The organism is Micromonospora sp. II, assembly GCF_001709195.1.
In the GTDB taxonomy this organism is placed as follows: domain Bacteria; phylum Actinomycetota; class Actinomycetes; order Mycobacteriales; family Micromonosporaceae; genus Micromonospora; species Micromonospora chalcea.
In genome coordinates this window covers 56,140-113,810 of sequence record NZ_LYXF01000089.1, presented here as the reverse complement: position 1 = coordinate 113,810, position 57,671 = coordinate 56,140, and the positions used below count along the sequence as shown (strand labels likewise).

General features: G+C 73.2%; 41 protein-coding genes (2 of these 41 only partly in view). 13 read left to right on the top strand and 28 right to left on the bottom strand.

Annotated elements, in window-relative coordinates; all coding sequences use genetic code 11:
- The 6 genes from eccCa to A8711_RS30525 form a co-directional block, all read right to left on the bottom strand.
- On the bottom strand, nt 1-3,159 hold the 5' portion of the coding sequence (gene eccCa / locus A8711_RS30550; protein WP_176722922.1) for a type VII secretion protein EccCa. The gene continues 837 nt to the left of window position 1, outside the view; 3,159 of the gene's 3,996 nt are visible here — the first part of the coding sequence; its start codon is at nt 3,157-3,159; its stop codon lies off the left edge, out of view.
- On the bottom strand, nt 3,120-3,518 hold the full coding sequence (locus A8711_RS30545; RefSeq protein WP_064446308.1) for a hypothetical protein: 399 nt from the start codon (nt 3,516-3,518) through the stop codon (nt 3,120-3,122). Before A8711_RS30545 ends, eccCa begins: the two co-directional genes overlap by 40 nt.
- Before the next feature lie 2 nt (nt 3,519-3,520).
- On the bottom strand, nt 3,521-6,430 hold the full coding sequence (locus tag A8711_RS30540; RefSeq protein ID WP_069090094.1) for a hypothetical protein: 2,910 nt from the start codon (nt 6,428-6,430) through the stop codon (nt 3,521-3,523).
- Between the two features lie 42 nt (nt 6,431-6,472).
- Nucleotides 6,473-7,321, bottom strand: coding sequence for a hypothetical protein (locus A8711_RS30535; RefSeq protein ID WP_255365730.1), 849 nt, complete (start codon nt 7,319-7,321; stop codon nt 6,473-6,475).
- A gap of 126 nt (nt 7,322-7,447) precedes the next feature.
- Nucleotides 7,448-7,750 carry a WXG100 family type VII secretion target gene (locus A8711_RS30530; protein WP_064446310.1) on the bottom strand — a complete coding sequence of 101 codons (303 nt, stop codon included), beginning with the start codon at nt 7,748-7,750 and terminating at the stop codon, nt 7,448-7,450.
- Between the two features lie 38 nt (nt 7,751-7,788).
- Nucleotides 7,789-8,109, bottom strand: a complete 321-nt coding sequence (locus tag A8711_RS30525; RefSeq protein ID WP_064446311.1) for a WXG100 family type VII secretion target — start codon at nt 8,107-8,109, stop codon at nt 7,789-7,791.
- A gap of 252 nt (nt 8,110-8,361) precedes the next feature.
- Between A8711_RS30525 and A8711_RS30520 the strand changes: the two genes are divergently transcribed.
- The 9 genes from A8711_RS30520 to A8711_RS30480 all read left to right on the top strand — a co-directional run bounded on the left by A8711_RS30520 (nt 8,362) and on the right by A8711_RS30480 (nt 35,064).
- A complete protein-coding gene (locus A8711_RS30520; RefSeq protein WP_064446312.1) occupies nt 8,362-8,772 on the top strand; it encodes a YbaB/EbfC family nucleoid-associated protein in 411 nt (136 codons plus the stop codon).
- Nucleotides 8,769-9,653, top strand: coding sequence for a WXG100 family type VII secretion target (locus A8711_RS30515; protein WP_064446313.1), 885 nt, complete (start codon nt 8,769-8,771; stop codon nt 9,651-9,653). The genes A8711_RS30520 and A8711_RS30515 overlap by 4 nt, the downstream gene beginning before the upstream one ends.
- 28 nt (nt 9,654-9,681) lie before the next feature.
- Nucleotides 9,682-30,855, top strand: coding sequence for a DUF6531 domain-containing protein (locus A8711_RS30510; RefSeq protein WP_069090093.1), 21,174 nt, complete (start codon nt 9,682-9,684; stop codon nt 30,853-30,855).
- A gap of 78 nt (nt 30,856-30,933) precedes the next feature.
- Nucleotides 30,934-31,257: a YrhB family protein gene (locus A8711_RS30505; protein WP_064446314.1), complete on the top strand. Its 324-nt coding sequence runs from the start codon at nt 30,934-30,936 to the stop codon at nt 31,255-31,257.
- Nucleotides 31,258-31,321: 64 nt separating this feature from the next.
- A complete protein-coding gene (locus tag A8711_RS30500; protein WP_064446315.1) occupies nt 31,322-31,699 on the top strand; it encodes a hypothetical protein in 378 nt (125 codons plus the stop codon).
- Nucleotides 31,696-32,190, top strand: coding sequence for a type VII secretion system-associated protein (locus tag A8711_RS30495; protein WP_064446316.1), 495 nt, complete (start codon nt 31,696-31,698; stop codon nt 32,188-32,190). Before A8711_RS30500 ends, A8711_RS30495 begins: the two co-directional genes overlap by 4 nt.
- Nucleotides 32,187-33,110, top strand: coding sequence for a hypothetical protein (locus tag A8711_RS30490; RefSeq protein ID WP_064446535.1), 924 nt, complete (start codon nt 32,187-32,189; stop codon nt 33,108-33,110). Before A8711_RS30495 ends, A8711_RS30490 begins: the two co-directional genes overlap by 4 nt.
- A 122-nt stretch (nt 33,111-33,232) precedes the next feature.
- On the top strand, nt 33,233-34,165 hold the full coding sequence (locus tag A8711_RS30485) for a hypothetical protein (protein WP_064446317.1): 933 nt from the start codon (nt 33,233-33,235) through the stop codon (nt 34,163-34,165).
- Nucleotides 34,162-35,064, top strand: a complete 903-nt coding sequence (locus A8711_RS30480) for a GlcNAc-transferase family protein (protein ID WP_069090092.1) — start codon at nt 34,162-34,164, stop codon at nt 35,062-35,064. Before A8711_RS30485 ends, A8711_RS30480 begins: the two co-directional genes overlap by 4 nt.
- 16 nt (nt 35,065-35,080) lie before the next feature.
- Here the strand turns inward: A8711_RS30480 and A8711_RS30475 are convergent, their stop codons facing one another.
- The 3 genes from A8711_RS30475 to A8711_RS30465 all read right to left on the bottom strand — a co-directional run bounded on the left by A8711_RS30475 (nt 35,081) and on the right by A8711_RS30465 (nt 36,629).
- Nucleotides 35,081-35,497 (bottom strand): hypothetical protein, encoded by a 417-nt coding sequence (locus A8711_RS30475; RefSeq protein WP_069090091.1) that lies wholly within the window; start codon nt 35,495-35,497, stop codon nt 35,081-35,083.
- 74 nt (nt 35,498-35,571) lie between these two features.
- The gene (locus A8711_RS30470; protein WP_069090090.1) at nt 35,572-36,036 is read right to left on the bottom strand and encodes a hypothetical protein; all 465 of its coding nucleotides are present in this window, start codon (nt 36,034-36,036) and stop codon (nt 35,572-35,574) included.
- A gap of 77 nt (nt 36,037-36,113) precedes the next feature.
- Nucleotides 36,114-36,629 (bottom strand): hypothetical protein, encoded by a 516-nt coding sequence (locus A8711_RS30465; RefSeq protein ID WP_064446321.1) that lies wholly within the window; start codon nt 36,627-36,629, stop codon nt 36,114-36,116.
- An 856-nt stretch (nt 36,630-37,485) separates the two neighbouring features.
- Here A8711_RS30465 and A8711_RS30460 point away from each other — a divergent pair.
- A complete protein-coding gene (locus A8711_RS30460) occupies nt 37,486-37,800 on the top strand; it encodes a hypothetical protein (protein ID WP_064446322.1) in 315 nt (104 codons plus the stop codon).
- A 77-nt stretch (nt 37,801-37,877) separates the two neighbouring features.
- On the opposite strand, the gene A8711_RS30455 is transcribed toward A8711_RS30460, so the two are convergent.
- The 17 genes from A8711_RS30455 to A8711_RS30375 form a co-directional block, all read right to left on the bottom strand.
- Nucleotides 37,878-38,633, bottom strand: a complete 756-nt coding sequence (locus tag A8711_RS30455; RefSeq protein WP_069090089.1) for an SDR family oxidoreductase — start codon at nt 38,631-38,633, stop codon at nt 37,878-37,880.
- Nucleotides 38,634-38,769: 136 nt separating this feature from the next.
- A complete protein-coding gene (locus A8711_RS30450) occupies nt 38,770-39,822 on the bottom strand; it encodes an MBL fold metallo-hydrolase (RefSeq protein ID WP_199744092.1) in 1,053 nt (350 codons plus the stop codon).
- Between the two features lie 39 nt (nt 39,823-39,861).
- Entirely contained in the window at nt 39,862-40,821 is a 960-nt protein-coding gene (locus tag A8711_RS30445) for an electron transfer flavoprotein subunit alpha/FixB family protein (protein ID WP_069090087.1), read from the bottom strand.
- Nucleotides 40,822-40,833: 12 nt separating this feature from the next.
- Nucleotides 40,834-41,613, bottom strand: a complete 780-nt coding sequence (locus A8711_RS30440) for an electron transfer flavoprotein subunit beta/FixA family protein (protein ID WP_069090197.1) — start codon at nt 41,611-41,613, stop codon at nt 40,834-40,836.
- Nucleotides 41,614-41,621: 8 nt separating this feature from the next.
- Nucleotides 41,622-42,500, bottom strand: a complete 879-nt coding sequence (locus A8711_RS30435; RefSeq protein ID WP_051611025.1) for an enoyl-CoA hydratase — start codon at nt 42,498-42,500, stop codon at nt 41,622-41,624.
- Between the two features lie 47 nt (nt 42,501-42,547).
- Nucleotides 42,548-43,564: an acyl-CoA dehydrogenase gene (locus tag A8711_RS30430; protein WP_069090086.1), complete on the bottom strand. Its 1,017-nt coding sequence runs from the start codon at nt 43,562-43,564 to the stop codon at nt 42,548-42,550.
- A gap of 6 nt (nt 43,565-43,570) precedes the next feature.
- Complete coding sequence (locus A8711_RS30425; protein ID WP_069090085.1) at nt 43,571-44,710, bottom strand: acyl-CoA dehydrogenase family protein; 1,140 nt, start codon at nt 44,708-44,710, stop codon at nt 43,571-43,573.
- Nucleotide 44,711: 1 nt separating this feature from the next.
- Nucleotides 44,712-45,962, bottom strand: coding sequence for an acyl-CoA dehydrogenase family protein (locus A8711_RS30420; protein WP_069090196.1), 1,251 nt, complete (start codon nt 45,960-45,962; stop codon nt 44,712-44,714).
- Between the two features lie 29 nt (nt 45,963-45,991).
- Nucleotides 45,992-46,966 carry an NADPH:quinone oxidoreductase family protein gene (locus A8711_RS30415; RefSeq protein ID WP_104113746.1) on the bottom strand — a complete coding sequence of 325 codons (975 nt, stop codon included), beginning with the start codon at nt 46,964-46,966 and terminating at the stop codon, nt 45,992-45,994.
- A 12-nt stretch (nt 46,967-46,978) separates the two neighbouring features.
- Entirely contained in the window at nt 46,979-47,767 is a 789-nt protein-coding gene (locus tag A8711_RS30410) for an enoyl-CoA hydratase family protein (protein ID WP_043324815.1), read from the bottom strand.
- Nucleotides 47,764-48,273, bottom strand: coding sequence for a MaoC/PaaZ C-terminal domain-containing protein (locus A8711_RS30405; RefSeq protein ID WP_043324816.1), 510 nt, complete (start codon nt 48,271-48,273; stop codon nt 47,764-47,766). The genes A8711_RS30410 and A8711_RS30405 overlap by 4 nt, the downstream gene beginning before the upstream one ends.
- On the bottom strand, nt 48,270-48,743 hold the full coding sequence (locus tag A8711_RS30400) for a MaoC family dehydratase N-terminal domain-containing protein (RefSeq protein ID WP_069090084.1): 474 nt from the start codon (nt 48,741-48,743) through the stop codon (nt 48,270-48,272). The genes A8711_RS30405 and A8711_RS30400 overlap by 4 nt, the downstream gene beginning before the upstream one ends.
- Nucleotides 48,744-48,803: 60 nt before the next feature.
- On the bottom strand, nt 48,804-49,601 hold the full coding sequence (locus A8711_RS30395) for an SDR family oxidoreductase (protein ID WP_069090083.1): 798 nt from the start codon (nt 49,599-49,601) through the stop codon (nt 48,804-48,806).
- The gene (locus A8711_RS30390; protein ID WP_064446330.1) at nt 49,594-50,469 is read right to left on the bottom strand and encodes an SDR family NAD(P)-dependent oxidoreductase; all 876 of its coding nucleotides are present in this window, start codon (nt 50,467-50,469) and stop codon (nt 49,594-49,596) included. The genes A8711_RS30395 and A8711_RS30390 overlap by 8 nt, the downstream gene beginning before the upstream one ends.
- Before the next feature lie 2 nt (nt 50,470-50,471).
- Nucleotides 50,472-51,569 (bottom strand): nitronate monooxygenase family protein, encoded by a 1,098-nt coding sequence (locus tag A8711_RS30385; protein WP_051611028.1) that lies wholly within the window; start codon nt 51,567-51,569, stop codon nt 50,472-50,474.
- 14 nt (nt 51,570-51,583) lie between these two features.
- Nucleotides 51,584-52,411: a CoA-transferase subunit beta gene (locus A8711_RS30380; RefSeq protein WP_205797172.1), complete on the bottom strand. Its 828-nt coding sequence runs from the start codon at nt 52,409-52,411 to the stop codon at nt 51,584-51,586.
- Complete coding sequence (locus A8711_RS30375) at nt 52,408-53,268, bottom strand: CoA transferase subunit A (RefSeq protein ID WP_069090082.1); 861 nt, start codon at nt 53,266-53,268, stop codon at nt 52,408-52,410. Before A8711_RS30375 ends, A8711_RS30380 begins: the two co-directional genes overlap by 4 nt.
- Nucleotides 53,269-53,440: 172 nt before the next feature.
- Between A8711_RS30375 and A8711_RS30370 the strand changes: the two genes are divergently transcribed.
- Nucleotides 53,441-54,202, top strand: coding sequence for an enoyl-CoA hydratase/isomerase family protein (locus tag A8711_RS30370; RefSeq protein ID WP_069090081.1), 762 nt, complete (start codon nt 53,441-53,443; stop codon nt 54,200-54,202).
- Nucleotides 54,203-54,206: 4 nt separating this feature from the next.
- Here the strand turns inward: A8711_RS30370 and A8711_RS30365 are convergent, their stop codons facing one another.
- On the bottom strand, nt 54,207-55,022 hold the full coding sequence (locus tag A8711_RS30365) for a sugar phosphate isomerase/epimerase (RefSeq protein WP_069090080.1): 816 nt from the start codon (nt 55,020-55,022) through the stop codon (nt 54,207-54,209).
- Between the two features lie 82 nt (nt 55,023-55,104).
- Nucleotides 55,105-56,037, bottom strand: a complete 933-nt coding sequence (locus A8711_RS30360) for an SDR family NAD(P)-dependent oxidoreductase (protein ID WP_051611032.1) — start codon at nt 56,035-56,037, stop codon at nt 55,105-55,107.
- A gap of 191 nt (nt 56,038-56,228) precedes the next feature.
- Between A8711_RS30360 and A8711_RS30355 the strand changes: the two genes are divergently transcribed.
- Together A8711_RS30355 and A8711_RS30350 are read left to right on the top strand one after the other, a co-directional pair.
- On the top strand, nt 56,229-56,816 hold the full coding sequence (locus A8711_RS30355) for a TetR/AcrR family transcriptional regulator (protein WP_043324821.1): 588 nt from the start codon (nt 56,229-56,231) through the stop codon (nt 56,814-56,816).
- A gap of 54 nt (nt 56,817-56,870) precedes the next feature.
- On the top strand, nt 56,871-57,671 hold the 5' portion of the coding sequence (locus A8711_RS30350; protein WP_069090079.1) for a phosphotransferase family protein. 276 nt of this gene lie beyond the right edge of the window; only the first 801 of its 1,077 coding nucleotides appear in the window; the start codon lies at nt 56,871-56,873; the stop codon falls past the right edge of the window.

Here is a 57,671-nt window from a genome sequence, read left to right as displayed (position 1 = left end):
CGCGGAGCTGCCGTCCATCCGGGGCAGCGCGGCCAGGAAGTGCAGCGCGCCCCCGGTCAGGCCGCGACCGACCTGGTTCGGCACGGTGGCCGCCTTGCGGGAGCCGTGCTCGGACTCCATCGCGTCGCCGAGCCGCAGCTCCAGCTTGGTGCCGAGCAGGTCCCGCATCCAGGTGCGCAGCTCCGACCAGCGGGTCGCGGTGACGATCACGTGCACGCCGAAGGACAGGCCGCGCGAGGCGAGTTCCTGGAACTTCTGCTCCAGCTCCTGGAAGTCCTGCTTCATCGTGTACCAGCCGTCGATGACCAGGAAGACGTGCCCGAAGCTGTCCTCGATCACCCCCTCGGCGACCTTGGCGAGGTAGCTGGACATGGAGTCGAGCCCGTGCCGGGCGAACTCCGCCTCCCGCTTCTCCATGACCTGGAGGACCTCTTCGACGGTACGGACGACGCGGTCGCGTTCCATCCGCGTCGCGACCGAGCCGACGTGCGGCAGGCCGGAGATCGAGGCGAGACCGCCGCCGCCGAAGTCGAGGCCGTAGAACTGCACCTCGCGGGGCGTGTTCGCCAGCGACAGCGCCAGGATCAGGCTGCGCAGCAGCGTCGACTTGCCGCTCTGCGGGGCGCCGGCGATGCCGACGTGGCCGTCCGCGCCGTTGAGGTCCACCACCAGCAGCTCGCGCAGCTGCTCGGCGGGCCGGTCCACCACGCCGACCGGCACCCGCAGACCGCCCTGGACGAGCGGGTCGTCGATGGTCATGCCGCGCACCGGGTCGGGCAGCACGCTCGGCATGAGCGAGTCCAGGCTGGGCGCACTGGACAACGGCGGCAACCAGACCTGGCGGGCCGGCGGGCCGGAGCCGGCGAGCCGGTCCAGCAGCACCTCGACCAGGCTCGGCCCGCCCGCGTCCACGCCGGGCTCCTCGGCCTGCTCGGCCGGGCGGTCCCGGCCGGGGTCGTGGCGCGCGGCGACCTGCCGGGTGGTGAACGGCACCACGTCGGCGGCCAGCTCGTCGTCGGCGTCGGCGACGCCGCTGAGGCGGCCGGTTCCGGTGTACGCGCCGGAGACGTACGCCGCCTTGAAGCGCACCAGGTTCGTGGTGTCGACCTTCAGGTAGCCGTTGCCGGGCTCGGGCGGCAGCTCGTACGCCGCGCCCACGCCGATCACCGACCGCGACTCCATCGAGGAGAACGTGCGCAGCGCCAGCCGGTACGACAGGTGCCCCTCGACCCGGTTGATCCGCCCCTCGTCCAGCCGCTGCGAGGCGAGCAGCAGGTGCACGCCGAGCGACCGGCCGAGCCGCCCGATGGACACGAACAGGTCCATGAACTCGCTCTTGCTGGACAGCAGCTCGCTGAACTCGTCCACGATGATCAGCAGCACCGGGAACGGCACGAGCTGCGCGCCGTTGCCGCGCGCCTTCTCGTAGTCGAACAGCGAGGCGTAGCCGCTGGCACGCAGCATCTCCTGCCGCCGGGTCATCTCGCCGTTGAGCGCGTCCTGCATCCGGTCGACGAGCGGCAGCTCGTCGGCCAGGTTGGTGATCACCGCCGAGGTGTGCGGCAGCTTGTCCATGCCGAGGAACGTGGCGCCGCCCTTGAAGTCGACGAGCACCAGGTTGAGGATCTCCGAGCTGTGCGTCGCGGCGAGGCCGCAGACGAGGGTACGCAGCAGCTCCGACTTGCCCGAGCCGGTGGCGCCGATGAGCAGGCCGTGCGGTCCCATGCCGCCCTGCGCGGACTCCTTCAGGTCCAGCTCGATGACCTCACCCTCCTCGGTGACGCCGATCGGCACCATGAGGCGGTTGCGCTGCGGGGTCCGGGTCCGCCACAGCGCCTGCACGTCGAAGGTCATCGCGTCGCGGATGCCGAGCAGCGTGGTCAGCTCGAAGCTGGTGTCCAGCGGCTCGTCGGAGACCTCCAGCGTGCCGCTGGTCCGCTTGGGCGCGATGATCCGGGCCAGGGCCTCGCACTGGGTCTCGTCGAGCCCGTCGCGCCTGGCCGTGCCGGTCGTCGCGCCGGCCGGGAACTCCACGGTGTCATCGGTGACGGTCAGCCTCAGCACCTTCGGGCCGCCGGGCATCGCGCCGGTCAGGTCGAGCAGCACCACGTTGCGGATGCCCGCGCCGAGCAGGCGGGAGCTGTCCGGCAGGTCCACCAGGTGCGCGACGATCACCAGGAACGGCTCGCTGGTGGTCGGCTTCACGGCCCGGTCGTGGTCGCCCCGGTCGGTGATCTCGGGGCCGAGCATGTCCATCAGCGCGTCGTGGCTGCCGGCGAACATCCGGACCGGGCCCGCCGCGTCGTACGCGGTGGGGTGCGCGTTGTGCGGCAGCCACTTGACCCACTCCCAGGGGCCCCGGTGCACCTCGGCGGCGAGCACGGCGATCCGCAGCTCGTCCGGGGCGTGGAAGGTGGCCAGCTGCGCCACCATGGCGCGGGCCAGGTCGATGGCCGGGTCGATGGCGCCCTCGAACTCGACGCTGGTGAAGCTCGGCAGTCCGACGGAGGTGGGGATGCCGGACACCGTGCGGTACGCCTCGGAGAAGCGCCGCAGAGAGATCGACGACAGCGGCTCCAGGTCCTCGATCGGCTTGGTGGACGGCGGGTTGAACTTCAGCATCGCGGCCTGCCGGCCGAGACCGATGCGGACCCGGCCGAAGTCGTCGTGGCTGGGCCGGCGCTCCCACAGCCGGCTGCCCATCGCGATCGACCACAGCCAGCCCGGCTGCGGGTTGTTCCACAGGACGTGCCGGCGCTGCTGGTCGGCCGCGTCCCGGGCCTGCTTGCGCAGCTGCCCGATGTAGCGCAGGAAGTCGCGGCGCTCGCCGCGCATCTTGCGCTTACGCTCGGCGGCCGCGCGGCCGATCTGCATGACGCCCATGAGCAGCATGCCGCCGGCCATCGCGCCGCCCATCACGTACATGATCGGGGCGCGGTTGTAGAGGCCGAACATGGCGAGCATCGCGCCCATGCCGAGGCCCATCGGCACGACCATCGCGAACGAGCGGAAGTCGAGCGGGGCCTCCTCGGCCATCAGCGGCGGCTCCTGGAGCTCGATCGAGCCCTCTGGCGCCTCCGGGCCGGTGGCGCGGGGCGGGCGCTTGACGGTGACCGTACTCATCCGAGCCGCCCCACCCCGGCGTCGTCGCCGCCCCAGGCGGTGTTCTCCTGGCGCAGCAGCTTCACGGCGTACCGGTCGTTGCGGTAGCGCTCGGTCACCTTGACGTCGTCGTCCTCCTCGGCCTGGCGCTTCTTCTCCTTCTCCGCCCGCTCCTGCTCCTCCTTGCGGCGCCGCTCCTGCTCGGCCCAGAACGCCTCGGCGCGTTCGGCCTCCTCCTTCTCCGCCGTCGCGAGCGCCTCCATGAACTCCGCGTCGCTGGCCGCGGGCTCGCCGCAGCGGCGCATCTTGTCCAGGTCGGCGCTGAAGAAGTCGGACGTGCCGTCGGCCGGCCGGGTCGCCTTCGCAGGCGGGACCCGTCGCCACACGGCACGCCGGGGCCCCGGTGTCTCGGACATGCTCACCTTTCCGTGCCCTGGTCGGCGGGCGCGCCGGTCAGCCAGTCGGCGTCGCTGAGGTCGTCCCACCCGGCCTTGTCGTCCGGGTCCTCGTCCGGCCGGACCAGCGGGACGTGGTCGTCCGCCGGGTGGTGGCGGGTGTCGCCGTCGCCGCCCCAGACGGCGTCGTCCTCGCGCAGCCCGGCGGCGGGGTCGGCGCTCTCCGCGGGCTCCCGGTCCTCGTCGCGTCCGGAGCGACGCCGCAGCGTGCCGGCCCGGGCCGGGTCGGCGGGGCCGCCCGCCCGTGGGCTCCGGCCGGCGAGACCGGCCACCGCGCCCGCGGCCGCCGGCCCGAGCGTCCCGGGGAGCACGACGGTCTCGACGTCCGCCACCGGGACGCCGCCGCCGGTCTTGCGGCGCGCCTCGTCCGGTTCTCCGCCGCCCGCCTCACCGGTGGGCGGCTCCACAGCCGTCGGCGCCTCCATCACTGTCGGTGGCGCGACCGCCTCGGGTACGGACGCACGCGGCGGCTCGGCGCCGTCGCGCGACTCCCCCGCCGCGACGTCCGCGTCCGGCGAGCAGCCCGCTGCTGCGGCCGGGGTCCGGCCGGCCTCGCCGGGCCGGACCGGACCGGACGCGCCGGGCCTGGCCGGGGGTGTGGTTCCGGCGGGCGTGGGCGGCAGCGTCCCGACGGCCACCGGCGTCGCCTCCGTCCGGCCGGGCAGGACCACCACCTCGGGTACGGCCACTGCGTCGGTGGACGAGTCACCAGCGACCGGCGGCGGCACGTCCGGCGCGGATTGGACCGGCGTCTCCAGTCCCGCGCCACCGGCTCCCGCGCCCGACGGCGCGTCCGGCGCTCCGGTGTCCGGGGCCGGCGGGCTCCAGTCGCCGGGATCCGCCTCGATCAGCCCGGAGGCGTCCGGCGCGTCCGGCACGCCACCGGCGGGCGTACCCGTGCCGGGGGCGCCTGGCGCTCCGGGCATCATCGGCATGCCGGCCGGCGCCGTCGCCACCGGCGAGTCGACGCCGACGTCCGAGGCCACTGGCAACGTGGCGGGAAGCTGCGGCCCGTCGACGCCGCCGAGCCCGTCGCCACCGGCCGGCGCGCCGCCGGACCCGTCCGGCACGCCGGCGTCGACGCCGGGCCGCCAGTCGTCGGCGTCGCCGCTGACCAGCCCTCGGGCGTCGGGCGAGTCGGTGGCGCCGGAACCGTTCGCGCCTCCTGCCGGGCCCGGCATGCCGGGCATGGCCGGCATGGGCGCGCCCAGCCCGGCGCCGCCGGACGACACGCCGGACGGCGCGCCGGGAACCTGCACGCCGTCGAACCCGGGCGACTGCCAGTCGGCCGCGTCACCTTCCACCAGGCCCTTGGCGTCCGGCGCCTCGGGAACGGCGGGTGCGCCGCCGCCACCGGCGCCGGGAGCACCGGCGCCGGGCATGCCCGGCATCATCGGCGACTGGAAGCCGCCGCCACCGGGTACCGCGCCGCCCGGGGCGGCCGGGATGTCCACGCCGCTGATCGCGCCGGGAGTGAAGTCCTTGCCGTTGCCCAGCAGCCCGTTCGCGTCCGGTTTCTCCGGCAGCCCGGGGCTGCCGCCGGCGCCGTTGCCGGCGCCGCCGGGTGAGCCGAGTCCCGGAACGCCGGGCGGGGTGAACCCGCCGCCGGCGGCGCCCCCGCCGACTCCGCCTCCGGGCTTCGGACCGCCGACCTCGCCCGGGCCGGAGAACGACGGCGGCTTCACCGAACCGCCGCCGCCGAGATTCGCCGAGCCCGGTGGCTTGATCCCCGGCGGCACCGCCCCGGGGACGAACCCGCCCGGTACGCCGCCGCCGGGCAGCCCGCCGCCGCCGATACCGCCCGGGCCGTTGAACGCCGGGGCGTCGAAGCCGGGCAGCCCGCCGCCGACGCCACCTCCGCCCGGGGTGGGGCCGCCGATCTCGCCCGGGCCGGAGAACGACGGCGGGGTGACGGTCCCCGGGCCCTGGCCGGGACCCGGCCCGCCGATGCCGCCGAGGTTCGGCGGCGTGATCGTGGGGACGGTGATGTTCGGCGGCGCGGTGAGGGGCGCGGTGGTGATGCCGCCGATGGAGGGCGTGGTGAACACCGGCGGGGTGAGCGTCGGAGGCGCCGACAGGTTCATCGTGGTGATGTTCGGCGTCGGGAACGGCGACGTCGCAGGCATGCTGATGCTCGGCGTCGGCATGGTGACCCCGGCCGTCTTCGCCTTGTCGGTGGTGATCCGGTACTGCTCGGCGACGGTGTGGACGACCTCGGCCATCTGCTGCGCCATCGGCTTCTCGTACTCGGTGCCGCTGATCGGCACCGGGCCGCTGCCGCTGCCGACGCCGTTCTGGGAGGCGATCCTCGCCCACTCGCCGTCCAGGTAGGCGATCGTCTGCTGGGCCCAGGAGAGGTGGTTGGCCGCGTCGTAGAGCTGCGACGGCAGCGACGTGAGGTTCGGGGAGGAGTTGATGGCGTTCGACGCGGTGTCGGAGTCCGGGACCTTGCCGCCGGCGAGGTGCTCGGCCTGCTTGCCGAGCAGGTCCGCGTAGAAGTTCATCTTGTCGCGGAACGCGCTGGCCGCGGGTCCCTGCCACGCCTTGTCGTCACCGACCATCGAGGCGACAGCGGTACGGATGGTCTGTTCCAGCCAGATCAGCAGGTCCTGCGTCGCCTGGAACGCCCGCGCCGCCTCGACCACCGACGCGACGTTGACGCGGGAGGCGGCGTACTGCAGTCCCGCCTCGCTGAACACCGCGGCGCCCCCGTTGACCGCGGCCTCGAGTTTGCGCCAGCCCCGGGTCTCGGTCGCCCAGGTCCGGTAGTCGTACAGGTCACCGACGGGAATCACCTTCGGCGGGAAGGTCCCTGCCTCCTCCGCGGGGTCGTTCCACCCGTCGAGTTTGCTCTCACCGAGACCGTTGCCCATGCCCCGTCCCTCTTCGCGAGCGGCGAGAACCGCCCGGCCGCGCTAGTTGCCGTCGGTCTTGATGATCTTCTGGCCGTACGTGCTCAGGTTGTCGAGGCCCTTGAAGGAGTCACCCATGACCTCGTTGAGCTTCTCCGTGGTCAGCGAGTTCAGCTCTTCGAGGTTCTTGTACTGGGCGGCCATCTTCAGCAGGGCGTGCTGCACGGCGAGGAGGGCCGTGTTCATGTCGACGAGCATGTCCTTCGTGTCGCCCTTGACGCCGCCGTCCTGGGCGGTCGCCCCGACCACCGCCTGCCGCAGCACCTCCGCGCGGGCGAAGGCCCCGGGCCGCGGGTCGACAGCGTTCAACTGGTCCACGGTGGTGAGCAGGATGTTCCCGGGACCGGTGATCCGGCCCAGCACCTCGTTGGCGAACCACTCCAGCGCGGCGGTGTTCACGGCCACGCCGCTGGTCGAGGCGGTGTCACCCTTGAACGTCGGGCTGATGCCCGGCGGGGTGAAGCCCGAGTTCGTCGGGGTCTTCGTCTCGTCGATCCAGTCGGGCTTGTCGGTGAACGCGGGCGGCTTCACGTTCGACGGGTCGGTGATGTTGGCCTTGTACTCCTTGACGAGGTTTCGCCAGCCGTCGATGTCGAGGATGTTCCTGTCGTACCACTCGCGGGCCTCGATCCACTCCGGGTGCTCGGCGCGGACCTCGTCCTTCCACCTGTCGAAATCCACGCCGGTGCGCCGGTTCTGGTGCTTGTTGTAGAAGGCCATCCAGGAGTCGTACGCCGCCTGAGTGGTGCCTTCCGGCTTCCCGATGGCGGCGTCGCCCATGCCGTAGGCGTTCATCGCGGCGATGGCTTCGGGGCTGGCGTATCCCCAGTCAATGCGGGCCAAGGAGATCACTCCACTCGAGAGTCGACGGCGGCGGGACGAAGGCGCAGACCCCAGCGGCCCGGATCGTCTAGCTCACCGGGCCGGGGACGGACGACGGAGACTGCCGCGCCGCGTCCGCGGCAGCCGCCCGGCGGATCAACCGCCGCGGACGTCGTTCCAGATCATGGCGTGACGCTGCTCGGTGGTGCCGTAGTTGTCCGAGATCCGCAGCAGCGTCTGCCGGGCCTGCTCCAGGTAGCCCACCATCGAGTCGGCCGCCTGGTTCCAGGCCACCTTCGAGACGTGGTACTGCTGCTGGGCGGCACCGGTCCACTGGGCGAGGCTCGCCTCGACGGTGCGCTCCATCTCCTCCAGCGACGACTGGATCTGGCCGTTGATGCGGTGCATGTCGGTCAGCACGGCGTCTGCCTGCACGAAGTCGAAGGTGTAGTTGGACACGTCAGTCCTCTCGAGAGATCAGGGATCGGGGGTACGGCTCAGATGCCCGGCAGGGCCGCGCCGAAGGAGCTGGCCACGCTCGACGCCTCGTCCTCGGCCGCCTGGTAGCCCTTGGTGGTCACGCCCATGACCTCGAGCATGTTCAGCAGCTCGTTGATGACCCGCTGGAACGCGTTCTCCCAGTTGTCCATGGCCTGGTTGAAGCCCTGCGACGCCTGGCCGGTCCAGGAGGAGATCAGGACGGCCATCTGCCCGTTGACCGCGCGCAGCTGGCTGGTGAACTCGGTGGCCTTGTCGGAGAACTCCTGGGCAGCCCGCTGCATACCCGCTTCGGTGGTGCTGACGCTCGGCATCGTCACGGCCGGACTCCTCATGTCAGGGAAAGGTGGCAGGGAAGAGTGTTGATCCGCCGCCCCGTGCGGGCGCAACTTCGTCGCGCCGCCATGTCCGAACGTCACCCAACATTGCACGGCAGCGCCCCCGCGCCCGGCGGCGACGGCCGGGAGGCCGGGAAAAGTGGTTGCACTTTCATGCACTGATGCCCGGCCGGAGTTCCGGCGCGACGGCCGCGCCGTCTTCACTTGACGGCGACGTCGAGGGAGTGGTCCGTCGTGAACTACAGCGAGCGCATCGAAGGCCTGTTCCAGGAGTACGAGCGGCAGCGCAACAGCCTCACGGAGATGCAGGCCCGGATGAGCGCGCTCTCGGCCACCGCGTCGTCACCGCGCCGCGAGGTGAGCGTCACCGTCGGCCAGAACGGCGTGCTCACCGACATCCAGTTCCCCACCGGCGCCCACAAGCGGCTCACCACGGCCGACCTGACCCGGCTCGTCCTCGACACCTACGCCGACGCCAAGGAACAGGTCATGAACCAGGCGGCCGACGTGCTGGCGCCGATGCTGCCGGACGGTGTCGACGCCCACAAGCTGGTCCGGGGCCAGGCCGGCGCCGACGCGTTCCTGCCGAAGGAGCCGCGCATGGTGACGAGCGTGCGGGAACTCCTGACCCGGGGACCCGAATGACCGGCAACAATCCCGGCGGCCGGTTGTGGGTCGACCCGGACGGTGTGGAAGGGCTCGGCAAGGCGTACGAGTCGCACGTCCAGCTCTACGAGTCCTACCTCGCCCAGGCGATCGCGCTGCGCGCCCGGTACTCCAACGCCTGGGGCGACGACGACATGGGCAAGGAGTTCTCGGAGAAGTTCCTGCAGGGCATGGACAACCTCGAAGCGATCATCGGCGGCGTCAAGGGCACCCTGCACTACACCGCCGAGGGCCTGAAGGAGAGCGGCCGGGCGTACCGCGAGGCCGACGAGGCCGCCGCCGACGTGAGCCGGATGTTGGCAAAGGACTTCGACGGCCTGCGGCGCCCCGCGTACCCGATGCGGGCGGCGGCCACCGGCGACGTGCCGGAGCCTGCCGCGGAGGGTGAGCCGCGCCGGCCTCATCTGCTGTCCCGCCGCCGGGCGGCCGGCGAGCCGGTCCCCGAGCAGGCCAGGCTCCTTCCGCGGCAGCAGGGCACGCCGCTGCTGCCGGTGGAGCCCGCCGAGCCGCTGATCCCGGTCACCGCCGCCACGCCGGCCATCTCGTCCTACTTCTCCAAGCCGGAGTACGCGACCGCGCACGTCGGCGGCCGGCCACTGCCCGACGGGTACCGGCTGATCGCGCTCAACCCGTTCGCGGACGGCAGCACCCGGGTGGACGCGAACCTCTACGACTCGATCACCCCGCTGGCCGGAACGCCTGTCACCACCCCGGACGGCAGGGAGATCGATCCCGGACAGGGCCGATTCTTCGTCGTCAAGGAGAACCCGGCCGCCGACCCCACCGTCCCCGGCTACCAGCCGCTGTACCTGAGCTACGCGCCGGACGGCACGCCCTCGCCGATCATCACCGGCGCCTGAGCCACCCACCACCCGTCGCCGGTAGCACATGCCCGACTTCCACATCCCCAACGACCCGCAGTGGCAGTGGGCGTACGACCTGATCCTCGTCGCCGTCGGTGAGGAGTACCCGAAGGCCGACCCCACCGCCCTTCGCGCAATGGGCGACGAGTTGTACGCGCTCAGCAGCACCATCCTCAACGGGATGGGCGCCACCGCCAACCTCGGCTACGGGCTGGCCGGCAGCCTGTCCGGCCCGGCGATGGACGCGTTCCAGCAGTACCAGGTGGGCATCACCAAGAACGTGCCGGCCGGCGGCAACATCGCGCTGGCGCTGGGCGGATCGGCGTACAACTTCGCGCTGGACTCGGAGAACACCCAGTACAACATCGTCATCGCGGCCTTCACCCAGGTCGTCGAGATCGCCATCGCGCTGGCCTCCGGCTTCGGCGCGGCGGCGGTTCCCGCCCTGATCAAGATCGGTCAGGAGATCGTCAAGGCTCTGATCGACCTGTTCCGGCAGCGCCTGCGGCACATGCTGATGCGGCTGGCCTGGGAGGCGTTCCAGGAGGGCCTGGAGGAACTCTGGCAGAGCGCCGCCGCCCAGGTGACCCAGATCATCGAGGGAAACCGCAAGTCCCTCGACTACAAGGACCTGGCGATCTCGTTCGCCGGTGGTGCCTTCATCGGCGCGGGCGTCAGCGGCGTGCAGATGATCGGCGGCAAGTTCTTCCCGAAGATCAACGACAGCATCCTGTCCCGGGAAGGGTTGTCGGCGCTCGCCGAGACGCTGTTCGAGGGCCTGTTCACCATGATGGTCGGCGGCGGTGGATTCAACCCGTGGGCCACCATGTCCTCCTCGCTGATCGGCGGGATGGCGCACCACTACGCCACAGTGGTCGGCAACAGCTACGGCCCCGGCGCGGGCGCCAAGGCGCCACCGAAGATCGAGACGAACAGCCTCACCACCACGCCGTCCACGCCGCCGCCGACGAGCGTGGAAGGACCACCGGTTCCCCCGCCCGTCGGCTCCCCCACCGGGACGGGCGCAGGTCACGGCGGCGCCGGGAACCAGGGCGTCGGTGGGCTGCCCGCCGACGGCTCCGGCGCCGCCGGTGGCGCCGCCGGCGACTCCGGTCCGGGCCGTTCGGTCGGCGGCATCCAGGGCTCCGGGGGTCAGGGCTCCGGAGGTCAAGGCGCCGGGAGTCAGGGCGGCGCCGGTCAGGGTCCAGGTAGTCAGGGGCCGGGTCAGCAGGGCGCGGGAAGCCCGGGCGTCCAGGTGGGTGCGGGTTCGGCCCCCGGTGGGCAGACCGGCGCTGGAAGCGCGACGGCCGGTGGGCAGAGCGGCGCCGACGGCCCGGTCGCGAGTGGTCAGGGCGCGGGTCGCGACGGCACCGGCAGCCAGGGCGCCGGCAACCCCGCCGGAACCGGCAACACGGCCGGCGGGACGGAGGCCCCGGTCTCCACCGGGGACAGGTCCGCGCGCGGCGACTCGACGGGTACTGCGACCGCAAGCCCGTCGACCGCCACCGGCGCGCCCTCGGCCGCCCCCGCGACGGTGGTCACCGACGCCGCGACGACGCGCGACGGCACCCTGGCCGGACCGGACGTCTCGACGTCGGGTGGTGGGCTGCCCGGGTTCGACACCACCACGCCGTCGACGTCGGCGACGCAGCCGCCCGCCACCTCCGGCTCCCCACCGGGAGCCCCGGCCGGACCGACGCCGTCCACGACCGCGCCGTCCCCCGCTACGTCCTCCCCGGCCACGCCGTCGGCCGCCCCGCCCGCACCCGCCACCCCTACGTCCTCGCCGAACCCGCCGTCGGCGGCCACGCCCGCGGCGGGGCGGGCCGACAGCACCGGTGCCGCGCCTGTGCTGCCACCGGTACGGGAGCAGGCGGGCGGCGTCTCGGTCGAGGTCGCTGCGGTCGGCGTGCCACCGGCGACCGGTCCCGCAGGGGGCATCGACGCGCCGGCCACCCCGGCACCCGCGACTGCGGCGTCCACACCGACCGGGCCGGTGGTCACCACCGACGGTCCAGCCGTCACCGTGGAGGGTGCGACGACCGCCCACGCCCCGGTGGGCGCGGACCACACCGGCGGCCGGGACGACCTCGCGCAGGCCGGTTCCCACCCCGGCCCGGCCCGGACCGGCGACCCGGGAACGACTCAACCCGTCACCCCGGCTACCGGAACGCCCGGCCGGGCCACGCCGAGCCCGCAGTTCCAGCGGGCGAAGGCGGACGCGGAGCCGCAACGGCTGCGCACCGAGCGGTACGTCCCGTGGAAGGACACCGTCGTCCCCGGCACGCACCTGCTGCGCGGCGAGATCACGACCATCGACTTCACCACGCGGGAGTTCACCGCCGACGGGCGCGACTACCGGTCGTTCGACGTACACCTGGATCTGGTCTCGAAGAACGACCGGATGTCCCCGCAGGAGTTGCGGGACTTCGCCGACGCCGTGCAGCGCACCGTCGACGAGATGGTCAACGACAGGTACACGCTGCCCGACGGCCGGCTGCTGCACATCGACCTGGTCGTCGACACGCCGCCGTGGCGCGACGGCATGACCCGCGACTGGCAGGCCGATCCGCGCCGCAACCCGCCGGTCGAGGTGACCTCCGAGACCGGCGTCCGCTCCGACCAGCATCTGTGGAACACCGGCGACCGCCTCGGTGTGATGGTGCACGAGGTGATGCACTACCTCGGCGCCAAGGAGGGTCACCAGGCCGACGAACACCTACTTACCACAGTGGACCGTTCGGGCGTGATGGGTCTCGAGGTCGACGTCCTGCCGACGTCGTCGGAGCAGGCCGCGACCTCGACCGGGCCGGTCGACTACCTCACCGCCGAGGATCTGGCGACGATCCACGACGCCGCGCTGACCGCGGGACCGGTACGCGAGCTGCCGCCCCCACCCACGACGCGCGAGCAGGCGCCGGACCCGTACCCGAATCCGAATCCGCAGGTCCCGTCGCGTGCGCCGGCCCCGACACCGTCAGAGCCGCAGGTCGCTCCGGTTCCCCCACCGCCACCGCCTCCGATCGCCCCGGTGCCCCCGCCACCACCGCCACCCATCGCCCCGGTGCCGCCGCCTCCCCCCGGGGTGCCCGCCCCTCCGCCACCACCACCGGCCACGCCCGGTCGCCCGCCCCGGCCGGCCGGAGCGCCGACCCGGAACACCGTCCCGCAGCGGGCGGACCTCTCCGCTGCCACGCTGCCGCCCCGGCAGCAGCCCGTGCCGACGGCGATCGGGCGAGCGCTCACCGACAAGTACCAGATGGTGCACGTCCTCGACCAGGGCTCCCCGGGCCTGGGCCACCAGGCGGCGACGGTCGCCATGCTCGACGGGCTGGCCGCGACCGGCTACCAGGGCACTGTGGTGCTGACCTACCCCAGCAACAAGACGCCGTACTACGCCGGGCAGCTCGGCCGGCAGGCCGACTTCGACAGCCCGGTGGGCTCGTACGACCTGTTCCACCGCGAGTGGACCGGTCGCCGGGGCGGGATGAACGTCGTCATGCGTCCGCAGCAGAAGCCCGTCGACCCGGGCGAGGGGCGGATACAGACGCCCGCCGACGACCTACGCAAGGAGCGGGACTGGAAGGAGAGGCAGTGGCCGGGCGCCGGCGGCAGCGATCTGCCCGACTGGCGACGGGATCTGCAGCCGTCGTTCCGGAAAGAGGCGGAGACCACCGCTCAGGAAGTCGGCCAGGGCCTGCGCCTCGACCTGGTCCGCGCCGAAACGCTACCTCCGGGCGCCGTCCTGATCGTCCTGCCGGCCGTCGACGCGAAGAACAACGACGGCTCGGAGGTAAGCGGGGAGAAGAAGGAGGAGTGGTTCCAGGAGAACTGGGAGCGTGGGCTGCGCACCGCCCACAACGGCAAGCACGACGTGCTCACGCTCCAGCCGTTCCTGTGGGACAAGTTCCCCCGTCAGTTCCGCGGCGCGGACGGGACGGTCAAGAATCTGGACGAGATCCTGACCGGTGTGCCGACCTACCGTGGCCGGCCACCGGCCACCCCGCCGCCGGCCGCCGCCGAGGTCGTCAGGGCCACCGGCGTTCCCGGGGCCGACGCTCTCGCGAACCTGGTCGACGACCCGGGCACCGACGTGGTGCTCGTCTACTACGGCATGACCGAGGCCACTCCTGAGCACAGGGACGTGGTCGGCCGGCTCGCCGTCGCCGCCCGGCCCGGCCGGCCGACTGTCGTCCTGGTGGTCGGCGACGCCGACCGGAGCTTCACGACAGGCAACCCCGACGTCCACGTCGCGGCGCTGCCCCGCGTCTCGCCGGAGCAGATGGCCGGGCTCCGCGACCGCGCCACGCTCGTGGTCACCGAGGGCGCCAACACCTGGCAGGAGTCCCTCGCGGCGGGCAAGCCCACGCTCTCGGTGACCGCGTCCGCGGGTGACACCCGGCCGTGGGAGCACGGGCCCGCGTCGGTCCGGACCGACTCCGGCGAAGGCCGCGACCGGCTATTGGCGGCGTCGGAGTACCTGCGGCACGGCGGCGATCCCGCCACCCTGCGGGACTTCGTCCAGGACGACGACGGCAGCGTCCGCACGTACTTCGACGGGTGGCAGCAGGCCCTCAGCCAGACCGGCTCCGACCAGGTCGACCAGGCCCTCGCCACGGTCACCGGTCTGCCGTTGGACCCGGAGGCCCGCCCGCGTGAGGCCGCGCCGGGCGCGCCCCCGGTGGACACCACCGCCCGCGCGGCCGGGCCCCCGCCGGCCCGGCTCGACGTACCCAAGACCCGCGACGAGATCGCCCGGGCGCGCCACGAGCAGCGCGACACCGCGCCGCATCGGATCGCGAACACCAGCGCGTACGACGTGATCGTCCGCGACCCGAGTCCGGACACCCGGGTTCCGGACGTGGTCGCGCGCTCCTACGAGCGGGCCGGTCTGCCCCTTCCGGCAGCCGGCCGCCCCCGCCTGCGCCTCGAAGCGGTCGACAACCGCATCGCGTACGACCACCGGGTGCTTGACCTCGGCGACCGGAACGTGCAGGACTTCACGGTCAAGGTCTTCCTGGACGCGCGCGACGCCACGGCCGCCGCCGCCCGGGACGAGGTGGAGACCCGGGTGACCGAGGCGGTCGACCGGATCTACAACCAGGGCTTCCGCATCGGTGACCGCGACCAACTGAACGTCACCGTGGAGTTCGTGACCCGGCCCGGCGAGGCGCACGCCGTCGTCGCGCTGCACGGCACTCCGTCGCCGACCGCGCAGACCGCCTGGTCGACGCATTCGTCCGACCTGGACCTGGCGCACGAGATCGGGCACTTCCTGGGCCTGCGCGACGAGTACGCGATACCGGGCCGGGCCCTGGAGCGCGCGTTGGTCCGCGACGACAACTCGCTGATGGCGACCACCACGCCGCAGCCCGGCAACGAGCCGCGGCTGCTGGCCCGCGGCGTCGAGCGGATCGCCGGCCTGCGGCACGACGTGCTCTCGCCCGATCGCGGCGCGCTGCCGCCACGGACGCGGCCGGCCCGGTTCGAGCCGGTACGGGTGCCCGGCGGCCGCAACGCGCGGTTCGACGAGCTGACCGGACACACCCGCGACGTCGACCCGGGCAACTACCGGCAGGCGACGATCGACCTGAAGGCCGAGGCGGCGCCGATCGGGTTCGTCGTCAACTCGATGCTCCCGGCCGCCGACGTCGACCAGATCCCCGAGGTGGTGCGTGCCGTCACCGAGGGCCTCGCCCCGGGCACCCGGGTCGCGTTCGTCTTCGGCGTCAACACCACCGCCGAGGTGCCGGACCTGGCGTTCCGGGACGCTGTCGCCCGGGCCGCCCGGCTCGCCGAGAGCCTCGACGTGCCGGTGGCGGTGAACGGCTACGCGGTCGGCACGAAGAACGACAAGTTCCCGTACGGCCGCACCCGCAACCAGGTGCTGCGCGATCCCGACACGGTGGCCGCGATCCGGGGCCTCGCGCAGGGCGGCCCGGACGGCGCGGACCGCCGCTACCCGTACGTCTCGATCCAGGACTTCGACCGGGGCGCCCGGACGGTCGCCGACGGCACCCACGTCTTCGACCGCGTCGACCGGGCGACCCGGTTCGACCCGGAGGCGACCGGGCAGCAGGCGGACTCCCCGGCCCGGCCCTTGATGATCTCCGGCGGTTACCGGGTCGGCGACGCCGCGGATCTGGTCCGGCGGACCCGGGAACGGCTGGAACGACGCGCCCGCGACCACGAGGCGAGGATCGCCGAACTCGCCACGCGCGACGACCGGGAGGCGCGCAAGGAACTCGGGATCGAGCGGCAGAAGCTGGCCGCCGTCCACGGCGGGCTCGGCAAGCTCGCCACCGAGGCCGGGCAGGAGAAGTTCGTCCGGGACTTCGCCACGGCCGTGGACGAGGACATGCGCTCCCGGGACCGGCAGGCCACCGTCCACCCCATGCTCCCGTACTCGCCGGAGCCGAACCTCTTCGTCGACGGCCTGCTCGTCCTCGGCCGGCCCGAGGTCCGGTTCGGTGACGCGGGCGCCGAGTTCCTCCTGCTGGCCGAGAGCCTGCACCAGGCGTACGGCGACGAGCTGGCCGTCGCCCACGGCGCGGCGACGCCGGCCGGCCTGCCCCCGGACGTCCTCACCACTGATGTCCAGGTCGAGTCGCAGAACAACAGGCACCCCGACCGCGACCTGGGGTTCATGACGGACTTCGTGGGCGCCGCCACGCCCACCGACCTGTCCCGGCTGGCGGCCGACTTCGCCGCCGGCAACTTCCTGCCCCAGTCGCACGCCGTGCCCACGAACGCCAACCGGCAGCTGTTCTACACCGAGGGCACCGGCTTCAAGGAGTACCGGGCCGAGCTGCGCAAGCCCGACAGAGCCGCCGGCAAGCCGTTCGCCGCCCCCACCGACGTGACGCCCCGCCGTGCCGGGGTGGCGCGTGCCCCGGGCGAGCCGCCGCGCACGTGGCAGGAGTCGCTGACGCCGGAGCAGCTCCAGCAGCTCGGCGCGCAGCCGCACAACCGGCTCGTCACCACCGTCTCGCTGCCGCCGCCCGGGTCCGGTCCCGCGCCGGAGCCGAGCGGCGAGTTCACCGTCGACCCCGACCTGGATTCGTCGAAGCCGGCCCGGACCGTGGGTTTGCCGACCAGCCAGCGCCTCGTCGCCGCGCACCTGGTCGCCACGTCGAACGACTCGGGGACCATCCAGCAGGAGTTCGCCGCCGCCACCGCCATCGCCGATCGTGGTGGGCTCAGCCGGCAGCCCGGCTCCCTCTACGACGCGATCGCCGCCGGGCTGCCGGGCGCCGACGCGGACACCCTGCGGATCGACACCCTGCGGGCGGGCCGGGACACGATCGTGCTGGACGACGCCGCCGCGATGCGGCAGCAGCGCCCGTACGACAACGGGCACTTCGTGCGGGCGGCCCTCGCACCAGACCCCGGCACGCAGCGCCGCGGCGCCCCGATCGACGACGCCGAACGGCAGCGGATCGGCAACGCGCACGACGTGGTCGAGTTCGCCGCCGCCCGGGGCAGCCGGGTGCACCTCACCGTGCACGACGGGGCGGGCGGCCCGGTCCGGGAGTATCAGGTGCGCGGCGCCAAGCCGCAGGGCCGGCTGGCGCTGGTCCGCACGATCGACGCGTGGGGCGGGGTCACCTACGCGCCGTACGTGCCCCCGCCGCCCCCGGCGGCTGACACCGGCGACGACAGCGACAGCGAGTCCGGCGACTTCGGGATGTTCGGCGACGACGGCCTCGCCACGTTCGCGCCGACCGCCACCACGACAACGACCACGACCACGACCACGAGCGCCACGACCGGCGGCGCCGTCGACTCCGGCCTGGTGTTCGCCGCGCCCGACGACCGCGCCACCAGGTCCACCGCCCGGGACTTCCCGGACCGGCCCGACCGCTACCACGTGTTCGGACACGGCGAGACGGACGCGATCCGGGTCGGCGACGCCCGGATCACCCCGGCGCAGCTCGCCGCGCGCATCCGCGAGGACCACGACCGCTGGCAGGGACGCCCGATCGTCCTGATCGTCTGCGACAGCGGCACCGACCGCCGGGACGGCTTCGCCGCGCAGCTCGCCCGCGAACTGCCCGGCACCAGGATCATCGCGCCTGGCGGCGTGGTGTGGGCCGGGTCGACCGGACACGCGATCGTCACCGGCAGCGACAGTCGCGGCCCGGACGGCGAAGCGCTCACCCCGCCGACCGGTGACACCCGGTTCGTCGAGTTCGAGGCGTCACCCACCGACCCCGCCCGGCTCACCGTCACCGAGTTGTCGCACGTGCTCGACGCGTACACCCCGGTCGGTCAGGTCGACCCCGACCGGACGGCTCGGTCCGTCGCGCAGCTCTCCGCCTGGGCGCGGTCCGACGCCACCGAGGTCGAGACCCGGACCCGGCCGGCGCTCGACGCGCTCGCTCCGGCCCTCGACGACGCCACCCGGGCCGACGCCACGCACCGGCGCGCCGCCGGGCTGCACCGCGACGCGGCGAACCGGGTGGCCGACCTGTCGGAGAGCCAGCTCCAGCTCGACCAGCGCGCCGACGAGGCACCGAAGCTGGCGCGGGCCGGCGTCGACGCGGCGGCCCGGGCCGGGGACACGGCCGACGCGCGGCGGCTGCGCGAGATCGCCGGCCGGACCGAGGAGCACATCCGCGACCGGGACGCCGGGGTACGCGCCTCGCTCGCCGCCTCGGCCGCCGAGGTGGCGACCGTACGCGACCTGCGCGACGACGCCGCGTGGGCCGAGTCGACGGCGGCGCGCGCCGACGCGGACCTGCGGTTCCTGCGGGAGCGGCACGACCGGCTCGCCGCCCTGCGGGCGGAGGCCCGGCACTGGGCGGATCACGCCGCCCGGGCGGCCGCCGACGCCACCGCGGCGCTCGGCCTCCCGCCCGGCCCACGACGGGACCTGGCGCTCGCGGACGCGCTGCTGCGGGCGTACCCGGCGGTCAACGCGACCGCGCGGCGACGCGCCGACCTCGACCGGATCACCGCCGAGCTGGCCCCGCTCGGTGACCTGCCCACCGCGGTCCGGGACCGGCGCGACGCCGCCGCCCAGGCCGAGCGCCTGGTCGCCGACGTGGCGTCCCGGGCGCCCGGGGCGTACGGCGCGCACACGGCCGCGCTGTCGCACATGGACGACGCCCACGACTCGCTGACCGGGTCGGAGGAGCGACTCAACGACGTCTACGACCTGGCCGAGCGGCTCGGCGTGCCACCCCGGTCCCCGTCACCCGCGCCGGCCGACGCGCCGGACGCGACGACGCCGCAGGACGACGCCGACTCCGACCTGGAGCCACCGGCCGACCTGCTGGTGGAGACCGCACCGGCGGGGCTGGCGCCGTTCTCTGCGCCGGAGGCCGGCACCGACGCGGCCACGACGGGCGAGGCGACCCCGGCCGAAGCCGGCCCGGAACAGATCGGCACGGCGCTGACCACCGAGGGCGAGACGGCGCTGCCGTCACCCGAGGCGGTACGCCGGCGCCTGCCCACCTACCTGCGGGACAGCCGCACCCTCGGCCTCGCCGAGCAGCTACGGGCCACCCGGGACGCGGCGCTCGGCGCGGCGCTGCGGACCCTCGACCCCCGCCTGCCGGCCGACGTCGTCGCCGCGGTGGAGGCCGACAGCCGCGACGACATCGACCAGTTCCTCGGCGCGGGCCGCCCCTACCCGGTCACCGTCGGCGGCCGCCCCGCCGAACTGGTGGTGACCGCCGTCCTCGACTGGGACCGGCTGACCGTCGACCGGGTGCACGACGACCCGCGCAAGGTCACCACGAAGACCCGGGAGAACCTCACCCACACGCTGCGGCACACCCGGGACCGGCACGTCGAGCCGAAGGCGACTGTCACCGCGCTGCCGGGCGTGATCGTCGGCGTGGGCGGCTCGGTGCCGACGGCGCCCACCACCGAACACTCCGCCGCCCACAAGAGCACCTACACGTCCACCACCACGGTCAAGGTCAGCGACCTGACCGAGGTGAGCGTGCCGATCCGCTTCGTCGCCCGGCTCGTCCGGCCCGGCCGCCCCGACACCGGACCGGTCCAGGCCGCCGGCACCGTCGCTCTCGCCGTACCGACCGGGTTGCGTCCGGTCGGCGCGACCGCGCCGTCGGCCGCGGGCCCGGCGCTCGACGGACCGGTGCCGGCCCGGTTCGCGGTGGAGAGCGTACGCAGCCGCCCGGCCGATCCGGGCGCCACGTTCTTCGAGCAGGTCGAGGCGATCCTCGCCGAGGACGGCATGGGCGACCTGGTCCGCATCGGCGCGCCCGGCCGTCCGGCCGTGCAGAAGCTGCTCAGCGACGCGACGTTCGCCGGCAAGCTGCCGACGACGGTCGTCACCGACCCGGCGAACCGGCACGACGGCTGGGTCCGGTCCGGCTCGCTGCCGCGCGGCGCGCGCACCGGCTGGCGGCGCTTCTTCCCGGGCCGCAGCCAGCAGGTCGAGGTGCGCCTGGTCGCCCGCCGCGTCGAGCAGGTGGAGAGCGTCGACGGCATCACGCACGTCGACACGTCCGCGCTCGCCGCCGAGAGCACCGGCGGCGCCACCGCCAAGCGGCTGTGGGGTGTCTGGGGCACCGCCGGTCCCGGTGTGGACGCAGGGCCGCTCAGCCTGGTCGTCGCGCCCCGGGTCGGCGGCAGCCGGGAGGCCGGCGTCAGCCGGACGATCACCGAGCGGACCGGCGCAAAGCAGACCGTGACGGGCACCGCTCCCGCCGTGCGGTACCGCGTCGAGTACGGCGTCCAGGTGCGCGTCCTGGGCCGTCCGCCGCGGATGCTGGCCGGCTCCGTCGAGGCGCTCCAGTGGACCACCCGCGACCGGCTGCCGGGCACCGCGCTCGACCCGGGCGGCCGGGAATGGCACGGACGGCGCGGCGCCGCCCGCACCCACTTCGCGCCGGCCCGCATCGAGCGGGGCGAGTCGTTCGGCGGCGCGTACCTGACCCGGTTCGGCGACCAGGGGCTCTACGAGACGGTCGCCGAAGCGGTGCGGTCGGTGCCCGGTCACGACCGGTTCCGCCTGGCCACCCGGGACGAGATGCTGCGGCACTTCGACGACCCGCGGCTCGCCGACGGGCTGACCCCGCAACTGCAGGCGGCGCTGAGCCGCGACGCGGACCTGCGTACCCAGCTCTCCCCCGACCAGCTGCGCCACCTGGCGGACCGGATCGTCCGCCCCGGGCTGAAGATCCCGCTGATCCGCACCGGCACGTTCCACGACCACGTCACTGTGGTGACCATCCGGGGCACCCTCGGCGACGTGTCCGACGGCGACCTGCTCGACCACGACAAGATCGGCGCCGACACCAAACAGGACGCCCGGTCCACTGTGACCGGCGGGCGCGACCGCAGCACGTCGGCCGAGATCAGCCTGGAGCCGCGCATCCTCGGCCCGCTCGGCCAGGCCGCCTCGGCGATGCTCGGCGGCCCCCGCGCCGCCGTCACCTGGAGCGCCGCCGACGAGAGCGCGATCACCGGCCGGCAGGCCGCCGAGAGCAGCCACGGACCGGCGCTCGACGACAAGGGCAAGCCCACCGGGGTACGGCTGCGCCAGTTCGCCGCCACCCTCGACCTCACCGTCACGACCCGGTCCAGCGTGCGGGTCAACCAGGCGGGCCGGCAGCTGTCCGTCGGGGCGTACGGCCGGGACGTGCCCACCGTCGTCGCGACGTCCGAGCAGCGCCCCCGCACCCACCGCCTCGACGTGCGCATGCTCGTTCCCGAGACGCGGGTCTCCCGGCAGCGCCCCGCTCCCGAGCCCGGCCCCGCCGTCCGGGACGAGCAGACCATCGCGTACCCGCCGCCGCTGAGCCGGATGACCGGCGGACCGCACGACCTCGACGGACGCCGGGTGGAGTCCTTCGTCGGCGCCGGCCGGCTGCAGGAAGCCGTGGTCGACACGCTGCACGAGGCCAGCGGCGACGACATCTACACCGCCGAGGACGGCCGGATCTCCACAGTCGTCGCCGACGAGCTGTCGCCGGAGCGTCTCACCGGTGACGCCGAGCTGTTCAGCCGACCGCTGGCGCTGAGCAACCTGTGGCACGGCCGCCGGGCCGCGGACGCCCGCGCCGACGTGCGGGTACGGCTGCGACCGACGAACCCGGTGGTGCTCGACGACGCGGACGAGTTCGCCCGGATCAAGCGGACCTTCGCCAGCGGCACCGCGCGCAAGACCACGCACGGCCGCTCGGTCGAGCTGAGCCTCTCCGCGACCGGCGTCGCCACGGTGAGCGGCCCGGCCGCCGACCACGGCGGCAGCACCGGCCGGCCGGCGGGCGCCGTCGTCCTGTCCGTCACGCCGTGGCGGCGCGCCTGGGGCCGGATCAGCGAGCGCAGCGTCTCGGGGATCTCGAAGCTGCGCGTCGGCGGCCGGCCCGAACGCGAGCTGCTGGTGCGGGTCGACGTGGAGGCGGAGGTGGTCGCCGAGGCGCGGCACGACACCAACCTGCTTCCGCTGGGCCTCTGGCCCGCCTCCCCGGCCCGCCGCGCCGGCCGGCGGCTCACCCTGCCGGGCGCTGTCGTCATGCGGATGACGCCGGCGGAGCTGAAGCGGCTCCAGGACCGCGACCGGGTCCGCCGGCACCGGAGCGCCGACGTGCGGCTGCAACTGCGGCACGCCGAGAACGCCGAGACGGTCCGCGCCGACCAGCGCGAGCAGCGCGCCCGGATGGCGCGGGCACAGGCCACCGAGCGCGGGAAACTGCTGCGGCGGCAGCACACCGAACGCCGCGACGCCTCCGACTACGTCGACCGGGTACGCCGGCGCCGCGAGGTCGGCGAGGCGGAGCGGCGGCTCGTCGACCAGTCCTTCGCCGCGCTGCAGGAGCGGCACCGGCGCGAGCTCGCCGAGCTGACCGCGACGCACGACGAGGCCACCCGGGCGCTGCTTGGGGCGCAGGAACGGCAGCGGGCCGCGCAGGCCGAACACCAGCGGCGCGAACGCGAGCTCGTCCGGCAGGAACAGCAGCGGCAGGACGAGGCCGCGGCCGACCCCGGCACCCCGGACGACACGGAACAACCCGCGTTCCGGCCCGGACCGCAACGCTCGTTCGGCATCGGCGGCGTCACCACCCACGTCGACCTCAGCGACCGCATCCCGCACCTGCGGCGGGCCCTGGCCCGGGCGGCCGGCGAGGAACTCGCCCAGGCGATCCTGCCGTCCACCCAGGACCGCAGCCCGTTCGACCCGGTACGCGGGCTCGGCAGCTCCGGTTTCCTCGGCGCCGCCCACCTGCACCTGGCGGACGCGCTCAACGGCGGCCGGAGCGAGCCGATCCGGGTGGAGCGGCGCTTCCGGGGCTCCACCTACCACGTCACGCTCACCGCCGAGCCGATGGGCGAGCCGAGCTTCACCGGCATCGAGGTGGTCGACGAGCTGTCGGTCACCGACCGCTCGGTCGTCGGCGAGGCGCACACCCGCACCACCTCCCGGACGGCGGCGCAGGTGACGCTGACCGCGCGGGCGCAGGGCACCGAGACCGAACGGGTCGAGGACGACGCCACCCGGACCACCGGGCACGGCCCGGCCTCCGGCACCGTCGCCGCCGGTCTCACCGGCACCGCCGCCCTCGACAACCGGGCCACCAAGGCGACCGAACGCGCCGGCCGCACGTACGAACAGACGCTCACCGTCTCCGGGCCGGTGCCGACGTTCCGCGGGGCGGTCCGGCTGACCATGACCGTCACCGGCAAGGGGCTGCCCGAGGACGGCGTGTCGATCCGGGCCGTCCGCGACGTCACCACGTACTCGGCCACGCCGGGCCGGTCGCAGGCCGTCTCCGAGCCGGTCACGGCGGTACCCGCCGGGCAGACCACCGATGCGGGGCGGCAGGTGTGGCGCGCCGCCACCGGCTTCGATCCACTGCCCGAGCCGGGCCGCTTCGCCGTCGAGGACGTCCTGGTCCGCCTGCCCGACCTGCACGAGGCGGCCCGGCAGGCGCTCGTCGCCTCGGGCGTCGAACCCGGCCGCGACGTCACCGCAGCGCTGCGCGACGCCCTGACCGTCACCCGGATGAAGGCGCTGCCGGCCATGCTGGCCGGCGCGTTCCCGCTGCCGATGCCGGCCCGGCTGGGCCGCGACCTGTTCCTCGACGCCCGCCTGGTGGCCCGGCCGAAGCTGCTGCGCGCGGACGCCACAGTGAAGATCGGCGGCTCGGCGAAGCGCAGCGCCGACACCGAGTACGAGCAGACCAGCGCTCATTCGTTCGCGCTGAGGACGGCCGGGCCGCTGGTCGTCGGCGGCGTCGGTCATCCGGGCGGCGCGAGCAAGGTCGGCGAGCGGGACGCCTTCAACGCGGTGAACGCCGCGACCCTCGTCGAGCAGCAGCTCTACCGCACCGACCCGGCCCGCCAGGTGAAGGACGAGGGCAAGGTCGCCGTCAGCACGACCGGCAAGCCGACCCGGCGCACCGATCCGGACGACAAGCTCACCGCGGCGGTGGAGTACGACGTCGAGTTCCGCTTCGTGGCGCGTTCCCGCGACGCCGCCGGCAAGCACCGGGGCGGCGCCGAGGTCCGGGTGCCGGGCGGCTACGTGGTCCGGCTGGACGAGGAGGCGGCCCGCACCGTCACCGGCCGGGACCTCCCCCCGGGGCTGCGCGCGTCCGCGCTCGCCGTCGCCGACGCGGCGAAGACGCTGTCCGAGACGACGGCCCGCCGGGACGGCCTGACGTCCCGGGCCGACGCGGACCCGGAGGACGTCGCCGCCGCCGAGCGGGCCGTGACGGACGCCGAGCGCGCCTGGTGGGACGCCCACCACGCGCACGAGGCCGAGGTGACCCGGCCGCCGGAGCCGGTCCCGCCGGAGGACGTGCCGGCCGAGGACGTCGCCACGCCGACCGCGCAGACGCCGCTCGTCGGCGACCCGGTCGACGTCGCCACCGGCCGGGTGATCTACACCGAGGTGGACGCCCGGCTCCCCGGGCTCACGCTGGAGCGGACCCACCGATCCGACTACCGCCAGGGCCGCTGCTTCGGCCCGGCCTGGGCCTCCACGCTGGACCAGCGGGTCGTCACCGACGCCACGCACGCGCGGTTCCTGGCCGCCGACGGCTCCGTCCACACGTACCGGCTGCCCGCCGAGGGCGACGAGGCCCGGCCGGTCCTGGGCCCGGGCGGGCCGCTGCGCCGGCTGACCGGCGGCGGCTGGCTGCTCACCGAGCCGGGCCGGTGGCTGCTGTTCGCCCCGGCCACCGGGCACGGTGACTCGTGGCTCAGCGACGTGGTCAGCGACGACGTCGGGTGGCACGTCGAACGCGCCGCCGACGGCACCCCCGAGCTGCTGACCTGCACCTCCGGCGTGGTCGTGGTGCCGCACCTGGCCGGTGGCCTGGTCGTCGGCGCGCACGTACGGGCAGCCGGCGACACCGCCGCCGAGGCGCTCCACCTGCCCACCTTCGGCTACGACGACCGGCGGCACCTGGTCGAGGTGCACAACTCCTCCGGCCACGCCACGCGGCTGCGCTACGACGAGGCGGGCCGGCTGGTGCGCTGGCAGGACCGCAACGGCGAGTGGTTCGGCTACGACTACGACGAGGCGGGCCGCTGCGTGCGGGCCGGCGGCGCCGGTGACTGGCTGCGCTACCGCCTGCGGTACGACGACGGCGTCACGTCCGTGACGAACTCGCTGGGCCAGGTGACCCGGTACGAGATCAACGAACGCCGCCAGGTCACCGCGATCGTCGACCCGCTGGGCGCTACCACCCGGCAGGAGTGGGACGCGGCGAACCGGCTGCTGTCGCGCACCGACCCGCTCGGGCGCGTCACCCGGTTCGACCACGACGCGCGCACGGTCACCCTGCCGGACGGCTCGACCCACCGGGTCCCGCCGCCCCGGCCCGCGCCCGCGGGCGGCATCGAGTTCGACGCGCTCGGACGGGTCCGGGCGACCCGGGCCCCGGACCGGGCGGTCACGACGTACGGCTGGACCGCCGAGGGGGACCTCGCGTGGCGGGTCCGCCCGGACGGCTCCACGCAACGGTGGTTCTACGACGGTGAAGGGAATCTGGTGGACGTCATCGACGCCTCAGGAAGGGCGGTGAGCTTCGAGTACGGCCCCTTCGATCTACCCACGGCCCGGGTGGATCAGGCGGGGAACCGCACCGAGTTCACGTACGACACGGAACTACGGCTCGTCGGGGTGACGAATCCGGCGGGCCGGACGTGGCGCTACGAGTACGACGCGGCCGGCCGCCTGTGCGGGCAGACCGACTTCGACGGCCGTACCCAGCGCTACGAGCACGACGACGCGGGACAGCTGATCGCGCACACCGACGCCGCCGGCACCGTCACCCACTACCGCTGGGACGCGCTGGGCCGGGTCGTCGAACGCCGGGTCGGTGACGCCGTCACCCGCGTCGAGTACGACGCCGACGGCCACGTGGCGGCCGTGCTCAGCCCGGACGCGCAGGTGCGGTTCACCCGGGACGCCGAGGGCCGGGTGCTGTCCGAGACGATCAACGGCCGGACGGTGCACACGTCGTACACCGATTCCGGCGCGGTCGCGACGCGCACCACGCCGTCGGGCCGGTCGAGCCGGTGGACGTTCGACGCCGCCGGCCGCCCGGAGCGCCTGACCGCCGGGGAGCACCTGCTCGGCTTCACGCACGACGACGCCGGCCGGGAGATCGGCCGGACCGTCGGCGGCCTGGTCGCGCTGCGGCAGACCTTCGACGCGGCGGGCCGGCTCACCGGGCAGCACATCGCCGACGCCGCCGAGCGCCGCTACAGCTACGACGCCGCCGACCGGGTCACCGCGATCGCCGACTCGCTCGCCGGTGACCAGTCCTTCACCGCCGACGACACCGGCCGCATCCGGGCCGTCGACGGGGACGTCCCGCAGCGGTACGACTACGACGAGGCCGGCAACCTGGTCGGCGCCGGTGGCGGACGCTGGGAGTTCACCGGCACGATGCTGGTGCGCTCCGACGACGCGACGTTCTCCTACGACGCGAAGGGGCGCCTCACCGGCCGGGTCGACGCCGCTGGCGCGTGGCGCTTCGAGTGGGACGCCGAGGACCGGCTGGTGCTGGCCGTCACCCCCGGCGGCGACCGCTGGCGCTACCGCTACGACGGCTTCGGCCGGCGCATCGCCAAGCAGCGCCTCGGCGACGGCGACCGGGTGCTGGAGGAGGTGTGCTTCGCCTGGTCCGGCGACCTGATGCTGGAGCAGACGCACCGCGACGTCACCGGCGCGACCACCACGACCACGTGGGACTACCGGCCGGACGCGCCGGTGCCGGTCGCGCAGACCGACGGCGGCACGCTCCGCGCGGTGATCACCGACAGCATCGGCACCCCGACCCACCTGGTCGAGCCGGGCGGCGGGCTGCGCTGGTGGTCGCGGGGTGACCTGTGGGGACGCGGCGCGGACCGCACCGCGACGCCGCTGGCCTTCCCCGGCCAGTACGCCGACGCCGAGACCGGCCTGCACTACAACCGGTTCCGCTACTACGACCCGGCGACCGGCCGGTACGTCAGCCCCGACCCGCTCGGTCTGACCGGCGGCCCGAACCCGACGGCGTACGTCGCCGACCCGCTGACCGTGGCCGACCCGCTGGGTCTGACCAGTTGCACGCCGGCCCCGGCTACGCCCCACCCGATGGCCGCGGTGGAGCCGGCGCTCGCCGTCCCCTCCGCGCAGACGCCCAGCAGCCTGCCCACGACGGCGGCGCCGCCCCCGCCGAGCGCGCTGTACGGCATGCCGGTCTGGGTGCGGGAGACCAGGCGCAACGCGGACGGCACCGTCACCCACGTGTACGTGGAGCGCGACACCCCGTCGCCGCCGCCGTTGAGCACGCCGGTCGGTCAGGTCACCGCGCAGGCCCAGGCCTGGTTCGACACCGTCGGTTTCGCCCCGCAGACGGCGCTGGCCGACACTTCCTCGACGGCGCACCAGAGCTTCGAGAGCATCCGCGCCGACATGTACGCGCGGACCGGTCACCGCCCGCGTACCGGTCCCCGCAGCAACCGCGAGGGTCACTTCAACGAGCCGATGATCGGCAGCCGCCCGTACAACCATGCGGACGGGACGAGCGGTCTCGGCGACCGGATCGGCGCGGAGTCCGACGGGGGTCGCCGCACCGCCGGCCAGATCGCGAACTACCTGCGCGGCTTCACCGCCCTGGAGTCCATCGAGAGCGCCGCCGGGCGGGAGTTCGCCACAGTTGTCGCGTTCGCCGAGCAGGCCCGTGGCTACCGCCAGGAGCGGCACGAGGCGGCGAACGCGCTCCAGGAGATCCACTCACTGGCCCGGAGCGGGCGCGCACGGCGCTACTGGGGGGACGTCGGTCACTGGTACGGCCCCGCCCGTCGTGGCTACGCCAGCGAGGAGGACTACGTACCGCCGTCGGAGCGTCCCCGGCCCGATCAGCTGATCACCGGTGAACGCCGGCCGCAGCGGACCGCGGCCCGCACGTTGGCGGTCGACGGCGAGCCCAGCGGCAGCCGCGACCGCAGCGACAGGTCACGCAGCCCGCGGGACCGGAGCCGTCCCGGCGGCGGCAGCCACCGGCGCGGCGGTGGTCAGGCGTACGGCTTCCAGGGGCCGCAGAGCGCTCCCGCGAGCCTCGGCGCCGCCTCCGCCACGCCGTCGGCGGACACCACGACGCCGCTGGCCGAGCAACTGGCAGCCGCGCAGGGTGACCCGGCGGCGCAGTCCCGGATCCTCGACACCTTCCGGGACGCGCTGTCCCGCGACGTCCCGCTGAGCAACGGGTCGACGCTGCGGATCCTGGCGGCCAACTCGCACGGCGGCACCGCGAACACCGACGCCGACCTGGCGACGCTCGACGACGCGGACCGGGGGCACCTGCGGCAGATCCACCAGGGCCGGGACGCGGCCAACCAGAACGACTGCGTCACGCTCACGATGGCCGTGGACAGCTACAAGCAGTCCGGGCTGATCACCCAGATCCCGCCGCAGACGCACCCGAGAGCGCTCAGCGACATCCAGAAGCAGTACCCGGGCCGCACCACCGAGGAGGTCGGCACCCTCCAGGGCCTGATCGACGCGCTCGGCGCCATGCCGAACGGTACCAACGGCATCGTCGGCTTCCGCACCGACGGCCCCGGCGCCGTCGGCCACGTGGTCAACGTGTCGAAGGACTCGCAGGGCCGCGTGACGTTCGAGGACTCGCAGGTGCCGGGCCTGGCCACGCTGCCGCAGATCGGCCCGGACGGCTCCGTCGTCCTGATCCGGACCAGCGACCCGCAGCCGGCCCCGTCCTCGGACGTGGACATGGCCTCGGTCCGCGACGCCGACTCCGACGTCGACATGACCTCGGTCCGCGACACCGACTCCGACGTCGACATGACCTCCGTCCGCGACGCCGACAGCGACGTCGACATGGCCGACTTCTCGCCGACCACCGAGACGTTCGCCGGGGTGGCGCCCGAGGCGGTGGCGAAGACCACCGCGCAGACGCCCACCGTGGGTGACCCGATCGACGTCACCACCGGGCGGATGATCCTCACCCACACCGACGCGGTCCTGCCGGGGCTCACGCTGGAGCGGACCTACCGCTCCGACTACCGGTGGGGCCGGTCGTTCGGCCGGGCCTGGGCCTCCACGCTGGACCAGCGGATCATCGTCGACGGCGAGCAGGTCCGCTACCTGGCCGCCGACGGCTCGCTGCTCACCTACCCGCTGCCCGCCGAGGGCGAGGTGGCGCAGCCGGAGACCGGCCGGACGCTGCCGCTGCGCCGGCTGGTGGGCGGCGGCTGGCTGCTGACCGATCCGACGTCCGGCCGCAGCCTGCTGTTCGCCGCGGCGTCGGACACCGAGTCGCTGCTCACCGACGTCACCGACGGCGGCGTCAGCTGGACGATCCAGCGCGACCGCCGGGGTACGCCGACGCAGCTGCTGTCGTCGACCGGGGCCACCATCGCGTTCACCTCGTCCGCCGGGCTGATCACGATGGTCTCCCTGCCCAACGCCGCCGGTGACCTGATGGCGGCGTCGCGGTTCGGCTACGACGGTGACCTGAACCTGATCGAGGTGACGAACTCCTCGGGCGACCCCGAGCGCTTCACGTACGCCGACGGGCGGCTCGTGCGCTGGGAGGACCGCAACGGCGAGTGGTACACGTACACCTACGACGAGGCCGGCCGGTGCGTCGCCACCGACGGCAAGGGCGGCTACCTGCGCTACCGGTTCGACTACCAGCCGGGCCGCACCGTGGTGACCGACTCGCTCGGCGCGGTGCGCGTCTACGAGCTCAACGACCGCTTCCAGGTGGTCGCCGAGACCGACGCGCTGGGCGCGACCACGCGCAACGTCTGGGACGAGGCGTACCGCCTGCGGTCCACGACCGACCCGCTGGGCCGCACCACCTCCAGCGAGTACGACGCGCTCGGGCGGCTGGTCGCGGTCACCCGGCCGGACGGCAGCCGGTCCACCACCACGTACGACGACCTCGGTCGTGCGGTGTCCTGGACCGACTTCGACGGGAGCACCCGCAACCGTCAGTTCGGCCCGGACGGCCTGATGGTCGCCGAGGTGGACGCCGCAGGCGAGGTGGTCCGGTACGAGCAGCCGGCCGCCGACGGCCGGGGCACGACCACGCACGTCGGCCCGACCGCCGTCGTGCGCGACCCGGCCGGGCAGATCACCTCGGTGAGCACCGGGCAGGGCGAGACGGAGTACATCTATGACGCGCTCGGCCGCCTGTTCAGCATCGAGGACGACAACGGTCTGACCGAGTTCGGCTGGACGCTGGAGGGCGACCTGGCCTGGCGGGAGAACCCGGACGGCTCGGTCGAGGAGTTCCGCTACGACGGCGAGGGCAACCTGGTCGAGTGGGTTGACGCCACCGGCCGCCGGACGATCCGCGAGTACGGCGCGTTCGACCTGGTCACGGCCGAGATCGACGACGAGGGCAACCGCACCGAGTACGCGTACGACACCGAGCTGCGGCTGGTCCGGGTCACCAACCCGGCGGGCGCGACGTGGACGTACACGTACGACCCGAACGGCCAGATGGTGTCCGAGACCGACTTCGACGGCCGCACCCAGCGGTACGTCTACGACGCCGCCGGGCAGCTCGTCGAGCGCACCGACGCGACCGGCGCTGTCACGCACTATGCGTACGACCTGCTCGGCCGGGTCGTGGAGCGGCGCACCGGCGAGGCGGTGACGCGGTTCGCGTACGACGCGGCAGGCCGGGTCGTCCCCGCCGGGGACGACGACTCGCAGATGCGGCTGGAGCGTGACCCCGTACCCCGGCGCTGACCCACTGCCCGCCCCGGCCGTCACCGCGGCCGGGGCGGGCACCCTGCCCGACCACCATCGACAGACAAGGACAACCTGATGGACGCCGACGACGCCCGCACCCGGGCGCAGGACGCGCTGCGCCGGCTGGAGAACCCGGCGCAGCCGCTGACGCTGCTCGCCCCGGACGCCCCGGCCGAGTACGCCTGGTGCTGGGTGTACCCGTTCAACACGGTCCGGGCCACCGAGACCGGCAGCATCATGGACACGCTCGCGGTGGGCCCGCTCGTGGTGCCGAAGAACGGCGCCGAGCCCTGGGTGGCCCCGTCCGGCCCGCCGCTGGAGCGGTGGCTCAACGAGTACGCCGCACGCGAGGGGCTGCCCCCGGTGCCGGTTCCGGCCGCGCCGGACCCGTTCGCCTGAGCCCGGACGGTCCGCCGCGACCGGCACGACTGTCGCGGCGGACCGCCCGCCACCTGGAGGAACCATGACGGACCGGCCTTCCCCGCCCGGACCACCGCTGGCCGATCTGCTGCACCGGATGATGCGCGGCGACGAACCGGTGGAGCGGATCGGGTCGGCGCTGCGCGACGCCCGGCTCGACCTCGCGATGAACGGCGACGGCCGGCCGCTGGTCGTGCGCTCCTTCGACGACATGCCCTGCGTGGTGGTGGCCACCTCGGCGGCCACGCGCGCGGACACGTTCGCCCCGCTGTGGCGCCCGGTCGAGCTGGCCGAGCTCGCCGAACTGCTGCCCGACGGCATCGACCTGCTCGTCGACCCGGACGGTCCCGAGCCGGTACGGCTGGCCGCCGCGATCGTCTGGCACGCCCTGCTGCCCGCCGACGAGGAGGCCGCCGGGTGAGCGACGCCGAGTTCCTCCTGCTGCTCGATCCGGAGTGGACCGACGGCGAGGACGACGAGCCGCCGTTCGAGGCGGTCGTCGGGATGTGGCCGGTCGGCCCGGACGGCGAGGTCGGCCGGTTCCGGAGCAACCCGGAGTACCGTCCCCGCTTCCCGGACTCCCCCACCGACCCGGCCGACGCCCTGCTGCGCCTGACCGCGGCCGGCGAGGCCGAGCCGGCAGACCTGCTCACGGTCCTGCGGGACGCCACGTTCCACCTGGCGACGAACGGCGACGGGCGGCCACTCGTCGTGCCCGATCCCGAGGACGGGAGCTGCGTGGTGGTCACCACGAGCGCGGTGCACCGGGAGCGGGTGCCGGCGCCCGGCTGGCGGCTGCTCGACCTGACGGAACTGGCCACCGCGGTCGGCGCGTACGACGCGCTGGTCAACCCGGGCGGCCCGGCGCCGGCCCGCCTGTCCGCCGCCTTCCTGTGCGAGGCGGCGCCGTGAGCGCCGGGACGCTGCACCTGCTCCTGCTGCGCGCCGCGGGCCGCGTCCCGGACGACGACCTCGTCGCACTGCGCGCGCTGCTCGCCGACGGCGACCGGGGCGCCTGCGCGGCCCGGCTGCTCGGCGCGTTCCCGCAGTCCGCGGCGGAGATCGCGGCGCTGGCCACGCTGCTGCCACCGGAGACCCCGTTGCCGCCGGACCCGGCGGCCGACGAGGACGTGGACACCGAGCCGCGCACCCTGTTCGTCCCGTTCCCGCCGGCCGACCTGCCGCTGTACGCGACCGCCGCGCCGCTCGTCGTGGACGAGACTGCGGGCGGAAACGTGGACGACCTCGACCGGGCCCTGCTCGACGTGCTGGACCCGGCGCACACCGCCGGGGTGTGGCGCTGCTGGCGGATCACCGCCGGGCCGGGCGACACGGCGAGCGCCGTGCGCGTCTACCTGGTCGAGGCGACACTGCCCGACGACGAGCTGCCCGACGTCGCCGACCGGGGACAGCGGGCGCTCGGCGCCGCCGGTCACGCCGTGCCGGTCGAGGTCTACCGGCCCGGCCTGCCGCTGCCCGCGTACCAGTGGGCGGCCCGGTCCCGGTCGGCGCTGATCTGGGCCCCGCGGCCACCCGGCGAGGTCCGGGTGGCGGCCGACGGAGACGGGCGGCTCCCACTGGACGACGACGAGATCGCGCCGTTCGTCACCTACCTGCGGTCCGCCCCCGCGCTGACCGCGCGCCTGCGCACCGACGGCGCGTGGATCTGGCCGGCCGACCTGGCCGACCGGGTGCTCGACGAGGGCGCGCTGGCCGACGAGGGCCTGCGCCGGCACCTGCGGCTGCGCCGGGCCGAGCCGGGGCCGCCGGCCGACGCGGTCGCCGTGCACCGGGCGCTCGCCGCTCTGGTGCGCGCCGGCTGGCCGCGCTGATGCACGAACGGCTTCGGTCGGGGTGTCCTTAGGGCACGACCGTCCGGCCGGACCGGCGCCCACGGCACCCGGCGTGGTCGAATGCGCCGAGCGCCGCCGACGAGGACGCGAGGAGGCCGGGAATGACGGAGCAGGAGCAGCTGCACATCGCGCTGCTGCGCCTCGGCGGGCAGGTCCCCGACGCGATGCTGGCCGAGGCGCGGCTGCGGCTCGCCGACACCGGCACGGTGGCCCTGCCCGAGCCGCCCGGGGCCCTCGACCTGGCGTTCACGTTCGCCTCGGCCGTACCCGATCCGCGTGTCTTCGGTGGACGGGTGCCGCCGCTGGCGGACCTCACCGGCCGCGAGGGCCTGATGGACGACAACGACCGGGTCGCCGTCGCGGTGGTCCGGCGGCAGCCCGACGCCGTGGCGCTGTGGCGCGCGTGGCGGATCGCCCCGGAGTGGGCGGCCTCGGTGATCCCGCCCGCGCCGGTGTACGTGCTGGAGGCGAACGGGCCGCAGGCGGTGACGGCGGCGAACGTGATGCGGGCGCTCGCCGGGGCCGGGCTCACCGCGCCGCTGGTCGAGGTGTACCGCTCCGGTGACAAGCTTCCGCCGTACGCCGCGGCGGCCCGCGCATCCGGCGCGCTGCTCTGGGCCGACCGGGACGCCGAGCCACTGCGGATCGCCCGGGTCCACGACGAGGTGGACGACGACGGGGCCCGCTTCGCGCCCGACCGGGAGCGGCTGTCGGGCCCGGAACTGGCCCGGGTGGCCGCGTACCTCGACGCGGGCACCCCGGTGCTGGCCACCACCGCGCGGGGACCGGACGTGGTCCGGCCCGAACGCGGCCGGGTCGTGCCGATGACCTACCGCACGGACGGCCGCTGGCTGTGGCCCGAGTCGGTCGCCTACTACCTGCAGGCGTACGGGCTGGCGCCGGAACCGGACCTGCTGGCCCACATCCGCTCGCGCGGTGACCTGCTGCCGGTCACCGATCCCGCCGACGAGCACCGCGCGCTGGCCCTGCTGTTCCAGTCGTACGCCCTCGTGCCGGCGGCGCCGGACGCATGACGATCTTCGTGGCGATCGCGTCGTACCGGGACCGGGAACTGGTGCCGACGGTGCTGGACTGCCTGGCGAAGGCGACGCGCCCACAGGACGTCCGCGTCGCGGTCTGCTGGCAGCACCTCGGCGACGAGGACATCTCCGCCATCCGGGACCTGCCCGGCGTGGACGTCCAGGAGTACGACGCCCGCGACAGCCGGGGCGCCTGCTGGGCACGCGACCAGACGTTCCAGCGGTACCGCGGTGAGGACTGGCTGTTGCAGGTCGACAGCCACACCCGGTTCGCGCCGGACTGGGACACGCGGCTGATCCGGATGGCGCGGGAGACCGGCGCGGCGAAGCCGGTCCTGACCGCGTACCCGGCGAGTTACGAGCCCGAGCGGGAGTTCACCGGCGACGGCGTGCCGGCCGAGATCGTGGTCACCGACTGGACGGCGTTCGGCATACCGGTCTTCGGTCAGCGTCCCATCGAGGGTGCGGCGCCCGGCGTACCGCCCAAGCCGGCGCTGTTCCTGGCCGCCGGTTTCCTCTTCGCGCCCGGCTCGTTCGCCGTCGAGGTGCCGTACGACCCGGGCATCTACTTCCACGGTGAGGAGATCACCCTGGCGTTGCGCGCCTACACGTGGGGCTACGACCTGTTCCATCCCACCGAGGTGCTGGCGTGGCACTACTACATCCGCCAGGACAAGCCGCGGCACTGGAGCGACCACGTCGAGTCCGACTGGGCCCGCTACGAGGAGCTGAGCCGCCGGCGGGTGCTCTACATGCTGCACACGCCGCCGGTCGACCGGCTCGGCATCGGCCCGGTACGCACGCTGCGGCAGTTCGTGGAACACACCGGCTGCAACTTCACCCGGCGCACCTGGACCGACATGCTGGCCCAGGAACTCGTGCTGCTCTTCTGACATTCCTGTCGGCCGGCTACCGGGCGAGCCGGTTCCGTTCGTAGTGGCCTCTGAATTCGAAGAAGCGCAGCCCGTCCACAGTCGCGTCGGCGGCGATCTGCTCCGCCGTCCAGACATGGTCGGAGTAGTCGTCCATCGCGACGCCGCCCCGACCGAGCAGCGTCAACGTCAGGCGACGGACCTCCACCGTCCCGTCGACCCGGCCCGAGACGTCGACCTGCACCGCCCACCTGGGCCGGTCACCGCGGGCGCGGCTCAGGGCCCGCACCGCCGCCGGCTCCCAGTCCGCGTACAGGTGCTCGTCCTCGCCGGTCAGATCCGGGTACAGGCATCCGTCCACCAGCCACGGATGTCTCTGATCCGGCGACAGCCGGTCGAGCAGGGCGACGACGGCGGCCTGCGCCATGGCCGGGAAGACGAAGACGGCACGCACGCCACGAGCGTCGCACGCCGCAGCCGATCCGACAGCGCCCCGCCACTGCGACCTGCCGGCGTGCGGGCAGGCGTTCAGCCGTTGCTGGGACTGGAGATCCCGCGCCTCGCGAAGGACTCGGCGACCTCGTCGAAGGCCGCGACGGCCAGCTCCGGCCGCGCGGCGGCCTCGGCCAACGGCAGCTCCACCTGAGGGTCGTAGCCGGACAGACCGGTGACCGCCTCGACGACCGCGCCGAGCTGGTGCACCGCCGCGACGACGGTCCGGGCGTCACCGCCCCGGTACCAGTACGGCACGGTGACACTGACCTCGTCCGCGTAGTAGCTGACCTGGACGCCGGTCGGCTCGTGCGTCAGCTCGTAGTTGTCGGCCCCCTCGAACACGGAGACCTCACCGAGCACCTGCCGCGCCGCCGCCACGATCCGGTTCCACGCCTCGGCGCGCGGACGCTCGTCGCTGTCGGCCTCCGCCGCCGCCTCCAGGGCGTCCTCCCAGGACTGGTCGTCGCCTCGGGGTACGAAGATCAGGTCATAGCTCATGACGAAGGACCGTACATCCAGGCGCTTTGATGCGCCGGTCGACTCCGCCTACTGGTGATCAGGATGACCTGGACGAGTCAGCACATCGTCCAGTCCTCGACGGTCAAGACCAACTCCTCAGCGCGAGTGGTCGAGATGCGATGTCGTTTGGCGATATCCGCCAGCACCGCTCCCTCGCTGACCTCGACATTGTCCTGTGTTGCTTGGTTGAACTCCCCGCTGAGCCCGTATGCCTGCGCGGACGGGACTCGACACTTGTCCGGCTGGCTCAGCTTGTCGCGGACGATGGCCTGGTGGAGCTGGTAGCCCTGCCAAGAGGCGGCGTCCCCTTTGGCGGCGTCCGCCCAACGCCCCTCAGGCGCCCATTCGAACGCCGCGTAACTGGGCGACACCTCACGTCGGTCGTATGTGATCACGATCGACAGCGCCTGCCATCCCTGCCCTCTGTGGTTCTCCACGATACGTGTCGCGACGTCGATGACCTGCTGAACGCTGACGGGGTAGACGTGCAGTTCCACCCGCAGGGCTAGACGGCGAGCGCCGGAGCCGGAACTGACGTCTCGGCGCTCGAAGATGTCGTAGGCAGGCAGCACTTGCCTTGTACTCGCTGGGCGACTCGCCCCTACCGGTGGCGTGGAAGGCGGCGTGGCCGACGGGGTAGGCAGAGCGGTGGTGCGAACCGGCTCGGGCGTGCGCGTACTCGGTGCTGGCGTTCGCTCGATGGTAGGGGAGGCTGGGGCAGGTTGCGAAGGTGACGCCCCGCCGAGGAGAAGGCCGACAGCGGAGAGAGCACCTCCGCCGATGCAGCAAAGGAAGAGACCACCGACAACTGCCACCGACAGGACGATCCCTACCCTCATGCCCTTCCCGGGAGCCCTGGCCGCATACTGCGCCGGGGGTCGCCCTGAAGGCGTCGCCACGTCGGTTCCAAGCGGATTAACGAACGGATCCGGCGGATCGGGCGTCTGCTGCACGGCAACTCCAATGGGAGGGCGTACAAACGATTGTCGACACCGCCGCGGTCCCTTACGTTCCACCGAACAGTGGAACTACGAACTGGCTGAACGTTCACGGCTGCGAAGTGACACCCGAGCGTAGGGTCCCGCAGCTACCGGAACGCCTTGCGCTCAGAATAGCCGCCAGCACCTGGAACGAACGACGTCCAGGAAGCGGTCGCCAGCGGCAACGAATCGAAAACGCCACGTCCAAAGGGATGCGTCTCACGTGATGCTTGGCGAGCCTCCGGCTCGCTCTGCCGATGCGAGTGCCTCCTCGGTCTGTCGCACGACAGCGGCATCGGGTATCGGCATCTGGGCCGGACTACGGCGCAGAAGCGGAGCGGCGATGTCCTCGGCAGGTCACGGGCGACGCCGATCTGCCCGTACGGCCGCCCACGGCGACCCGTTCGAAGGGTCGATCACGATATATGCGGGTGCCACGCTGGCGGGCATGCCGAGCGAGCAACGGGAACAGTGGGTCCGGATGGCACGTGCCGCACTGATCATCGCCGCGATGCGACGGTCGCTGCTGACCTACGGCGAACTGGGCCAGGCGATCGGCATGGCCGGCGTGGATCTCCGCAACCAGATGCGCCACGTTCTGGCCCGGGTGGCCGAGGAGTGCACCGCCGCCGGAGAGCCTTCCCTACCTGCGCTGGTCGTCAATGCCACCACTGGTCAGCCAGGCTCCGGCTGGATCGACGGCGCGGTCCGCTGGCACGCGGAGGTGCAGAAGCTGTTCCGGCACTGGAACTCACCGCGCTGAGCCGGTCCCACTTCTGTTGGCGCACCGGCCCTCCGCGCCCACGTGAACGCACCCTCAGTCCCACGTAGCGCGCCGGTTCACTGACCGTTACTCGTCCGTGTTCGCCACTCGTCCAGGCGCGTACCGGCGATGCGGGCGCCGTCGGCGGGAATCAGCGAGCGTTCGGCCACCGCGGCACCGAAATAGCGGGCGCCGGGATCACCCACCACCGAACGAGTATCCCGCTGAGCGTCGAGGACGGATCGTCCCAGTTCGTCGAGGCGGAACTGCTCCGGGCCGCCGACCTCGACCACGGCGTACGTCGGCGCGCCGACCACGACCTCGGCCACTGCGGCGGCGACGTCGTCCGCTGCCATCGGCTGGATGAGCACCGGCGCGAGGTGCACGGTGTCGCCGTCCGTGGCGGCGTCGACGATGCCCTGGAGGAACTCGAAGAACTGGGTGGCGTGCACCAGCGAGTACGGGAGCCCGGACGCCGCGATGAGCTTCCCCTGGGCGACCTTCGCCCGCATGTATCCGCTGTCCGGAAGCCGTTCGGAACCTACTACGGACAGCGCCACGTAGTGACCCACCCCGGCGTCCGCGGCGGCGGCGAGAAGGTTGCGCGTGGACGTCTCGAAGAACTCCAACGCGGCGCTGCCCGCCAGCGACGGCGAGTTCGACACGTCGACGACGGCGCCGGCGCCGGTCAGCGCCTCCGCCACTCCTTCGCCGGTCAGCGTGTTCACGCCGGTCTTCGGCGACGCCGCCACCGCTTCCTGGCCCTGGGCATCGAGGATCTTCACGAGCTTGGAGCCGATGAGCCCACTGCCACCGATGACGACGACCTTCATGATCGAGCCCCTCCCTGGTCGGCACTGGCTGATTGGCGCTGCCACCAGTAGGACGGAAACCCTGCGCGGACGCAGGAAATTCGCCGAGAACAGCTCGACGGAGATCGTCCGGCTTCGACTGGAAGATCCCGGGCGGTCACGCCGGGGCGTAGCGGCGCACTCCGTCGACGTCGGCAGCCTTCAGCCGCCCCTGCGCCACCAGCAGGTCGAGGTGGGCGGCCGTCTCGGTGACGGCAAGCATCTGGTTGAACAGGTCCAGGTCGGCGAAGGCACGCTCCCGCCTGGTCCAGGTCAGTTGACCCGCCGCCTCGTAAGCCGTCGTCGCGTCACGCACGACCTCGCACGCCTGGTCGAGTCGCTTCGCGTGATGGTGCAGGAGTTCGTCGACGCGCGCGTGGACACTCGGGCCGACCGGGCCGTGCGCCGGCAGCATCCGCTGGTCGGGCAGAGACCGGACCAGCCGCAACGAATCCAGGTAGTCCCCGAGTGGCAGCGCCGCGGCCGCCGCCTCGAAGCCGATGGACGGTGTGATGTGCGGAAGGACGTGGTCGCCGGTGAACATCAGCTCCGCGTCGGGATCGAGGAAGACGACGTGCCCACGGGTGTGTCCAGGGGTCGCCACCACCCGCAGCGTCCTGGTCGGCAGGACGACGTCGGTCCCCCCGGCCAGCCAGTCGTCCGGCGCCGCCCAGTCCGTCGGATCATGCCGCGCCGACTCGGCCCGCGCGCGCAGCGCTTCGACGATCTCGCCCGCACCGCATCGCATCAGCGCCTGCCAGTGTTCGGACATCGGCCGGTGGCCCGGAGTCGACAGCTCGCGGATAGAGGGTTCCTCGCCCTCGCCGAGGCTCACCGTGGTGCCGAACTCGCGCCGTACGGCCACCGCCATCGCGTAGTGGTCGCGGTGCACGTGCGTCACGAGGAACCGGCGTACGTCCGCAAGGCCCGCGCCCAGGGCAGCCAGGGCCGCGTCCAATGCCTGTCGGGCCGCCGTGATGGCCCAGCCCGAGTCGACCAGCACGAGGCCGTCGTCACCGGCCAGGGCGTACACGTTCACCGATCGCAGACCGTCCTGCGGTAGCGGCAGCGGAATGCGGTACACACCTGCGGCCACCTCGAACACGCCCGGACGCGTCCAGTCCGACGTCACGTCATCGGGCTCGACCCGCATCGCTGCTGCCCCCACCATTCGCCGTCCTCCATCCAGAGCATGACCGACACGACTGTGTCACTTGCGCTTGCGGATCTCCTCGGCGGCCTGGGGGACGACCTTGAACAGGTCGCCGACCACGCCGTAGTCGGCGAGTTCGAAGATCGGCGCTTCGGCGTCCTTGTTGACCGCGAYGATGGTCTTCGAGGTCTGCATGCCGGCCCGGTGCTGGATCGCCCCGGAGATACCGAGGGCGACATACAGCTGCGGAGAGACGGTCTTGCCGGTCTGGCCGACCTGGAACTGGTGCGGGTAGTAGCCGGAGTCGACYGCCGCGCGGGACGCGCCGACCGCGCCGCCGAGCAGGTCGGCGATCTCCTCGACCAGCTTGAAGTTGTCCGCGTTACCGACACCCCGCCCGCCGGACACGACGACCGACGCTTCGGTCAGCTCGGGGCGGGAGCCCTTCTGCTCGGCGACCCGCTCGACGACCTTGGCGAGCTTGTCCGCGTCGGTGACCGACACGGTGAGCTGCTCCACCGCCGGGSTGGCRGCGGCCGGGRCCGGGTTGAGCGAGTTCGGCCGGACGGTGACCAGCGGCAGGCCCTTGGTGACCTTCGCCTTGACGATSGTGGAGCCGGCGAACGCSACCTGSGTGGCGGTGCCGTCSGCGGCCAGGCCGACCACGTCGGTCAGGATGCCRTTGTCCAGCTTSACCGCSAGSCGSGCGGCGATCTCCTTRCCCTCCTGCGACGAMGCCAGCAGCACCGCCGCCGGCTGCACCCGCGCGACGAGGTCGGCGACCACAGTCGCCTTSGGGGCCACCAGGTAGCCGTCGATCTCCTCACCCTCGGCSGCGTAGATCTTCTCCGCGCCGTACTCGCCGAGCTTGGCGCTCAGCGCCTSSGCGGCGCCGGCGCCACCGAGGACGACGGCGCTCGGGGTGCCCAGCTCGCGGGCGAGGGTGAGCATCTCSAGGGTGACCTTCTTGACGCCGAAYTCCYKSGTGGCTTCGACGACGACGAGAACCTCAGACATGTCAGYGACCTCTCACACGAACTTCTCGGAGGCGAGGAACTCGACCAGCTTCACGCCGCCGTCGCCCTCGTCGGTGATCTTCTCGCCGCCGGAGCGCGGCGGCCGCTTGGAGTGCTCCACCACCGCGCTGGTGGCGCCGTCGAAGCCCACCTCGGCCGCGGCCACACCCACATCGGCCAGGGAGAGCGTCTGCACCGGCTTCTTCTTCGCGGCCATGATGCCCTTGAACGACGGGTACCGCGGCTCGTTGATCGTGTCCCAGACGGAGACCACAGCCGGGGTCGAGGCGGTCACCACCTCGTAGCCCTCCTCGGTCTGCCGCTCCACCGTCAGGGCCGACCCGTCCACGGTCAGCTTCCGCGCGCCGGTCAGCGCGGCCACACCCAACCGCTCGGCGATCATGTGCGGCATCACCTGCACCCGCCCGTCGGTCGACTCCGCACCGCACAGAACCAGATCGGCGCCCAACTGCCCGAGCGCCGCGGCGAGGACCTTCGAGGTCGCCACCGCGCAGGAACCGTGCAGCGCGTCATCCACCACATGCACGGCCTTGTCCGGGCCCATCGACAGCGCCTTACGGATCGACTCGGTCGCCCGGTCCGGACCCATCGTCAGGATGGTGACCTCACCACCATGCGCTTCCTTGATCTTCAACGCCTCTTCGATGGCGTACTCGTCCATCTCATTGATCACGTTGTTCGCCGAACCGCGGTCGACGGTGTTGTCGTCAGAACGCAGGCTGCGGTCCGCGCCCGAATCAGGCACCTGCTTGACGAGTACGACGATATTCATCGCTTCGATCACCCTTCCTGTCTCGCGGCGTCACGCATGCTCCGGGCGTCCTGGCCACCGAGGGAGTCACTGCCCACCTCGGCATTGTGCGCGTGCGCAACGTGGTGCAGCCCGAACACCGAATCCATTCCGTCCCGCAGGCCCATGAGGTCCTCGGCCTGGTTGACCGCCTTCTTGGTCAGCGCGAGACCCAGACGCGGCATCTGCGCGATCCGCGCGGCGAGCCCCATGACCTCGGCCTCGAGCTCGTCTCTGGCGACCACCCGGTTGACCATGCCCAGCTCGGCGGCGCGCGCCGCCGGCATCCGGTCGCCGGTGAAGAGGAACTCCTTGGCGAAGCGCGGACCCATCACCCACGGATGGGCGAAGTACTCGACGCCGGGGATCCCCATGCGGACGACCGGATCGGCGAAGAACGCGTCGTCCGAGGCGACGATCAGGTCGCACGACCAGGCGAGCATGAGGCCCCCGGCGATGCACGCTCCCTGCACCATTGCGATCATCGGCTTGGGCAGCTCACGCCAGCGACGGCACATCCCGAGGTACACCTCGGACTCCCGGGCGAACCGGCTGTCGGCCCCGGCCTTGCCCACATGGTCCCACCACAGTCCGGCCCGCCTGTCGAACGACGAGTCGATGTCCCGGCCCGGCGTACCGATGTCGTGGCCGGCCGAGAAGTGCTTCCCCGCGCCCGCCAGGACGATGACCTTCACCTCGTCGTCCGCGGCCGCGCGGTAGAACGCGTCGTCGAGCGCGTAGGTCATCGCCGAGTTCTGCGCGTTGCGGTACTCCGGCCGGTTCATCGTCACGACGGCCACCGGCCCCCGCGTCTCGTACCGGACGACCTCCGCCGCCGCCTGCGGGTCCACGCCGCTGGTCTCGCTCATCTGGATCTCCTTCTCACGGGTCGGTGTACGTCGTGCGGGGCCGGCGGTCAGGACGCGGGGCGCACGCCGGTCAGGCCGACACCGAGGTCGTCCAGCAGAGCCGCCCGGTGCCAGGCGGCGCTGCCCCACGACGACTCCAGAGCCCACGACCGCTTGAGGAACAGGTGCAGGTCGTACTCGGTGGTGTAACCGATCGCGCCGTGGCACTGCAGGGCGGCCCGGCCCACGACGTGCGCCGCCTCGGACGCCAGCGCCTTGGCCGTCGCCAGGGAACGCAGCCGGCCCGGAAGGCCCGCGGCCAGTTCGAACCCGGCCGTCGCCACCACCGGTACGGCGAACTCCAGGTGCAGCAGCGCCGTGGCGAGGTGGTGCTTGACCGCCTGGAAGCTGCCGATCGGCACCCCGAACTGCTCCCGGGTGCGGACGTGCTCGACAGTGAGGTCGAGCATCCGCCGGGACAGCCCGATGAGCTCGGCCGAGGTCGCCAGCACCCCGCGCTCCCAGGCCAGCCGCACCACCTGCGGGTCGTCCACCGCCGCCACGAGCCGCGCGCCTGCGTACCCGGTCAGGTCCAGCGCGACGTCCACCGACGGCGACGTCGAGACCGCCGCGTCGGACACCTCGAGAATCTCGATGCGCCCCGTCCCACCGAAGCCGCCGCGCAGCACCAGGTCGACACCGGAACCGAACGCGACATGCCCGGTCTCCGCAGGGTCGACGCCGACCGTGAGGCCCCCGTCGACGAGCTTCGCCAGCAGGTCCGGAGCGCCCGCGGCGAGCACCGCCGGGGCGACCGCGAGGGTCGCCGTGAGCGGCAGCGGCGCGGCGGCGTACCCGATCTGCGCGAAGACCGACACGAGGTGGTTCTCGTCCAGGCCCAGCCCTCCGTCGTCCTCGGCCACCAGCAGCCCCGCAACGCCGAGACCGGCCAGGCTCTCGGCCAGTGCGGCCACCTGCGCCGATCCGGCTCCGGCGCGTACCGTCTGCGGCGGGCACCGGTCGGTGAGCACCTGACGGACGACCGCCTCCAGCTCCCGCTGCTCGTCACTCGGAGCGAAACGCACGCCTGATCACCTCCTCGGCAGACCGAGCAGGCGCTCGGCGATGATGTTGCGCTGGATCTCGTTGGTGCCCGCGTAGATCGGACCCGACAGCGAGAACTGGTAGCCGCGGGTCCACGGCCCGTCGACGAGCGCGTCCGGGCCGAGCAGTTCCAGCGCCGTCTCGTGCAACGCGATGTCCAGCTCGGACCAAAAGACCTTGTTGAGGCTCGAACGTGCGCCGGCCGGACGACCCTCGACGATGTCGGTGACCTGAGCCAGCGTGAACTGCTGGTAGGCGTGCGCCTGCATCCACGAGCGCGCCACCCGGTCGCGGAGCAGGTCGGTCGCCGCCTCGCCCCGCTCGCCCGCGAGCGCCACGAGCGCGGCTGCCGCCTTGAGGAAACGCCCCGGTGAGCGCAGCGTCAGTCCCCGCTCCGAGCCGGTCGTCGACATCGCGACCGACCAGCCCTGGTCGACGCCGCCGAGGACCGCCGAGTCCGGTACGAACGCGTTCTCGAAGAACACGTCGGCGAAGCCCTCGTCACCGTCGAGCCGGTCGAACCCGCGCACCGTCACGCCCGAGGTGTCCAGCGGCACGAGGAAGTACGTCAGTCCGCGGTGCCGCTGCGCCTGCGGATCGGTACGGAACAGCCCGAACAGGTGGGTGCAGAACGCGCCCCGGGTCGACCAGGTCTTCTGCCCGCTCAGGCGCCACCCGCCGGCCTGCTCGTCCCGTACCGCCCGGGAGCTGATCCCGGCCAGGTCGCTGCCCGCGCCCGGCTCGGACCAGCCCTGGGCCCACAGGTCCTGCGCCGCCGCCATCCGCGGCAGCAGCTCGTCCTGCTGCTGCTTCGTGCCGAATTCGAAGATCGTCGGGGCGAGCAGGAAGATGCCGTTCTGCGTCACCCGTTGCGGCGCGCCGGCCCGGTAGTACTCCTCCTCGAAGATGAGCCACTGCCAGATCGAGGCCTCGCGGCCGCCGTACTCCTGCGGCCACGACACGACCGACCACCGGTCCGCGTGCAGTGCCCGCTCCCACTCCAGGTGGGCGGCGAAGCCCGCCGCGGTGTCGCCGGAGGGCAGCGGCTGCCGCGGCACGTTCGCGGTGAGCCAGTCGCGGGCCTCCGCACGGAACTGCTCGTCCTGCTCCGACCAGGTCAGATCCATCTCAATCCCGTCCCGTCCCGGCGGAAACCGTCGGCGGCGTGTCGCGGTAGCGACGCAGTTGCGTGCGCGCCACCGTGCGCAGGTGCACCTCGTCCGGGCCGTCGGCGATGCCGAGGATGCGGGCGCTGGCCCACATCCGGGCGATCGGGAAGTCGTCGGTGACCCCGCCGCCGCCGTGTGCCTGGATCGAACGGTCCAGCACGTTGCGGGCGACCCGGGGCGCGACGACCTTGATCGCGGCGATCTCGGTCGCGGCGCCCTGGATCCCGACCTGGTCGATGAGCCACGCCGCCTTGAGCACGAGCAGGCGCGCCTGCTCGATCTCCATGCGGGACTCGGCGATCCAGTTCCGCACCACGCCCTGGTCGGAGATCGGACCGCCGAACGCCTCGCGGGCCGTCGTCCGGCGCACCATCAGCTCGAGGCCCCGCTCGGCCATGCCGACGCAGCGCATCGCGTGGTGGATGCGGCCCGGGCCGAGGCGGGCCTGGGCGATGGCGAAACCCTCGCCCTCGGCGCCGAGCAGGTTCGTCACCGGCACCCGCACGTCGTCGAACCGGATCTCGCAGTGGCCGTGCTGGTCGTGGTAACCGAAGATCGGCAGCGAACGCAGAATCGTCACCCCGGGGGTGTCGACCGGTACGAGGATCATGGACTGCTGCCGGTAGACGGCCGCCTCCGGGTCCGTCTTGCCCATCAGCACGAGGATGGCGCAGCGCGGGTCCGCGGCCCCGGTCGTCCACCACTTGCGTCCGTTGATGACGTACTCGTCGCCGTCACGCACGATCGAGGTGGCGATGTTGCGCGCGTCGGAGGAGGCCACGTCCGGCTCGGTCATCGAGAAGCCGGAGCGCATCGTGCCGTCGAGCAACGGGGCGAGCCACCGCTGCTTCTGCTCGGGCGTGCCGAACATGTGCAGCAGCTCCATGTTGCCGGTGTCCGGCGCGGCACAGTTCATCGCCTCGGGGGCCAGGTAGGGCGAGCGTCCGGTCTCCTCGGCCAGGTAGGCGTACTCGACGTTGGTGAGGCCGGACAGGTCGGGCAGGAAGAGGTTCCACAGCCCCAGCGTGCGCGCCGTCGCCTTCAGCTCCTCGACGACCGGCGGCAGGACGTGGGACACCCCGCCGTTCTCGCGGGCCGCGGCGGCGAGCTGGGCGGCGTACACCTTCTCGGCGGGGTAGACGTGCTCGGTCATGAACGTGCGCAACGTCGCGAGCAGTTCGCTCGCGCGCGGGCCGGGGCCGAGGTCCATCCGGGTCAGGTCGGTCGCGTCAGCCACCGTCACTCCTTGCCTGTGCTCGTGCGGAGGGCGATCTTGCCGCGCGCGCCACGGTTCAGCACCGTGCCGAGCGCGCGGGCGGCCTCCTCCAGCGGGAAGACCTCGCTGACGTGCGGCCTCAGCCGGCCGGCGGCGATCCACTCCAGCACCGTCGTCATGTTGGCGGCGTTCGCCGCCGGGTCGCGCCTTGCCCAGGCGCCCCAGAGGACCCCCAGCACCGCGCCCTCGGTGAGCAGCAGCCGGTTCAGCTTGACCTGCGGGATCGTGCCCGCCGCGTAGCCGACGGTGAGGAACCTCCCGGCCCACGCGAGGGCGCGCAGCGCCGCGGTGGCGGCGTCGCCACCGACGGGGTCGTAGACGACGTCGGCGCCGGCGTCGCCGGTCAGCGCGCGCACCGTCGCGGTCAGGTCGTCGTAGCCGATGGCGTGGTCGGCGCCGTGCGTCAGGCACAGCTCACGCTTGTCCTCGCTCGACGCGGCCGCGATCACTGTCGCGCCGAGGGCCTTGCCGATCTGCACGGCGGTGAGGCCGACGCCGCCGGAGGCGCCGAGCACGAGCAGCGTCTCGCCGGCGGCGAGGCGGGCCCGGTCGACGAGGCCGTGGTAGGACGTGCCGTAGACCACGGGGATCGTGCTCGCCTCGACGAGGTCGACGCCGTCGGGCAACGGGTGGACCATGCGCGCGTCGACGAGCACCTGGGTGGCGTAGCCGCCGATGCCGCAGAAGCCGACGACGCGGGTGCCGACGGGTGGGCCGGTCACCCCGTCGCCGAGCGCCGCGACCGTGCCGGCGACCTCGCAGCCGGGCACGAACGGCAGTTCCGGCTTGGTCTGGTAGGTCCCGGCGACGATGAGGCCGTCGGGAAAGTTCACCCCGGCGCCGGCGACGTCGACGAGCACCTGCCCCGGTCCGGGCTGCGGCTGCGGCCCGTCGGTGACCGTGAGCACCTCGGGACCGCCGAGCTCGCGCACCACCATCGACCGCACGGCTCAGCCCTCGCTGCCCGGGCGCGCCGCCTTGTCGGTGCCGGCGAACTCGTCGCGGATCCGGTCGGCGACCCCGGTGAGGTTGAGCTCGAAGGTGAAGCCCTGCTCGAAGCGGTAGCTGCGGTTGACGTCCCACAGGTCGATGCCGTTGAGCGAGGCCTTGGCGGCGCGGATCACCGTGGGGTCCTTCTCGGCGATGCTGGTCGCGACGGCGAGCGCCGTCGCGCGCAACCGCTCCCGGGGTACGACGCTGTGCACCGAGCCGTACGCGTGCAGCTCCTGGGCGGTGGCGGTGGCCGAGGTGTAGACCATGGCGCGCATCCGGTGCTGGGGCACCATCCGGGACAGGTGGGTGGCCGCGCCGAGGGCGCCGCGGTCCACCTCGGGCAGGCCGAAGGTGGCGTCGTCGGAGGCGACGATGACGTCGGAGTTGCCGACCAGGCCGATGCCGCCACCGAGGCAGAAGCCGTGGACGGCGGTGACGACCGGGACGGGGCACTCGTAGACGGCCTTGAACGCGGCGTAGCAGCCGCGGTTGGCGCCGAGCAGCGCGGTGAAGCCGTCGGTGTGCTGCATCTCCTTGATGTCGACGCCGGCGTTGAAGCCGCGGCCCTCGGCGCGCAGCAGCACGACCCGCACCGACTCGTCGGCGCCGGCGGCGTCGAGGGCGGCGGCGAGCGCGAACCAGCCGGCCACCGGCAGCGCGTTGACCGGCGGGTTGTCCACGACGATCTCGGCGATCCCGTCGGCGTGCACGGTCGTCGTCACCGACGGGTGGCTCGTGGGGTTCATCCCTGCTCCTCGGTGGTCTCGGGCCGCTCGCCGGCCTCGACGGCGACGTCGAGGGGCAGGACGAATGTCGCCCACGCGGTGACGGCCTTGTCGCCGCTCTGCCGCCGGCAGGTCAGCTCGACGTCGACGCGGCCCTCACGGCCGTCCTCGCTTTCGAGCACGTAGGTGCGCAGCGGAACGCCGTCGAGGGTGAGGACGTCGCCGGGCCACACCTGGGCCAGGAACCGGATGCGGAAGTCGCGCACGTTGGGGCCGCCGAGCCAGTCGGTGGCGTAGGTGCCGAGCAGGCTGGCCTGCCACATGCCCACCGAGAAGGGGCTGGGGAACCCGGCCGCCTTGGCGAAGACCTCGTCGTGGTGGATCGGGTTCATGTCGCCCGAGGCGCCCTGGTAGCGGACGAAGTCGGTGCGGGTCACCGGGCCGTACGTGCGCGCCGGAGGCGTCGCCGGGACGGGCAGGGCGACCTCGGTCGTACGGGGACCGGCGGTGGCCGTCGTGTCGCTCATGCGGACGCTCCGTCCTGTGCCGCGTCCCCGGTGGCCGGCGGGCGGGCCGTCTCGACACCGGTGAGCTTGGCGCGGGCGACGAGACGCCCGGTCTCGTCGTGGAAGTCGGTGTACATCACGGCGAACGTCATCTCCCCGCCGCGACGCCCCACCTTGGTGTAGATCTCGCCGATGCGCGACTGGCAGGTGAGCCGGGTGCCGGCGCGGGGCGGCTCGCCGAAGAAGGTGTACTGCTGCTCGGCGTGCAGGCCGCGCTGCTGGTCGAGCTCGACCGCGGACCACGGGTTGGAGTCCTCGCCCTGCCAGAAGAACGTCGTGGTGAGGAACGTCGGCTGTACGACCGGGTTCTCCTCCCGCAGGTAGTCCGCGTCAGCCGCTCCGGTGGCCAGCGCGAACTCGCGGATCTTGCCGCGTTCGACGTCGAGCCGGAAGGGGGCGCCGGTGACGCCCTGCGCGTCGGGGTTGGCCACGACGTGCTCCTTTCGTTGGTCCGCTGCGAGCCGGCACGGTCGCCGGCGCGCAGCGGGTGGTCACGGGTGCTGGCTCGAGACGGACACGACCTCGCCGGTCATGTACGACGAGTAGTCACTGGCGAGGAAGACGATCACGTTGGCGATCTCCCACGGCGTCGCGGCCCGGCCGAACGCCTCCTGGGCCGAGAGCTGGGCGAGCAGCTCGTCGCTGGTCACCTTGGCCAGATGGGCGTGCATCGCGATGCTCGGGGACACCGCGTTGACCCGGATGCCGTGCTCGGCGACGTCGAGGGCCGCGCAGCGGGTCAGCGCCATGACTCCGGCCTTGGCCGCGGCGTAGTGCGCCTGCCCCTTCTGGGCGCGCCAGCCGATGACGGAGGCGTTGTTGACGATGACCCCCTTGCCGGCCGGGATCATGTGCCGCAGCACCGACCGGGTCGCCTTGAACGTCGAGGTCAGGGTCACCGACAGGACGGAGTCCCACTGTTCGTCGGTCATGTCCTGCACCGCCGCGGTGCCGCCGAGGCCGGCGTTGTTGACGAGCACGTCGATGCCGCCGAACTCGGCGGCGACGGTGTCCATGAGGTGGTCGAGCTGGGCCTGGTCGGTGACGTCGCAGGGCACCGCGAGCGGCCGGGTCCCGGTGAGGCGCTCGATCTCGTCGGCCGACGCGGCGAGGCGGCGCTCGTGACGGTCGCTGACGGCGACACGCGCGCCTTCCTCCGCGGCGCGGCGCGCCGTGGCGAAGCCGATGCCGGTGCCGGCCGCGGCGGTGACGAGCACCGAACGCCCGGAGAGCAGCCCGTGGGCCGGGCCGGCCCAGTCGGCGACGTCGGTGTGACCGGTGTCAGACACGGGCGGCCATCTCCTTCGCGATCTCCTCGACGGTCCAGCGGGCACCCTTGTCGATCGTCCAGTCGTAGCTCCACGGCGCGCAGCGGCGGATCTCGCCGCCCTTGGCGTAGTACACCTCGCCGGTCACCGGCACGTCGGCGGTGAGCAGCCAGGCGACGAGCGGGGAGACGTTGCCCGGGTGGTAGACGTCGAACACTGCGGGGTCGGCCGGGGCGGCGACCATCTCGCCGATGCCGGGCAGGTCCTGGGTCATCCGGGTACGCGCGACCGGGACGATCGCGTTGACGCGTACGCCGTAGCGGCTGATCTCCTGGGCGAGGATGACGGTGAGGGCGGCGATGCCGGCCTTGCCCGCGCCGTAGTTCGTCTGCCCGACGGCGCCGATGATGCCCGAGGTCGACGAGACGTTGACGATCGAGGCGACCGGCTGGTTGCCGGCCTTGGACTCGGTGCGCCAGTGGTCGGCGAACACCCGGCACGGCGCGAACGTCGCGCGGAGCTGGCCACGGATGACCGCGTCCCAGTCGTCCTCGCTCATGTTGACGAACATCCGGTCCCGCAGGATGCCGGCGTTGTTGACGAGGCCGTCGACGCGTCCGTAGGTGTCGCGGGCGAGCGCGAGCAGCTCGCGGGCGCCCTCGGTGGTGGCGACGTCCGCGGTGCTGGCCACGGCCCGCCCGCCGGCGTTCGTGATCTCGGCGGCGACGGCCTCGACGACAGAGGGGTCGCTGCCGGTGCCGTCGGCGGCGGCGCCGGTGTCGGCGACGACGACCGAGGCGCCTTCGGCGGCGGCGAGCAGGGCGTGCTCACGGCCGAGGCCGCGGCCGGCACCGGTGACGACGACGACGCGTCCCTGCAGTGCTCCCATGACTACTCCTCCTTGTGCCCGGCCGGGGTCGACGCGACCGGCGCGGGCACGCCGAGCCGGTCGAGGGTCCGGGTGGCCTCGTCGATGATGCGGTCGATGAGCTCGGCGACGCTCGGGACGTCGTCGATCAGTCCGACGACCTGGCCGGTGGCCATGACGCCGAGGTCGGTCCTGCCCTCCAGCAGGGCCGACCGGTAGAGCATCGGAGCGTTTGCCGCCATGACGACCTGGCTCCACGTCAGGTCGTGGGCCTTGCGCATGGCCAGGCCCTCGCGGACCATGTCGCCCCACGGCGTGCCGGACAGCTTCTGGAAGGCGAAGGCGTTGCGTACGGCCCGAAGCAGCCGGCCGGCGGCGGAGGTGCGCTCCAGCTCGTCGATCGTGCCGGCGCGCAGCACGCGCTGCGGCACGCCGTCGACCTGCAGGGTCAGCACGGTGTCGTTGACCGTCTTGGACAGGTAGACGTCCTTCACCGACGGCTGGACCGGCGAGTCGCTGGTGAGCAGGAAGCGGGTGCCCATGGCGACGCCCTCGGCGCCGTAGGCGAGCGCGGCGACGAGGCCACGGCCGTCGAAGAAGCCGCCGGCCCCGATGACCGGGATGTCGACGGCGTCGACGACCTGGGGCAGCAGCAGGCTGGTGGGCACCCCGCCGGTGTGGCCGCCGCCCTCACCACCCTGCACGATGACGGCGTCGGCGCCCCACGCGGCGACCTTCTCGGCGTGGCGGCGCGCGCCGATCGACGGTACGACGACGAGGCCGGCGTCCTTGCACCTGGCGATGAGTTCCTGCTTGGGGGCCAGCGCGAAGGACGCGACCTTGACGCCGGCCGAGATGAGCAGGTCGATGCGCTTGACGACGTCCGGCTGGTCGGCACGGATGTTGACGCCGAACGGCGCGTCCGTGCCGGCCTGGATCTGCTCGACGGCCTCCACGAGCTCGTCGTAGGAGAGCAGGCCGGCCGCGAGGATGCCCAGTCCACCGGCGTTGGCCGTCGCGGTGGTCAGGCGCACGTCGGAGACGTAGCCCATGCCGGTCTGGACGATCGGGTACCGCACCCCGAACAGGTCGGTCGCCCGGGTACGCAGCGTCGGGTGCATCCCGCGGCCCTGACTCATGCCGGGATCTCGCGGTCGCGCAGCGAGCGGGGGTCGATGACCTCGCGGATGAGGCGCAGCTCCTCGGCGCTCGGCTCGCGGGTGGCCGGGACCTCGCCCTCGACGTGCACGGCACAGCCGGTGGCGGCGTGGAACTCGTCGAGCGTGACGCCGGGGTGCAGGCTGAGCAGCCGCATCGTGCCGTCGGGGCCACCGAAGTCGAGGACCGCGAGGTTGGTGACGACGCGCCGCAGCTCGTGGTGCGCGATCGCGGCCGGGCCGGCGGCCCGGGCGCTGTCGGTGCCGACGCCGGAGATCATGTCGACGGTCCGGACGAAGCTGCGCGTGGAGTGGTTGGGCACCCAGTAGCTGGTCGGGTGGTAGATGCTGTTGCCGGGGGCGCCGCGTACGCCGAGCAGTTGGACCTTGGGCCGGGTGTAGTCGCCGATGGCCGAGATGTTGGTGTTGCCGTGTCCGTCGATCTGGACCGGGATCATCATGACGTGCCGCTTGCCGTGCCAGACGAGGTCGAAGATGGTGCGGAACGGGCTCCAGCCCTCGATGACGACGCCCTCGGTGGCGTGCGGGTCCGCGCCGATCTCCCAGGAGCCGGAGACGAAGTGGGCCTCGCCGTCGGTGAGCAGCAGGTCGGGGGCGACGGTGAGCCGGGCGAGGCGGACGCCGATGGCCGGGATCGTGCCGAAGGCGCTGGCGATGGACTCACCGTCGCCGGCGAACGTGTCCGCCACGGCGACCGCGCAGTACTCGGCGCGGGTCACCGGCGCGTCGGCGGTGGTGGCGCTGCCCGTGGGCTGGTCCACGGACTCGGTGGCGGCGCTGCTCATGCGACCTCCTCGGCTCGGGCGGCGACGGCCGCCTGGTAGTCATCTTCGGTACCGGACAGGTACCGCTGCTCGAACTTGGCCCAGGCCTGCGGGTCGCCGGCGGCCTTGACGTACTCGCGCTGGAAGGCCTCGTCGCGCTCGTAGTCGGGGGCGCAGGAGGTGAAGTGCGCGCCGTTCGGGGTCTCGACGACACCGGCGACGAGCTGGCGATTGATCTTGATGGTCGCCGAGTGCCCGGCGGCGCTCAGCTCAGCCGTGGGCACGATCCGCTCGCAGGACATGAAGGCCTGGTCGGCGGCGAGGCAGTAGAGGTCGTCGAAGTACGGGTCGGGCCCGAGGAACTGGCCGTTGCCCTGGGCGTCGGCGCGGTTCATGTGCACGAGGGCCGCGTCGAGGCGCAGCGGCGGCATCGCCACGAGCTGCTCGGTGCCGTACGGGTCCTGGACGAGCTTGAGGTCGGGGTTGTGCTTCAGGACGTCCGACCCGAGCCCGGCGCGGGTCGGCAGGAAGGGCAGGCGGATGCCGGCGGCGTACAGCCCCCACTGAAGCATGCCCTCGTCGTACTCGGCGACCTCGACGGCGCCGTTCTGCCGCGCGGCGCGGAAGTGCGGGTCGAGGGCGATGCTGTCGAGGGAGACGAAACCGAAGACGACCTTCCTGACCTTGCCGGCGGCGCAGAGCAGCCCGACGTCCGGCCCGCCGTAGCTGACCACGGTCAGGTCCTTGAGGTCGGAACGCAGGATCTCGCGCACGAGGGCCATGGGCTTGCGCCGTGAGCCCCAGCCCCCGATGCCGATGGTCATCCCGGATTCGAGCCGCGACACGACGTCGCGGGCGGTCAGAGTCTTGTCGGCCATGTGTCCCTCATCGTTGCGTCTGTCGGAGCACTGCCCGAGCGGTGGTGAGCAGCGCGAAGGGCGAGTCGCGTGCCGGGCATCCACGGCCGGGCCGCCATGTAGCAAGCGCTTGGTTGGTACACTAACAGCCCCAGGGGAAGGGTCAAGACCCTGTGGCCAAGGAGGGCGGAAGATGGACACCGTGGTGCGCGAGCGCGTCGACGCGGTGGGAGTCGTCAGGATCAATCGGCCGCAGGTGCGCAACGCCCTCGATCCCGACACCCTCCTGGCGATGACCGACGCCCTGCTCCGGTACGACGCGGACCCGGGCGTACGCGCGATCGTGCTGACCGGCACCGGCGAGTTGTCCTTCAGCGCGGGGATGGACCTGCGCGCCGCGGCCGAGGGACGCCTGGTCGACGTGGCCCGCAGCCCGCTGACGCTGCTGCGCGGCGGCTACCGCAAGCCGGTCATCGCCGCGGTCAACGGGCCCGCCGTCGGCGGCGGCTTCGAACTCGCCCTCGCCTGCGACCTCGTCGTCGCGGCCGAGCACGCCTACTTCGCGCTGCCCGAGGTGGGGCGCGGCATCGCCGCCACCGAGGGCGGCACCGACCTGCCGCGTCGCCTGCCGGTCGCCGTGGCGCTGGAACTCGGACTGACCGCCGAACCGCTTGCCGCGGCCCGGGCCCACGAGCTGGGGCTGGTCAACGCCGTGGTCCCGGCCGACGAGGTCCTGCCGCGCGCGTTGCAGCTGGGCGCCCGGATCGCGACCCACTCCCCCGCCGCAGTGCGGGCGACCAAGCGGCTCATGCACCTGAGCCTGGACCCCCGCGTGGGCGATCTCGCCGCGGTCAACCGGCTCGCGACCCTCGAACTGCTCGCCGGCCCGGACGCGGCCGAGGGCGCGGCCGCGTTCGTCGCCAAACGCGCGCCGCGATGGGCGGACGCGCCCTGAGCGCTCAGGGACGCGCCGCCGCGATCTGCGCACGCGTCCACGCGACCGAACGGGTCAGAGCCGGCTCGGCGCCCTCGGCCTCGACGGCCGGGCCGAGCAACTCGACGTCGACGACGCCGGTGTAGCCGGCCCGCAGCACGCTCGCCAGCAGACCGGCCATCGGCAGGTCGCCGTCCCCGGGCACCCACCGGTTCGGGAAGGTCGAGGTGCCGACCCGGAAGTCGGACACCTGCAGAATCTCGACCTGACCGACCCGGTCGCGGATCAGCTCCGTCAGGCCCCGCTCCTGCCAGCAGCAGTAGAGGTCGAGGCAGATGCCGATGCCGCAGAGGTCGGCCAGGGCGACGGTGTCGCGCGCGGTGTGGGTGAAGCTGAGGTCGCACTTGACCGGCAGCGTGTTCTCCACAGCGAGGCGTACCCCGTGTTCGCGGGCGGTGGCCACGACCGGAGCGATCCGCTCGGCGAACCGGCCGGCCGCCTCCTCCCACGTCAGGTGAGCCGACGGGCCCGAGGTGAGGTAGACGAGGTCGGCCCCGAGCCGGCCGGCGTCCACGACGCCCTGCTGCAACGCCGCGACCTGCTGCGCCCAGCCCGGCTCGTCGTCCGGGTGGGCGGTGAAGCTGTGCACGAGGTAGCCGAGCCGTACGTCGTGCCGGGCGAGCAGGTCACCGAGAGCGGCCACGCCGAAGGAGGCGACCTTGCTGCGCTGCAGGCCGACGAGGTCGGCACCGGTACGCCGGTACATCGCGATCTCCTCGGGCAGGGCCCAGGACATCGCGGCCATGCCGCTGACGCAGACCGGGTTGGTCGTGGCGGACATCGGGCTCCTGTCGGCTCGGCGGTCGTCCGGAGGGTCGGACGTCGGGTCGCTCTCGGACGTCGGGTCGGCCTCGGACGTCGGGTCAGTCGAGGTAGACGATGCGCGCCCGGCGTACCCCGAGGGGCGCCAGGTGCGGTCGCAGCCGCGCTGTGACGGCCTCGGCGATGCGCTCCGGGGTCCACGCCGTGTCCCGCAGCACGGGCTCGGCGAGCGCCGGGTGGGTCGTCAGCATGAGTTCGGGACCGTAGGAGCGCAGCACCTGGCCGGTCAGTTCGGCGCTGAGGTCGGAGAGCAGGTAGAGCAGCAGCGGCACGTTGGCCTCGGGCGCGATGCCCGCGTTCTGCCCGCTCGGTACGCCGCGGAACCGTTCGAGCACCTCGGCCATCCGGGTCTGGGCGTTCGGGGAGATCGCGTTGACGCGGATCCCGACGTCGGCGAGTTCGGCCGCCCAGGCGTAGGTGAGCGTGGCGATCGCGGCCTTTGTCGCCCCGTACACGGCCGTCTCGGCACGGCCCATCTGCTCGCCCGAGGTGACGTTGACCAGGACCCCGCGCCCCTGGGCGCGCATCGCCGCGATGGCGGCGTCGCCCCAGGCGACGGCGCCGAGCACGTTGACCTCGAGCATCCGGCGCACAGTGGCCTCGGACTCGGCGCCGGCGCGGGCCATGGCGAAGACGCCGGCGTTGTTGACGAGGCCGTCGAGCCTGCCGTGCTCGGCGAGGCAGTCACGCACGACGTCGTGCGCGCTCGCCCAGTCCGCGACGTCGGCGACCCGGATCGAGCCCCGGCCGTCCGCCGCAGCGATCTGCCCGCTGAGCCGTTCGAGTCCGTCCGCGTCGACGTCGACCGCGACCACGTGGCCTCCGGCCGCGGCGATGCCGCGCGCGTACGCCGCCCCCAGCCCGCCGGCGGCGCCGGTGACGAGGACGACACGGCCGGCGAGCAGGCCGGCTGCCCGGTCGGGCCGGGCGGCGGGCGGACGCCCGGACGGGACGGCGGGAATCGGGTCGGGCATCGGGCAGCCCCTCTCGGCTGATCGGGATCCGCAGCGAGCTCCGGGCACCGAACGAGCGCTTGGTTGGCCGCCACCCTAGGCATTGCGAGCACCCCGGTCAAGGGAGGCTGGCTTTATCATGCTGAAGGCATCGAAGTGATATAAAGCAAGCGCTTGACCAACACATTGCTCGAGGAACCGGGAGCACCCATATGTCGACGACCCAGGACCGACGCTCGGTCATCCTCGACAACGCCGCCCACCTTTTCGCAGCCAAAGGAATCGATGCCACGACCGTCCGCGAGATCGCCGATTCGGTCGGGATCCTCTCCGGCAGCCTGTACCACCACTTCAAGTCCAAGGACGAGATGGTCAACGCGATCATCTCGGACTACCTGACCGACCTGACCTACCGCTACGGCGAAGTCCTGGCGTCCGAGGAGAAGCCGGCGACCCAGTTGCGCAAGCTCGTCACCAGTTCGCTGGCCAACATCGAGGCCCACCCGCACGCGACCGAGATCTACCAGAACTCGAGCGGCTACCTGCCCAAGATCGAGGGCTACGAGCACATCCGCGAGGCGGCCGCCACGATCCAGCGGGCCTGGATCCAGGTGCTCGAGGCCGGTATCGCCACTGGCGACTTCCGCAACGACATCCCGGTACGCGTGCTGCACGGCATGCTGCGCGACGCGCTGTGGCTCTCGGTCCGCTGGTTCAAGCCGACCCCGTCGTACTCCATGGCGAACTTCGCCGACGACTTCGTCTCGGTGTTCCTCGACGGCATTCTCGCCCGCGACTGAGCGCGGACAAACCAAGCGCTTGCTAGGGTGGTGCCCGGAAGAGGAGGCGCCCCCATGACGGCAGCAGGTCACGCCCGGACAGGTCCGGCCCCGATCGAGCCCACCCGGCACGCCGGGCTCCCGGCGGGCGTCGACGCCTGGCTCGGCCGCGCGGTGCCCGAGCTGCAGGGCAACCTCCGGCACGAGGTCATCGCCGGAGGGCGCTCCAACCTGACCTACCGGACCACCGACGCGGCCGGCCACGTCGTCGTGCTGCGCCGTCCACCGCTCGGAAACCACCCGGCCACCGCGCACGACGTCCTGCGCGAGGCGCGAATCCTGCGCGGGCTGCACGGCCACCTCCCGGTGCCCCGGGTGCTCGCGGTCGAGGAGACGGGCGAGGTGGCCGGCGCGCCCCTCGTCGTACTCGAGCACCTCGACGGCGTGATCCTGCGCAGCCCCGCCGACGTCGAGCGGCTCACCACCGAGGCCGACCGCGCGCTCATCGGCCCCACGCTCGTCGACGCTCTCGTGGCCCTGCACCGACTCGCCCCGGAGGTCATCGGACTGGGCGGCCTGGCCCGCCGCCGTGACTACCTCCCCCGGCAACTCGGACGCTGGCACGAGAACTGGCAGCGGAGCAGGATCCGCGACCTGCCCGACCTGCAGACCGCGCACGAGCACCTGGTGGCCGCGGCGCCCGGGCAGTCCCGCTCGGGGATCGTGCACGGCGACTTCCGCCTGGACAACTGCATGCTCGACTCCCGGTGGCGGGTCCAGGGCGTACTCGACTGGGAACTCACCACCGTCGGCGACCCGCTGGCCGACGTCGGCCAGTTGCTCGTCTACTGGGCGCAGGCCGGCGACACGGCCCGC

Excerpts from the sequence above, each read along its gene's own strand:
- A8711_RS30545 (WP_064446308.1), bottom strand. The coding sequence starts at position 3,518 with ATGTCCGAGACACCGGGGCCCCGGCGTGCCGTGTGGCGACGGGTCCCG.
- A8711_RS30540 (WP_069090094.1), bottom strand. The coding sequence starts at position 6,430 with ATGGGCAACGGTCTCGGTGAGAGCAAACTCGACGGGTGGAACGACCCC.
- A8711_RS30515 (WP_064446313.1), top strand. The coding sequence starts at position 8,769 with ATGACCGGCAACAATCCCGGCGGCCGGTTGTGGGTCGACCCGGACGGT.
- A8711_RS30510 (WP_069090093.1), top strand. The coding sequence starts at position 9,682 with ATGCCCGACTTCCACATCCCCAACGACCCGCAGTGGCAGTGGGCGTAC.
- A8711_RS30505 (WP_064446314.1), top strand. The coding sequence starts at position 30,934 with ATGGACGCCGACGACGCCCGCACCCGGGCGCAGGACGCGCTGCGCCGG.
- A8711_RS30500 (WP_064446315.1), top strand. The coding sequence starts at position 31,322 with ATGACGGACCGGCCTTCCCCGCCCGGACCACCGCTGGCCGATCTGCTG.
- A8711_RS30485 (WP_064446317.1), top strand. The coding sequence starts at position 33,233 with ATGACGGAGCAGGAGCAGCTGCACATCGCGCTGCTGCGCCTCGGCGGG.
- A8711_RS30480 (WP_069090092.1), top strand. The coding sequence starts at position 34,162 with ATGACGATCTTCGTGGCGATCGCGTCGTACCGGGACCGGGAACTGGTG.
- A8711_RS30470 (WP_069090090.1), bottom strand. The coding sequence starts at position 36,036 with ATGAGCTATGACCTGATCTTCGTACCCCGAGGCGACGACCAGTCCTGG.
- A8711_RS30460 (WP_064446322.1), top strand. The coding sequence starts at position 37,486 with ATGCCGAGCGAGCAACGGGAACAGTGGGTCCGGATGGCACGTGCCGCA.
- A8711_RS30455 (WP_069090089.1), bottom strand. The coding sequence starts at position 38,633 with ATGAAGGTCGTCGTCATCGGTGGCAGTGGGCTCATCGGCTCCAAGCTC.
- A8711_RS30450 (WP_199744092.1), bottom strand. The coding sequence starts at position 39,822 with ATGGTGGGGGCAGCAGCGATGCGGGTCGAGCCCGATGACGTGACGTCG.
- A8711_RS30440 (WP_069090197.1), bottom strand. The coding sequence starts at position 41,613 with ATGAATATCGTCGTACTCGTCAAGCAGGTGCCTGATTCGGGCGCGGAC.
- A8711_RS30435 (WP_051611025.1), bottom strand. The coding sequence starts at position 42,500 with ATGAGCGAGACCAGCGGCGTGGACCCGCAGGCGGCGGCGGAGGTCGTC.
- A8711_RS30425 (WP_069090085.1), bottom strand. The coding sequence starts at position 44,710 with ATGGATCTGACCTGGTCGGAGCAGGACGAGCAGTTCCGTGCGGAGGCC.
- A8711_RS30420 (WP_069090196.1), bottom strand. The coding sequence starts at position 45,962 with ATGGACCTCGGCCCCGGCCCGCGCGCGAGCGAACTGCTCGCGACGTTG.
- A8711_RS30415 (WP_104113746.1), bottom strand. The coding sequence starts at position 46,966 with ATGGTGGTGCGCGAGCTCGGCGGTCCCGAGGTGCTCACGGTCACCGAC.
- A8711_RS30410 (WP_043324815.1), bottom strand. The coding sequence starts at position 47,767 with ATGAACCCCACGAGCCACCCGTCGGTGACGACGACCGTGCACGCCGAC.
- A8711_RS30405 (WP_043324816.1), bottom strand. The coding sequence starts at position 48,273 with ATGAGCGACACGACGGCCACCGCCGGTCCCCGTACGACCGAGGTCGCC.
- A8711_RS30390 (WP_064446330.1), bottom strand. The coding sequence starts at position 50,469 with ATGGGAGCACTGCAGGGACGCGTCGTCGTCGTCACCGGTGCCGGCCGC.
- A8711_RS30385 (WP_051611028.1), bottom strand. The coding sequence starts at position 51,569 with ATGCACCCGACGCTGCGTACCCGGGCGACCGACCTGTTCGGGGTGCGG.
- A8711_RS30380 (WP_205797172.1), bottom strand. The coding sequence starts at position 52,411 with ATGAGCAGCGCCGCCACCGAGTCCGTGGACCAGCCCACGGGCAGCGCC.
- A8711_RS30375 (WP_069090082.1), bottom strand. The coding sequence starts at position 53,268 with ATGGCCGACAAGACTCTGACCGCCCGCGACGTCGTGTCGCGGCTCGAA.
- A8711_RS30370 (WP_069090081.1), top strand. The coding sequence starts at position 53,441 with ATGGACACCGTGGTGCGCGAGCGCGTCGACGCGGTGGGAGTCGTCAGG.
- A8711_RS30365 (WP_069090080.1), bottom strand. The coding sequence starts at position 55,022 with ATGTCCGCCACGACCAACCCGGTCTGCGTCAGCGGCATGGCCGCGATG.
- A8711_RS30360 (WP_051611032.1), bottom strand. The coding sequence starts at position 56,037 with ATGCCCGACCCGATTCCCGCCGTCCCGTCCGGGCGTCCGCCCGCCGCC.
- A8711_RS30355 (WP_043324821.1), top strand. The coding sequence starts at position 56,229 with ATGTCGACGACCCAGGACCGACGCTCGGTCATCCTCGACAACGCCGCC.